Origin of the sequence: Paraburkholderia fungorum (genome assembly GCF_902833645.1) — a bacterium.
Classification (GTDB): Bacteria; Pseudomonadota; Gammaproteobacteria; order Burkholderiales; family Burkholderiaceae; genus Paraburkholderia; species Paraburkholderia fungorum.
The window spans coordinates 896,280-953,950 of record NZ_CADFGE010000002.1 but is presented as its reverse complement, the minus strand read 5'-3'; the positions used below and the strand labels follow the sequence as shown (position 1 = coordinate 953,950).

The 57,671-nt window shown below is 63.3% G+C and carries 50 protein-coding genes (2 of these 50 cut by a window edge); 36 read left to right on the top strand and 14 right to left on the bottom strand.

Annotated elements, in window-relative coordinates:
• The 8 genes from HWX91_RS10980 to HWX91_RS10945 all read left to right on the top strand — a co-directional run.
• Positions 1-39: the 3' end of an amino acid synthesis family protein gene (locus HWX91_RS10980; protein WP_028200510.1), read on the top strand. It extends 546 nt beyond the left edge of the window; the window shows 39 of its 585 coding nt (coding positions 547-585); its start codon lies beyond the left edge, outside the window; it ends in the stop codon at positions 37-39.
• An 18-nt stretch (positions 40-57) separates the two neighbouring features.
• The gene (locus tag HWX91_RS10975; RefSeq protein WP_028200509.1) at positions 58-1,998 is read left to right on the top strand and encodes an ABC transporter permease; all 1,941 of its coding nucleotides are present in this window, start codon (positions 58-60) and stop codon (positions 1,996-1,998) included.
• The gene (locus HWX91_RS10970; RefSeq protein WP_028200508.1) at positions 1,995-2,804 is read left to right on the top strand and encodes an ABC transporter ATP-binding protein; all 810 of its coding nucleotides are present in this window, start codon (positions 1,995-1,997) and stop codon (positions 2,802-2,804) included. Before HWX91_RS10975 ends, HWX91_RS10970 begins: the two co-directional genes overlap by 4 nt.
• The gene (locus HWX91_RS10965; RefSeq protein WP_028200507.1) at positions 2,801-3,514 is read left to right on the top strand and encodes an ABC transporter ATP-binding protein; all 714 of its coding nucleotides are present in this window, start codon (positions 2,801-2,803) and stop codon (positions 3,512-3,514) included. The genes HWX91_RS10970 and HWX91_RS10965 overlap by 4 nt, the downstream gene beginning before the upstream one ends.
• 76 nt (positions 3,515-3,590) lie before the next feature.
• Positions 3,591-4,790 (top strand): amidohydrolase family protein, encoded by a 1,200-nt coding sequence (locus tag HWX91_RS10960; RefSeq protein WP_028200506.1) that lies wholly within the window; start codon positions 3,591-3,593, stop codon positions 4,788-4,790.
• 31 nt (positions 4,791-4,821) lie between these two features.
• A complete protein-coding gene (locus tag HWX91_RS10955) occupies positions 4,822-5,328 on the top strand; it encodes a (2Fe-2S)-binding protein (RefSeq protein WP_028200505.1) in 507 nt (168 codons plus the stop codon).
• Positions 5,325-8,939 (top strand): molybdopterin cofactor-binding domain-containing protein, encoded by a 3,615-nt coding sequence (locus tag HWX91_RS10950; RefSeq protein WP_028200504.1) that lies wholly within the window; start codon positions 5,325-5,327, stop codon positions 8,937-8,939. The genes HWX91_RS10955 and HWX91_RS10950 overlap by 4 nt, the downstream gene beginning before the upstream one ends.
• Positions 8,940-9,094: 155 nt before the next feature.
• Positions 9,095-10,303, top strand: coding sequence for an ABC transporter substrate-binding protein (locus HWX91_RS10945; protein ID WP_028200503.1), 1,209 nt, complete (start codon positions 9,095-9,097; stop codon positions 10,301-10,303).
• 722 nt (positions 10,304-11,025) lie between these two features.
• Here the strand turns inward: HWX91_RS10945 and HWX91_RS10940 are convergent.
• Positions 11,026-11,277: a hypothetical protein gene (locus HWX91_RS10940; protein ID WP_028198416.1), complete on the bottom strand. Its 252-nt coding sequence runs from the start codon at positions 11,275-11,277 to the stop codon at positions 11,026-11,028.
• Between the two features lie 295 nt (positions 11,278-11,572).
• On the opposite strand from HWX91_RS10940, the gene HWX91_RS10935 reads away from it, so the two are divergent.
• Complete coding sequence (locus HWX91_RS10935) at positions 11,573-12,097, top strand: DUF6496 domain-containing protein (RefSeq protein WP_028198415.1); 525 nt, start codon at positions 11,573-11,575, stop codon at positions 12,095-12,097.
• A gap of 159 nt (positions 12,098-12,256) precedes the next feature.
• Here the strand turns inward: HWX91_RS10935 and aptA are convergent, their stop codons facing one another.
• Entirely contained in the window at positions 12,257-13,585 is a 1,329-nt protein-coding gene (aptA, locus tag HWX91_RS10930; protein WP_028198414.1) for an omega-aminotransferase AptA, read from the bottom strand.
• Between the two features lie 157 nt (positions 13,586-13,742).
• On the opposite strand from aptA, the gene HWX91_RS10925 reads away from it, so the two are divergent.
• On the top strand, positions 13,743-15,158 hold the full coding sequence (locus HWX91_RS10925) for an aminotransferase-like domain-containing protein (protein WP_028198413.1): 1,416 nt from the start codon (positions 13,743-13,745) through the stop codon (positions 15,156-15,158).
• Positions 15,159-15,199: 41 nt separating this feature from the next.
• Here HWX91_RS10925 and HWX91_RS10920 read toward each other — a convergent pair whose 3' ends face one another.
• Complete coding sequence (locus HWX91_RS10920) at positions 15,200-15,823, bottom strand: LysE family translocator (RefSeq protein ID WP_028198412.1); 624 nt, start codon at positions 15,821-15,823, stop codon at positions 15,200-15,202.
• Positions 15,824-15,992: 169 nt separating this feature from the next.
• Between HWX91_RS10920 and HWX91_RS10915 the strand changes: the two genes are divergently transcribed.
• The gene (locus HWX91_RS10915) at positions 15,993-16,865 is read left to right on the top strand and encodes an endonuclease/exonuclease/phosphatase family protein (protein ID WP_028198411.1); all 873 of its coding nucleotides are present in this window, start codon (positions 15,993-15,995) and stop codon (positions 16,863-16,865) included.
• Between the two features lie 11 nt (positions 16,866-16,876).
• On the opposite strand, the gene HWX91_RS10910 is transcribed toward HWX91_RS10915, so the two are convergent.
• On the bottom strand, positions 16,877-17,113 hold the full coding sequence (locus HWX91_RS10910; RefSeq protein WP_028198410.1) for a hypothetical protein: 237 nt from the start codon (positions 17,111-17,113) through the stop codon (positions 16,877-16,879).
• Positions 17,114-17,280: 167 nt separating this feature from the next.
• On the opposite strand from HWX91_RS10910, the gene HWX91_RS10905 reads away from it, so the two are divergent.
• On the top strand, positions 17,281-17,577 hold the full coding sequence (locus tag HWX91_RS10905) for a hypothetical protein (protein WP_102857542.1): 297 nt from the start codon (positions 17,281-17,283) through the stop codon (positions 17,575-17,577).
• A gap of 108 nt (positions 17,578-17,685) precedes the next feature.
• Here the strand turns inward: HWX91_RS10905 and HWX91_RS10900 are convergent, their stop codons facing one another.
• Entirely contained in the window at positions 17,686-18,588 is a 903-nt protein-coding gene (locus tag HWX91_RS10900; protein ID WP_028198408.1) for a YihY/virulence factor BrkB family protein, read from the bottom strand.
• Positions 18,589-18,719: 131 nt separating this feature from the next.
• Here HWX91_RS10900 and HWX91_RS10895 point away from each other — a divergent pair, with 131 nt between their 5' ends.
• Both HWX91_RS10895 and HWX91_RS10890 read left to right on the top strand, forming a co-directional pair.
• A complete protein-coding gene (locus HWX91_RS10895; RefSeq protein WP_028198407.1) occupies positions 18,720-19,874 on the top strand; it encodes a ligase-associated DNA damage response exonuclease in 1,155 nt (384 codons plus the stop codon).
• Positions 19,871-21,559, top strand: coding sequence for an ATP-dependent DNA ligase (locus HWX91_RS10890; protein WP_028198406.1), 1,689 nt, complete (start codon positions 19,871-19,873; stop codon positions 21,557-21,559). The genes HWX91_RS10895 and HWX91_RS10890 overlap by 4 nt, the downstream gene beginning before the upstream one ends.
• 93 nt (positions 21,560-21,652) lie before the next feature.
• Here HWX91_RS10890 and HWX91_RS10885 read toward each other — a convergent pair whose 3' ends face one another.
• Positions 21,653-23,104 (bottom strand): aminotransferase-like domain-containing protein, encoded by a 1,452-nt coding sequence (locus HWX91_RS10885; RefSeq protein ID WP_028198405.1) that lies wholly within the window; start codon positions 23,102-23,104, stop codon positions 21,653-21,655.
• 315 nt (positions 23,105-23,419) lie between these two features.
• On the opposite strand from HWX91_RS10885, the gene HWX91_RS10880 reads away from it, so the two are divergent.
• From HWX91_RS10880 to HWX91_RS10870, 3 genes are all read left to right on the top strand, one after another.
• The gene (locus HWX91_RS10880; protein ID WP_244144039.1) at positions 23,420-24,901 is read left to right on the top strand and encodes an EAL domain-containing protein; all 1,482 of its coding nucleotides are present in this window, start codon (positions 23,420-23,422) and stop codon (positions 24,899-24,901) included.
• 65 nt (positions 24,902-24,966) lie between these two features.
• Positions 24,967-26,418: an aminotransferase-like domain-containing protein gene (locus HWX91_RS10875; protein ID WP_028198403.1), complete on the top strand. Its 1,452-nt coding sequence runs from the start codon at positions 24,967-24,969 to the stop codon at positions 26,416-26,418.
• Between the two features lie 249 nt (positions 26,419-26,667).
• The gene (locus HWX91_RS10870; protein ID WP_375792409.1) at positions 26,668-26,901 is read left to right on the top strand and encodes a hypothetical protein; all 234 of its coding nucleotides are present in this window, start codon (positions 26,668-26,670) and stop codon (positions 26,899-26,901) included.
• 294 nt (positions 26,902-27,195) lie between these two features.
• On the opposite strand, the gene HWX91_RS10865 is transcribed toward HWX91_RS10870, so the two are convergent.
• From HWX91_RS10865 to HWX91_RS10845, 5 genes are read right to left on the bottom strand one after another with little or no spacing between them, the layout of a single operon-like run.
• Positions 27,196-27,570, bottom strand: a complete 375-nt coding sequence (locus HWX91_RS10865; protein WP_028198401.1) for a GtrA family protein — start codon at positions 27,568-27,570, stop codon at positions 27,196-27,198.
• A complete protein-coding gene (locus HWX91_RS10860) occupies positions 27,563-28,324 on the bottom strand; it encodes a class I SAM-dependent methyltransferase (protein ID WP_028198400.1) in 762 nt (253 codons plus the stop codon). Before HWX91_RS10860 ends, HWX91_RS10865 begins: the two co-directional genes overlap by 8 nt.
• Before the next feature lie 41 nt (positions 28,325-28,365).
• Complete coding sequence (locus HWX91_RS10855; RefSeq protein WP_028198399.1) at positions 28,366-29,448, bottom strand: glycosyltransferase family 2 protein; 1,083 nt, start codon at positions 29,446-29,448, stop codon at positions 28,366-28,368.
• A gap of 24 nt (positions 29,449-29,472) precedes the next feature.
• Entirely contained in the window at positions 29,473-30,759 is a 1,287-nt protein-coding gene (locus HWX91_RS10850) for a glycosyltransferase family 87 protein (protein WP_051743302.1), read from the bottom strand.
• A complete protein-coding gene (locus HWX91_RS10845; protein WP_375792410.1) occupies positions 30,756-32,036 on the bottom strand; it encodes a glycosyltransferase family 87 protein in 1,281 nt (426 codons plus the stop codon). The genes HWX91_RS10850 and HWX91_RS10845 overlap by 4 nt, the downstream gene beginning before the upstream one ends.
• A gap of 680 nt (positions 32,037-32,716) precedes the next feature.
• Between HWX91_RS10845 and HWX91_RS10840 the strand changes: the two genes are divergently transcribed.
• From HWX91_RS10840 to HWX91_RS41290, 13 genes are all read left to right on the top strand, one after another.
• Positions 32,717-32,887, top strand: a complete 171-nt coding sequence (locus HWX91_RS10840) for a Flp family type IVb pilin (RefSeq protein WP_028198397.1) — start codon at positions 32,717-32,719, stop codon at positions 32,885-32,887.
• A gap of 182 nt (positions 32,888-33,069) precedes the next feature.
• Positions 33,070-33,603, top strand: coding sequence for an A24 family peptidase (locus HWX91_RS10835; RefSeq protein WP_028198396.1), 534 nt, complete (start codon positions 33,070-33,072; stop codon positions 33,601-33,603).
• Positions 33,604-33,722: 119 nt separating this feature from the next.
• Positions 33,723-34,547 (top strand): Flp pilus assembly protein CpaB, encoded by an 825-nt coding sequence (gene cpaB, locus HWX91_RS10830; RefSeq protein ID WP_028198395.1) that lies wholly within the window; start codon positions 33,723-33,725, stop codon positions 34,545-34,547.
• 102 nt (positions 34,548-34,649) lie between these two features.
• Entirely contained in the window at positions 34,650-36,533 is a 1,884-nt protein-coding gene (locus HWX91_RS10825; RefSeq protein WP_028198394.1) for a type II and III secretion system protein family protein, read from the top strand.
• Positions 36,534-36,553: 20 nt separating this feature from the next.
• Positions 36,554-36,868, top strand: a complete 315-nt coding sequence (locus tag HWX91_RS10820; protein ID WP_028198393.1) for a hypothetical protein — start codon at positions 36,554-36,556, stop codon at positions 36,866-36,868.
• An 80-nt stretch (positions 36,869-36,948) separates the two neighbouring features.
• Positions 36,949-38,157, top strand: coding sequence for a CpaE/TadZ family protein (locus tag HWX91_RS10815; RefSeq protein WP_028198392.1), 1,209 nt, complete (start codon positions 36,949-36,951; stop codon positions 38,155-38,157).
• Positions 38,158-38,174: 17 nt separating this feature from the next.
• Complete coding sequence (locus HWX91_RS10810; RefSeq protein WP_028198391.1) at positions 38,175-39,542, top strand: TadA family conjugal transfer-associated ATPase; 1,368 nt, start codon at positions 38,175-38,177, stop codon at positions 39,540-39,542.
• A 52-nt stretch (positions 39,543-39,594) separates the two neighbouring features.
• Complete coding sequence (locus tag HWX91_RS10805; RefSeq protein ID WP_028198390.1) at positions 39,595-40,572, top strand: type II secretion system F family protein; 978 nt, start codon at positions 39,595-39,597, stop codon at positions 40,570-40,572.
• A 48-nt stretch (positions 40,573-40,620) separates the two neighbouring features.
• A complete protein-coding gene (locus tag HWX91_RS10800) occupies positions 40,621-41,592 on the top strand; it encodes a type II secretion system F family protein (RefSeq protein ID WP_028198389.1) in 972 nt (323 codons plus the stop codon).
• 91 nt (positions 41,593-41,683) lie between these two features.
• On the top strand, positions 41,684-42,136 hold the full coding sequence (locus HWX91_RS10795; protein ID WP_035519543.1) for a TadE/TadG family type IV pilus assembly protein: 453 nt from the start codon (positions 41,684-41,686) through the stop codon (positions 42,134-42,136).
• A gap of 77 nt (positions 42,137-42,213) precedes the next feature.
• Positions 42,214-42,669 carry a TadE/TadG family type IV pilus assembly protein gene (locus tag HWX91_RS10790; RefSeq protein WP_162181305.1) on the top strand — a complete coding sequence of 152 codons (456 nt, stop codon included), beginning with the start codon at positions 42,214-42,216 and terminating at the stop codon, positions 42,667-42,669.
• Between the two features lie 41 nt (positions 42,670-42,710).
• Positions 42,711-44,027 (top strand): vWA domain-containing protein, encoded by a 1,317-nt coding sequence (locus HWX91_RS10785; protein WP_028198387.1) that lies wholly within the window; start codon positions 42,711-42,713, stop codon positions 44,025-44,027.
• A 97-nt stretch (positions 44,028-44,124) separates the two neighbouring features.
• Positions 44,125-44,802: a hypothetical protein gene (locus HWX91_RS41290; RefSeq protein ID WP_028198386.1), complete on the top strand. Its 678-nt coding sequence runs from the start codon at positions 44,125-44,127 to the stop codon at positions 44,800-44,802.
• A 287-nt stretch (positions 44,803-45,089) separates the two neighbouring features.
• Here the strand turns inward: HWX91_RS41290 and HWX91_RS10775 are convergent, their stop codons facing one another.
• Positions 45,090-45,860, bottom strand: a complete 771-nt coding sequence (locus HWX91_RS10775) for a DUF4410 domain-containing protein (RefSeq protein WP_028198385.1) — start codon at positions 45,858-45,860, stop codon at positions 45,090-45,092.
• 566 nt (positions 45,861-46,426) lie between these two features.
• Positions 46,427-46,891: an invasion associated locus B family protein gene (locus HWX91_RS10770; protein ID WP_028198384.1), complete on the bottom strand. Its 465-nt coding sequence runs from the start codon at positions 46,889-46,891 to the stop codon at positions 46,427-46,429.
• 353 nt (positions 46,892-47,244) lie between these two features.
• Between HWX91_RS10770 and phaP the strand changes: the two genes are divergently transcribed.
• From phaP to HWX91_RS10755, 3 genes are all read left to right on the top strand, one after another.
• Positions 47,245-47,670, top strand: a complete 426-nt coding sequence (gene phaP, locus HWX91_RS10765) for a phasin family protein (RefSeq protein WP_028198383.1) — start codon at positions 47,245-47,247, stop codon at positions 47,668-47,670.
• A 557-nt stretch (positions 47,671-48,227) separates the two neighbouring features.
• Positions 48,228-48,677, top strand: coding sequence for a DUF2844 domain-containing protein (locus HWX91_RS10760; RefSeq protein WP_028198382.1), 450 nt, complete (start codon positions 48,228-48,230; stop codon positions 48,675-48,677).
• A gap of 11 nt (positions 48,678-48,688) precedes the next feature.
• Positions 48,689-49,963: a DUF3443 domain-containing protein gene (locus HWX91_RS10755; protein ID WP_028198381.1), complete on the top strand. Its 1,275-nt coding sequence runs from the start codon at positions 48,689-48,691 to the stop codon at positions 49,961-49,963.
• Between the two features lie 78 nt (positions 49,964-50,041).
• On the opposite strand, the gene HWX91_RS10750 is transcribed toward HWX91_RS10755, so the two are convergent.
• Complete coding sequence (locus HWX91_RS10750; protein ID WP_042275979.1) at positions 50,042-51,145, bottom strand: zinc-binding metallopeptidase family protein; 1,104 nt, start codon at positions 51,143-51,145, stop codon at positions 50,042-50,044.
• Positions 51,146-51,471: 326 nt separating this feature from the next.
• Between HWX91_RS10750 and HWX91_RS10745 the strand changes: the two genes are divergently transcribed.
• The 3 genes in view from HWX91_RS10745 to HWX91_RS10735 are tightly spaced (at most 47 nt apart) and all read left to right on the top strand, a layout consistent with a single transcriptional unit that may run on beyond the window.
• Complete coding sequence (locus tag HWX91_RS10745) at positions 51,472-54,966, top strand: transglutaminase family protein (RefSeq protein WP_028198379.1); 3,495 nt, start codon at positions 51,472-51,474, stop codon at positions 54,964-54,966.
• 47 nt (positions 54,967-55,013) lie between these two features.
• Complete coding sequence (locus tag HWX91_RS10740; RefSeq protein WP_028198378.1) at positions 55,014-57,662, top strand: circularly permuted type 2 ATP-grasp protein; 2,649 nt, start codon at positions 55,014-55,016, stop codon at positions 57,660-57,662.
• Positions 57,659-57,671, top strand: the start of a protein-coding gene (locus HWX91_RS10735; RefSeq protein ID WP_028198377.1) for a transglutaminase family protein. It continues 878 nt past the right edge of the window; the window shows 13 of its 891 coding nt (coding positions 1-13); it begins with the start codon at positions 57,659-57,661; its stop codon lies off the right edge, out of view. The genes HWX91_RS10740 and HWX91_RS10735 overlap by 4 nt, the downstream gene beginning before the upstream one ends.

Sequence of the window (57,671 nt, the reverse complement as noted above, 5' to 3'; positions counted from 1 at the left end):
CAGGTGAGTGAGATCAAGGGCGAAGACGGTTTGCGCTGAGCTATTTCAAGGGTCGCGATGCTTTCGAATTTGCTGGTACAGATGGTCAACGGGCTCGCCGATGCGTCGACGCTGTTTCTCGTCGCCGCCGGTTTGTCGCTGATCTTCGGCGTGACGCGCATCGTCAACTTCGCGCACGGCTCGTTCTATATGTTCGGCATTTACGTCGCGTATAGCATCGCGAGCCGTTTCGGCCATACCACGGGCGGCTTCTGGCTGTCGGTGCTGGCTGCCGCGCTGGTGGTGGCGGTGCTCGGCGCGCTGGTCGAAATGATCGTGCTGCGGCGCATCTACCAGGCGCCCGAGTTGTTTCACCTGCTGGCGACCTTCGCGCTGGTGCTGATCTTTCGCGACGCCGCGTTGTGGCTATGGGGCCCGGAAGACCTGTTTGGACCGCGTGCGCCGCATCTGGCCGGCGCGGTCGAGTTTCTCGGCCATCCGCTGCCGACCTACGATATTGCGCTGATCGTGATCGGACCCGTGGTGTTGCTGCTGCTCTGGTATGCGTTGACGCGCACCCGTTGGGGCACGCTCGTGCGCGCCGCGACCCAGGATCGCGAAATGCTCGGCGCGCTCGGCATCAATCAGGCATGGTTGTTTACCGGCGTGTTTTTTGTCGGCGCGTTTCTCGCCGGCCTGGGCGGTGCGCTGCAAGGGCCGCGGATGTCGGCGAATCTGTCGCTCGATCTGGAGACCATCGGCAATGCGTTTGTCGTCGTCGTGGTCGGCGGCATGGGGTCGATTCCGGGCGCGTTTATCGCGGCGTTGCTGATCGCCGAGATCAAGGCGCTCTGCATCGGCATCGGCCATGTATCGGTGTTCGGTATCGATCTGTCGTTGAGCCGTTTTACGCTGGTTGCGGAATTCGTCGTGATGGCGGTGGTGCTGGTGGTGCGGCCTTGGGGCTTACTCGGGAAGGCGAGCGCGGCGGTGCGTGGCATGGCGGCGCCCGAAGCGCCCCTGAGGCCCGCCGGCAAGCGTCTGAAGTGGCTGGCGGCCATCGCCTTGCTGGTGCTGGTGCTCGCACCGCTTGCGGCCAACGCGTTTCCCTATATGCCTGTGCTGCTGGTTGAAATCCTGATCGCCGTGCTGTTCGCCACGAGTCTGCATTTCATCATGGGTCCCGGCGGCATGCATTCGTTTGGCCACGCCGCGTATTTCGGCCTGGGTGCGTATGGCGCCGCGCTGTTTCTCAAGGTTCTGAATCTGCCGATGGAAGCCGCGTTGCTGCTCGGCCCCTTGCTCGCCGTTGCGGGCGCGCTGGTATTCGGCTGGTTTTGCGTGCGGCTCTCCGGCGTGTACCTCGCGATGCTGACGCTCGCGTTCGCGCAGATCGTCTGGTCCGTGGTGTTCCAATGGGACGACGTAACGGGCGGCAGCAACGGCATTCTCGGCCTGTGGCCGTCGAACTGGTTGTCGTCGCCGGTCGCTTTTTATTATCTGACGCTCGCCTGCGCCGTGGTGGGGGTGTGGCTGCTGCGCAAGATGCTGTTCTCGCCGCTCGGCTACGCGATGCGGGCGTCGCGCGATTCGGTGTTGCGCGCCGAAGCCATCGGCATCGACGTGAAACGTGTGCAGTGGGCGGCGTTCGTTGTCGCGTCGCTGTTTTGCGGGCTTGCCGGATCGTTGTATGCCTTTTCCAAAGGGACGATTTCGCCCGAGGTGATCAGCGTGAGCCGCTCCGTGGATGGCCTCGTGATGGTGCTGCTCGGCGGCTTGCAGACCTTGACCGGTCCCATCGTCGGCGCGGCGGTGTTCACCTGGCTACAGGACACCGTCGCGCGGCAGACCGACTATTGGCAGGCGTTGCTGGGTTTCGCGATCCTGTTGCTGGTGATCGCGTTTCCGCAGGGGATCGTCGGGTTCATTCGCGAGCGGTTTGGCGACGATACGGTGGATAAGGCGGAAGAGCGGGCTCCGGCGGCGTCACAAGGAACGGCGATCAAGGAGGGGCTATGAGCCTGCTGCGCGTATCCGGCCTCTCCAAGTCGTTCGGCGGCCTGAAAGCGGTCGACGACGTGTCCTTCGATCTTGAAGCCGGCCAGTTGCTCGCGCTGCTGGGACCAAATGGCGCGGGCAAGTCGACCTGCTTCAACATGGTCAACGGGCAACTGCAACCGTCGTCCGGTTCGATTCGTCTTGAAGATCGCGAACTGGTCGGCATGCGGCCACGCGATATCTGGCGGTTGGGCGTCGGCCGCACGTTTCAGATTGCCGCGACCTTCAATTCGATGACCGTGCTCGAAAACGTGCAGATGGCCCTCGTCTCGCGCGAACGCAAAACTTTCGGCCTGTGGAAACCCGCGCGCTCGCGCTACGCCGACGAAGCCATGACGCTGCTCGAACAGGTCGGCATGGGCGCCGACGCGAACCGCGCCTGCGGTGTGCTCGCTTATGGCGATGTCAAACGTGTTGAACTGGCGATCGCGCTGGCGAATCGGCCGAAGTTGTTGCTGATGGACGAGCCCACCGCCGGCATGGCGCCCAGGGAGCGCAACGAACTGATGGCGCTGACGAGGCGTCTTGTCACGGAGTACAAGATCGGCGTGCTCTTTACCGAACACAGCATGGACGTTGTATTCGCTTACGCCGATCGCATGATCGTGCTCGCGCGCGGCAAGCTGATTGCCGAGGGCGACGGCGAAACGATCCGCAACGACGCACGCGTTCAGGAAGTCTATTTCGGCACCGGCAAGACCTTCCAGCCACGCGCGCCGTTGCATGAAGCGGCAGGCGGCCATCCGGGACAAGGAGCGCTGCAATGAGCGAGCCGATGCTGAAGGTCTCCGGCCTCAATGCGTTCTACGGTCGTGCGCATATTCTGTTCGACGTCGGTCTCGAAGTGGGCCGTGGCGAAGTGGTCGCGCTGATGGGCCGCAACGGCGCCGGCAAATCGACCACGATGAAAGCGGTGATGGGACTATTGCCGCGCCGCCAGGGCGAAGTGCGTTTTCGCGGACAGAACATCACGGCGTTGCCGCCTTACCGGATCGCTCGAATGGGCATGGGATTCGTGCCGGAAGACCGGCGCGTGTTCGCCGATCTGACGGTGATGGAAAATCTCGATACGGGCCGTCAACCGCCGCGCGAAGGCGCGCCGCAATGGACGCCGGAAAAACTGTTCCGCCTGTTCCCCAATCTGGGCGAAATGCCCAGACGCCCCGGCGGCCAGATGAGCGGCGGCGAGCAGCAGATGCTGACCGTCTCGCGCACGCTGATGGGCAACCCGTACCTTGTGCTGCTCGACGAACCGTCCGAGGGTGTTGCTCCCGTGATCGTCGAGCAGATGGCAAACATGATTCTCGAACTCAAGCGCGAAGGGCTATCGATTCTGTTGTCCGAACAGAATCTGCACTTCGCCGAGCTGGTCAGCGACCGCGCGTACGTCCTCGAAAAAGGGCAGATTCGCTTTAGCGGCACGATCGGCGAACTCGCAAAGAATGAAACAGTGAGGCGCGCTTATCTGAGCGTGTGATTCCATCGGCGCAAGGCGGCGTGCAGAGGGTATGCGCGCATGCGGCGCGGGGCAGTCGTTGCGAAAGGAGAGGCAGATGGCAGCAGAGACGTTGACAGGCTTGTCGGGCAAGGTCGCCGTAACGAACATCGGTCTGCTGTTATCCGGCGACATCGACAAACCGATTCTCGATGCGAACACGCTGGTGATCGACGACGGCGTGATCGTCGCGATCGGCCGGGAGAAAGACTGTGACCTCGAGGGCGCGCGAACCACGGTCGACTGCAAAGGCACCGCGGTCGCGCCGGGCCTGATCGACTCCCACGTGCATCCGGTGTTCGGCGACTGGACGCCGCGGCAGAATCAGATGGGCTGGATCGAGTCGAATCTGAACGGTGGCGTGACGACCATGATCTCCGCCGGCGAAGTGCACTTGCCTGGGCGTCCGAAAGACGTACTCGGCGTCAAGGCGCTCGCGATTACCGCGCAGCGTTCGTTCGAAGGGATGCGCGGCGCGGGTGTCGGTGGCGGCGTGAAGGTCATGGCGGGCGCGCCAGTGATCGAGAAGGGCATGGTCGAAGAGGACTTCAAGGAGCTTTCGGAAGCGGGCGTGAAGCTGCTCGGTGAGGTCGGTCTGGGCAGTGTGAAGGGCGGCGAGGAAGCCGCACAGATGGTGGCGTGGGCCCGCAAGTACGGCATTCAAAGCACGATTCACACGGGTGGCCCGTCGATTCCCGGCTCGGGCCTGATCGATCGGGACGTGGTGCTCGCTGCCGACGCGGACGTGATCGGCCACATCAACGGCGGCCATACCTCGCTGTCCTATCGGCACGTATGCGATCTGTGCGAGCAATCGAGCCGCGCGCTGGAGATCGTTCACAACGGTAATGAACGGATCGCCCTGCTCACCGCGCGCCATGCGATCGAATTGAAGTGTCCGCACCGGATTATTCTCGGCACGGATAGCCCGGCGGGTTCCGGCGTGCAACCGCTCGGCATTCTGCGGATGATCGCGCTGATCTCGAGTCTCGCGGATGTCCCGGCTGAAATCGCTTTCTGTTTTGCGACCGGCAACACCGCGCGGCAACGCAATCTGCGTCAGGGATTGATCGAAGTGGGGCGTCCCGCCGATCTGGTCTTCATGGATCGCGCACAGCACACGGCGGCCGATACGCTGCTGGAAAGCGTGCAACTGGGCGATATTCCCGGCGTCGGCATGGTGATGATCGACGGGCTGATCCGCTGCAGGCGCAGCCGCAATACGCCACCGGCGACCGAAGTGCCGGTGGTGCTTTGAGCGCCTTCCGCACGGCGTGGCCGGTACTCCCATGAACCGTCCGGCGCCTCTTGCGCTGCACGTCAACGGCGCGACCCATCTGGTCAGCGCCGCTGCCGATACGCCGCTGCTTTATCTGCTGCGCAACGACCTCGCATTGAACGGTCCGAAATTCGGATGTGGTCTCGGCGAATGCGGCGCGTGCACGGTATTGCTCGATGGCATGCCGACGCGCTCGTGCGTGACGACCGCGAAGGTTGCGCTGGGGCGCGAGATCACCACGCTCGAAGGATTGGGTACGCGTACCGCGCTGCATCCGGTACAGCAGGCATTTATCGAGGAACAGGCCGCACAGTGCGGCTATTGCCTGAACGGCATGATCATGACCGCCAAAGCGTTGCTCGATCGCGATCCGCATCCGGGTGTCGAAACGATTCGGCGGGAATTGTCGCGCAATCTCTGCCGCTGCGGCACGCATGTCGAGATCGTGCGCGCGGTTCAGCGCGCAGCGGAATTGCTTGCCGTGCAAGCGGTGCCGGATCGGGGAGCGCAGGCATGACCGGGCCGGATTTCAGCGTCGATCGGCGGGCCGCGCCGCCGTCGCGGCAGCACCTCTACGACGCGCAGAGTGTGCTGCTCGTCACGCGGCCGCCGCAACCGCCGGTGCGCGCGCCGATTGGGCAGCCGGGGTCGCGCTCCACGTTCGTACCGACGCAAGCCGACATGTTTCTTGTCGTGCGCGACGACGGCAGTGTGGTCGCGTTCAACGGTCACGTCGATCTCGGTACCGGCATAGGCACAGCGCTCGCGCAGATCGTCGCGGAAGAACTGGATGTGCCGTTGACGCGCGTGTCGATCGTACTGGGTCATACGAATGAGGCGCCGAATCAGGGTCCGACGATCGCGAGCGCGACGATCCAGATATCGGCCGTGCCGTTACGGCATGCAGCCGCGCAAGCCCGGCAATTCCTGCTGACCGAAGCGGCCGCGCGTTTGAAGGTCGATCCGGCGCAACTCGATGTGCGCGACGGCGTGATCTTTCAACGTGACGACGACACCATCAAAGGTCTGAGCTACGGCGAACTGATCGCCGGCCGGCGTATTGAACTGACACTCGCCACCGACGCGCCTTTGAAGTCACCCGACACGTACAGGATCGTCGGCAAGAGCTCGCCGCGTGTCGATATTCCCGCGAAGGCCACCGGAGAACTGAGCTTCGTGCATGACGTGCGCGTGCCGGGCATGCTGCACGGCCGTGTCGTACGGCCGCCTTACGCGGGAATCGCGCAGGGCGAGTTCATCGGCAATAGCCTGTTGCATGTCGATGAAGATTCCCTTCGTGACTTGCCCGGCATCGTCAAGGTAGTGGTGATCCGCGATTTCGTGGGTATTGTCGCTGAGCGCGAAGAGATCGCGCAGCAGGCGGTGAAGCGGTTGGATGTACGGTGGAAAACAGTAGAAGGTTTGCCGCCGCTCGAAACCAGCGAGGAAGTGGAGGCCGCGCTAAGAGCCAATCCGGCCAGCCGGCGCGATCTGGTGATCGAAGGCGACATGGACGCAGCGCTTGCGCAAGACCCGGCCCGAACGTTGGAACGCACCTACGTATGGCCGTTTCAGATGCATGCGTCGATTGGACCGTCGTGCGCGGTGGCCGACTACCGGGAAGGGACACTGAAGGTCTGGTCGGGTACGCAGAATCCCCATTCGTTGCGCGCCGACCTCGCTCTGCTGATGCCGCTGGACGAAGCGCACATCGAAATCGTGCGCATGGATGCGGCCGGGTGCTATGGCCGCAATTGCGCGGACGACGTCGCCGCCGATGCCGCGCTGCTCTCGCGCGCAACCGGCAGTCCCGTGCGTGTGCAACTCTCGCGCGAAGACGAGCATGCCTGGGAGCCCAAGGGTGCAGCGCAATTGATGGACGTGCGCGGCGCTTTAGGCGCGCAAGGCGAACTCGCCGCCTACGATTTCGCAACGCGCTATCCATCGAACGACGCCCCCACGTTGGCGCTGTTGCTTACCGGAACCCTGTCCCCGCAGCCGCAAGTCTTCGAAATGGGCGACCGCACGGCCGTGCCGCCGTACGACTACCGGACCATGCGCATCGTTTGCGACGACACGCCGCCGATCGTGCGCGCGTCCTGGCTAAGAGGCGTGTCCGCGTTGCCGAACACGTTCGCGCATGAATCTTTCATCGACGAGCTCGCGGCGCAAGCGGGCGCGGACCCCGTTGAGTTTCGGCTGAAACATCTCACTGATCCGCGGGCGATCGATCTCGTCAAGGCTGTGGCTGAGAAAGCCGGCTGGCAGCCTCGTACCGCCGCGTTTAAAGACGAGGCTCAGGAACAGGGCGACGTTGCGCGCGGCAGAGGTTTCGCGTACGCCCGCTACGTGCACAGCAAATTCCCCGGCTTCGGCGCGGCTTGGTCCGCGTGGGTTGCCGACGTCGAGGTGAACCGCAAGAGCGGCGAGCTTGCGGTGACGCGCGTAGTGGTCGGGCAGGACACCGGCACGATGGTGAATCCGGATGGCGTGCGCCATCAGATTCACGGCAACGTGATCCAGGCAACCAGCCGCGCGCTGAAAGAACGCGTGACGTTCGGCGAGAATGCGGTGACAAGTCAGGAGTGGGGCGCGTACCCGATTCTGACTTTCCGTGAAGTGCCGGTAATCGACGTGGTGATGATGCCGCGTCACGGCGAGCCGCCGATGGGCACCGGCGAATCGGCTTCGCTGCCCGGTGCCGCAGCGATCGCCAACGCGTTATATGACGCGACAGGGGTGCGTTTTCGCAGGCCGCCGTTCACGCCTGAAACGATTCGCGCCGCGCTCGCCGATGCGCAAGCGCAGGAAGCCACTGCACGCAGCAGGAAGCGCTGGCGATTCGGCTTTCTCGGCACGCTCGCCGCGGGCGCGGTCGGCTGGCTGGGCGTACTGGCCATGTCGCCGGCAGCCATTGCGCCGATTGCGCCGCCGCTCGCGAGCGCGTTCGCGCCCGAACTGGTGGCGCGCGGCAAGCTGCTCGCGTCGCTGGGTAACTGCGCGGTTTGCCATACTGCCCACAATGGCGTGCCGAACGCGGGTGGCAAACCGCTCGATACGCCATTCGGCACCGTGTATAGCACCAACATCACGCCCGACGGACTAACGGGCATCGGTACATGGTCGCTCGACGCGTTCGTGCGGGCGATGCGGCAAGGTATCAGCCGCGACGGGCATCGTCTGTATCCCGCGTTCCCCTACACGTCGTTCAAAAACACCTCCGACGACGACCTCAAGGCGCTTTACGCTTACCTGATGGCACAGACGCCGGTGCGCTCGCGCCCGCCGGAAACGAAGCTGGCGTATCCGTTCAGCGTGCGTCCTCTGATGGCCGTATGGAACGGGCTTTTCCTTGGACGCAACCCTTTGCCCGCCGATGCGACGCAAAGCGCGCAATGGAATCGCGGAGCGTACCTGGTGAACGGTCTCGGCCATTGCAGCGCATGCCATACGCCGCGCAACGCATTCGGCGCCGAGAAAACCGGCGCCGCTTTCATGGGCGGCGGCATGGCGGACGGATGGGAAGCGCCCGCGCTGTCGACGCTTTCCAACGCGCCCGTACCCTGGAGCGAAGACGAACTGTTCAGCTATCTGCGCTACGGCCACGCGCCCTTGCATGGCGTGGCGGCCGGCCCGATGGCTCCGGTCGTCAACGATCTGGCGGCTTTGCCCGACAGCGATATTCGCGCGATGGCCACGTATCTGGCCTCGTTGAATCCTCTCGAGGCCAACGCGGATCCGGCGGCCATGGCGCGTCAATATGAGCAGGCCAGCACGATAACGGGTACCGCAACCGGTCCTGGCGCACGCCTGTTCGATGGCGCGTGTGCTGCCTGTCATCACACCGGTAGCGGGCCGCAATTGTTTGGTGCGCATCCGTCGCTGGCGCTTAACACGAATCTGCACAGCGCGACGCCTGATAATCTGATTCGCGTGATTCTCGATGGTATCGGCTCGCCTGCGCGTCCCGAACTCGGTACGATGCCGGCTTACCGTGATAGTTTCAACGACGCGCAGGTCGCCGAACTCGTGTCCTACCTGCGTCAGCAATTCGCCGGCGGCAAACCGGCATGGCAGGACGTCGCGGCAAGCGTCGCCAGAATCCGCGCGGCGCCGCGGGCAGAGTGAAGTCGCCGAACGCATTGCCCCGCCGGTGTGCAACAGAACTTGCAGCACGGCTCGCTGAAGGAATTACCGGGCGAACCGTTGAACGAATCACGAAACGCTTCAACGCTTGATAAAAAGACCGCATTCCCGCAATCCTTTTGATAACGGAGAAACGCATGACCACGCGCGCAGGATGGATCTCTCGCCTCACGGTTTCAACGGTTCTATCGCTCGCGGCTGTCGGCGCGAGCGCGCAGCAGACCATCAAGATCGGTGAGATCAACAGCTACAAGGCGCAGCCGGCCTTTCTCGGACCTTACAAGAACGGCTGGAATCTCGCGCTCGACCAGGTGAATGCGGCGGGCGGTGTATTGGGCAAGCAACTCGAAGTGGTGTCGCGCGACGACAACGGCAATCCGGGCGACACGATCCGTGTCGCGCAGGAATTGATTGCACGTGAGCAGGTGCAATTACTGTTCGGCGGTTTCCTGTCGAACACGGGTCTTGCGTTGACTGACTTTGCCAAGCAGAAGAAGATTTTCTTCCTCGCGGCCGAGCCGTTGACGGACAAGATCGTTTGGGCCGACGGCAACAAATATACGTACCGACTGCGTCCATCGACGTACATGCAGGTTGCGATGCTGGTGCCTGAGGCGGTGAAGCTGAAGAAGAAGCGCTGGGCGCTCGTGTATCCGAATTACGAGTATGGGCAATCGGCGGTGGCGACGTTCAAGAAGCTGATGACGGCGGCGCAGCCGGACGTGCAGTTTGTTGCAGAGCAGGCGACGCCGCTGGGCAATGTCGACGCGGGCGCGGTCACGCAGGCGCTTGCCGATGCGAAGCCGGATGCGATTTTCAACGTGCTGTTTGGCGCCGATCTCGGCAAGTTTGTGCGAGAAGGTAATACGCGGGGCTTGTTCAAGGATCGCAGCGTGGTGTCGTTGCTGACGGGCGAGCCGGATTATCTCGATCCGTTGGGGGCGGAGGCGCCGACTGGCTGGATCGTGACGGGGTACCCGTGGTATTCGATCGATACGGCGGCGAACAAGAAGTTTGTGGATGCGTATCAGGCGAAGTACCACGATTATCCGAGGCTTGGGTCGGTGGTGGGGTATTCGGCGCTGATGTCGATTGCGGCGGGGATCAGGAAGGCTGGGTCTACGGATCCGGATAAGCTTGCTGCCGCGTTCAAGGGCTTAGGGGTGGATACGCCCTTCGGGCCGATTACTTATCGGGCTCAGGATAATCAGTCGACAATGGGGGCGTTTGTTGGGGTTACCGGGGTTAAGGATGGGAAGGGGGTGATGACTTCTTATCGGTATGTGGACGGCGCTAGTGTGCAGCCGTCGGATGCTGAGGTTAAGAAGTTGAGGGCGGCGGAGTGAGGGGGGTTTTTGCCTGTTCGGCGGTTTTGTTGTTGATCTGGATTTTGGGCTCTTCCTTGCAGGGCAGGGTTCGTGGTCTGTTCTGGTGTTGGTCTTTTGGCCTTTCCTTGAATTGTTAGTGGTCTATTAGCGTTGCCCCTGTGCGGGGCGGCACCTACTTTTCTTTGCCTGCCGCAAAGAAAAGTAGGCAAAAGAAAGCGGCTCAAACCGCTAGTTCTTAAGCGGGTCCCCCGCACAGTAGCGGTAGTGGTGCATCTGGAATCTGTCGCCTCGCACACTTCGCCTTAGTGACAAGGCAGTCATACCTCCGGCGGCGCTGCGCCGCCGAAACCCATTTTCCAAAACCATCAGGTGTACCAGGCGCCCCGCTGGTTTCCCTGGCAGACCCGTCCGCGACGCACGCAGTGCGGAGTGGGAGCTGATGAGCCCTGTGTCAACGGCGCTGAGTGCGCGAGGCGACAGATTCCAGATGCACCACTACCGTGGCTGCGCGGGGGACCCGCTTATGAGCTGGCGGTGTGAGCCGCTTTCTTTTGCCTACTTTTCTTTGCGGCAGGCAAAGAAAAGTAGGTGCCGCCCCGCACAGGGGCAACGCTAATAGACCACTAACAATTCAAGGAAAGGCCAAAAGACCAACCCGAAACAAACCACGAACCCAGCAAGGCACCGCCCAAAATCCAGATCAACAAACAAAACCGCCGAACAGGCAAAAACTCAAATCCTCATTCCTCCGCATCATGCTCAATCACAAACCGCCTCAAATAAGCCAGCACAGCGGCTTCCACCCCCCGATGATCGGCCGTGCTCTTTGACCCGGCATTCTCCTCGTCGCCAAACAACGCCGGCGGCGCATCGTGCACATCCACTTCCTGCCCTTCACGAAACACGCGAATCTCGTGAACGTCTTCAGCATATTCGGCAACCCAATGCACACCCTCGATATGCGCGCCTGCGCGAACGGTAGGTATCTTCATGGACGTCTCCCGTCGGGCCGGACCACGGCGCCAACCCTTGCCATCACGATACGCCGTCCAGACGCTATGCGCGAGCGTCACAAGGCAACTTCCCCAACTTTCGCTGCACCGCAACGAGCCTCCCCCATGCCTAACCATGCGGCCGTCGACGCCCATACCGATGCCCGCCGCATCACATAAAAAAGTGCCAAATCTTCAGTAAATACCTCCTCGAACCACATCGGCCCTTGCGGCACACAACCCCGGCACACGCGTTGCTCAGTCCACAGAGTCAACAGCTAACCGGAGAACTGTCATGCCCGAACAGAAAACCATCAAGCGTGCCCAAGCCGATAAGCGTGCCGGCAAGGCATCAAGTACCCAGGCCGGCGAATTCATCAAGGAGCAGGTCGACAGGGTGCGCGCCGGCAAGCACGGTGTGAGATCGGCCAAGCAGGCCATAGCAATCGGTCTGTCAGAAGCGCGCCGTGCAGGCGTTGCGGTGAAGTCGCCGAAGAAGGGCACGGCCAGCGAGGCAACCCGCAAGAAAGCAGCGAAAGATAACGCGGCGGGTCAGCACAAAAGCACGGCGAAAAAGAGCGCGAACGGCGAATCGGCAGCGAAACGCTCACGTGCCGCAACCAACGCATTGAAGCGTGAAAGCACCGCCGGTGTATCGCGCACGGCTTTGTCGAAGCAAACGAAGTCGGCCGCAGCAAAACGTCCAGCGGCGAGCCGTTCCGCAGCAGCGAAGAAAGCCGCCGCGACGAAGGGCGCCGCGGGCCGCTCGGCCGCAGCGAAGAAAGCTGCGCACACCAGGGCTACCCGCGCGCATCATTGAAGTAAGGGAGTACCTGAACAGACGTGCGGCGCATGATGGAAACCGGCCGCACTGTGTCGATGCCTCGCACCTGAGAGAGGATCGATGTCGGCCCACGCAAGGCGGGCAGCGAAGCGGCGCGCGCACCCCACGCGCGCCGCCCCTTTCCACGAGCCCTGCTTACTGCACGGTCGCCAGCACGTCGCCCACGGTCTTGAAGATGTGCGCGATCTGCTCTTCGTCGATGATGAGCGGCGGCGAGAACGCGAGGATGTCGCCGGTAAAGCGCACTAGCACGCCCGCTTCGAAGCACTTCACGAACGCTTCGTAAGCTCGCGCACCCGGCGCGCCGTCGCGCGGCTCGAGTTCGACGCCCGCGATCATGCCGAGGTTGCGCACGTCCTTCACATGCTTGGCGCCCCGCAGCGAGTGAGCCGCGGCTTCGAACTTCGGCGCCATCGTCGCAGCGCGCTCGAACAGGCCTTCGCGGCGATACAGGTCGAGCGTCGCAACCGCAGCGGCGGTCGCGGCCGGGTGGGCCGAATACGTGTAGCCGTGGAATAGCTCGATGGCGCCCTGTGCGCCGCTGTTGACGATCGAGTCATGAATCGTGCGGCTCGCGGCCACTGCGCCCATCGGGATCGAGGCGTTGTTGATCGCCTTGGCCATCGTGATCAGGTCCGGCGTCACGCCGAAGTACTCGCTCGCCGTTGCCTTGCCGACGCGGCCAAAAGCGGTAATCACTTCGTCGAAAATCAGCAGGATGCCGTGCTTCGTGCAAATTTCGCGCAGCTTCTGCAGATAGCCTTGCGGCGGAATCAGCACACCCGTCGAGCCGGCCACCGGTTCGACGATCACGGCGGCAATCGTCGAGGCATCGTGCAGCGTGACAATGCGCTCGAGTTCGTCGGCGAGATGGGCGCCCCAGGCGGGCTGGCCTTTCGAAAACGCGTTGTGTTCAAGGTTGTGCGTGTGCGGCAGGTGATCGACCGCCGGCAGCAACACGCCGGAGAAGGTCTTGCGGTTCGGCGCGATACCGCCGACCGAAATGCCGCCGAAGCCCACGCCGTGATAGCCGCGCTCGCGCCCGATCAGACGGGTGCGCTGACCTTCGCCGCGCGAACGGTGGTACGCGAGGGCGATTTTCAGGGCGGTGTCGACCGATTCGGAGCCGGAGTTCGTGAAGAAGATCCGGTCGAGGCCATCCGGCATCAGTTCGGCGACTTTGGTGGCCGCTTCGAACGCCAACGGGTGGCCCATCTGAAAGGTCGGCGCGAAATCGAGCGTCGACAGTTGTTCGGTAATCGCCGCCACGATTTCGTCGCGCCCGTGGCCGGCGTTCACGCACCAGAGACCGGCGCAGCCGTCGAGCACTTCACGCCCGTCAGTGGTGCGGTAATACATGCCCTTGGCCGATTCCAGCAGGCGCGGCGCGGCCTTGAACTGGCGGTTGGCGGTAAACGGCATCCAGAAAGACGACAGATCGTCGATGACGGGGCGCGAAGTCATGGTTTTCTCCTCGAAGTGGTCCCCCAAGGGACTTCCGTTGGGGCATAGCCAAAACTGTAGCGTTCGCGGTTTAATGGCGGCATAAACAGTTGACGCGGTGTGGCGCTAACTGTGTTGGTGGAAACGCGATAACTGTGCCGACTCCTCACTTCTGACCATGATCGAATTACAACTGGAGCGCGACCGGCGCGCCGCGCCTACGCTCGTCGAGCAGGTGGTGCAGGGCTTCGCGAGCGCGATCGAAGCGCAGTCGCTGCGCGCGGGCGCGCTGTTGCCGTCGGTGCGGCAGTTGGCGCAAAGCCACGAGCTGAGCACCTTCACGGTCACGGAGGCCTACAACCGTCTTGTTTCGATGGGCCTTGTAGTGGCGCGGCGCGGCTCCGGTTATCGGGTCGCGGCGCGCGCGCAGTCGGCACGGGCCGCTCCGACCGACTGGCAACCGCCGAGCCTGACCGCGACCTGGCTGCTGTCCGACGTGTTCGCCGACCATTCGGTGCCGATCAAGGCGGGCGGCGGCTGGCTGCCGAACGAGTGGATCAACGAAACGGGTTTGCAGCATGCGCTGCGGGCCATGAGCCGGGTGCCGGCGGCACGGCTCGGCGACTACGGGCATCCGTACGGTTTCGCGCCGCTGCGCGAGCGGATCGCCGAGCAGCTCGACCGGCGCGGTTTGCCGGTCGACGTCTCCAACGTGCTGCTCACGCAGGGCGCGACGCAAGGGCTCGATCTGATCGTGCGCACCTTGCTGCGCGCGGGCGACGCGGTGATCGTCGAAGATCCGGGTTATTGCAATCTGCTGCAGATTCTCAAGCTCGCGGGGCTGGTCGTGCACGGCGTGCCGCGCACGCCGGCGGGCGTCGATACCGACGTGCTAGAGGCGCTGGTCGCGCAACACAAGCCGAAGGCGATTTTCGTCAACACCACGCTGCAGAATCCGACCGGCGTGACGTTCGGCATGTCGGCGGCGTTCCGTCTGTTGCAGATCGCCGAGCGTCAGCGCATGTGGGTGATCGAAGACGATGTCAGCCGCGAGCTGGCGCCGCCCGGCGCGCCTCTGTTTGCCGCGATGGAAGGCTTGCAGCGCGTGCTCTACGTAGGCGGTTTTTCGAAGACGGTGACGCCGGGACTGCGCTGCGGGTATGTGGTCGCCGAGCGGGCGGTGCTGCGCGAACTGGCGCGCACGAAGATGGCGGTGGGTTTGACTTCGTCGGAAGCGATCGAGCGGATCGTCGATAAGGTATTGCTCGAAGGGCGCTATGCGCGCCACGTCGAAGCCGTGAACGAGCGGCTCAAGCTCGCGCACGCAACCGTCGAGGAGCGGCTCGATTCGCTCGGTCTCGAACTGTTTCACCGGCCGCGAGCCGGCCTGTTTCTATGGGCGCGGCTGCCGATCGAGGCGGAACGCGCGGGCGAAGTGGCGACCGCCGCGCTCACGCACGGCATCTGGCTCGCGCCCGGCTCCTACTTTCGTCCCGACGATGCGCCGAGCGCCTGGTTCCGTTTCAACGCGCCGTATTCGACCGACGACGCGCTGTGGCGCTTCATCGAACGAATCGGGCGCGGCGAGATCTAGCACAGCTGCGTTTGTACTCGTGCTCGTGCTGGTGCACGTACTCAGGCGGACAGGCCGAGCAGCTTCAGCGCGATCGGATACAGCGAGAGCACCAGCAGCAGCGCCATCGCCACGTTGAAAATGCGCAAGCGCTTCGGGTCTGACAGCACGCGCCGCATCGCGGTGCCGAACCCGGCCCACAGGCAGATGCACGGAAAACCGATCACGTAAAAGATCGCCGCCATCGCGATCGCGTTCATGCTGGTGCTCTGGCTCAGATGGATCGTGGTGGCGGCCGTCAGCACCATCATCCACGCTTTCGGATTGACCCACTGGAACGCGATAGCTTCATAAAACTTCATGGGCCGGTGATCGCCTTTCTTGACCTTCAGTTCACCCGACGTGCCGATTTTCCACGCGAGATACAGCAGATACGCGACGCTTGCGACTTCGAGCACCGTGTACAACACCGGGAAGTGCACGAAGGCTTCGCCCAGACCAATGCCTACCGACAGCATCAACAGAACAACCCCAGCACTGATGCCGGAGAGATGCGGCAGCGTGCGGCGAAAGCCGAAGTTGACGCCCGAGGCGAGCAGCATCGTATTGTTCGGACCGGGCGTGATCGTGGTGACGAGCGCGAACAGGATGCCGGCGGGCAGCGCGCTGAGACTGAGGTAGGACATCATGGGTGGCTCCGGGGGCGATCAGTAAAACGTATGGAGCATTCTAGCGAAGCATTCCGGTACAGTACCTGTACGGTTTGTGGGATGGTGTCCGGTACAGGAGAGCGATGCTGGAAGCGGCCCGGGTAACGGCACTAAACTGAACGCGTGGCCTGGAGGGGAGAACGTCATGCGTCTCGTTGACTGGAACATCCAATGGGGACGCGGTGTGGATGGCCGCGTCGACTTCGCCCGCATCGTGCGCGAAGCAGGAGCGCTGTGCGATTTCGACATTCTTTGCCTTCAGGAAGTCACGCGCGGTTTTCACGAGGGCCCCGCCGCGGGCGGACTGGCGGGCGGCCCCTCCGCCGATCAATTCGCCGAGCTGGCCGCGTTGCTGCCCCACGCACAGGTGTTCGACGTAATCGGCTCCGATCTTCCACCGGTCGGGAATGGGCGGCAGCGGCGCCAATTCGGCAATGCAATCGTGACCCATCTTCCTGTCAGACAGGTGCTGCGTCATTCATTGCCGTGGCCGGCGGACCCGGCGAAGCCGTCAATGCTGCGCGCCGCGCTCGAAGCGGTAATCGACACGGACGTCGGGCCGTTGCGCGTGATCTGCACGCATCTCGAGTTTTACTCGGAAGCACAAAGGCTGGCACAAGTGGCAAAGCTGCACGAAGTGCACAGGGAGGCATGCGACCATGCCCGCCGTCCTGCGCAGGCGGAAAAGCCGGACAGTCCGTTCGCCGACACGGCTCGCCCGATGAGCGCGATCGTATGCGGGGACTTCAACAGCGCGTTCGAAGATTCCGCGTACCGCAGAATGCTTGAACCGATTCCGGACGCGCCGGCATTCGCCGACGCTTGGGCCTGCGCGCATCCAAACGCGCCGCGCGCCTCGACGGTCGGCCTATACGATCGTGAACAATGGTCCGACGGACCGTTCGCATGCGACTTTGTTTTCGTCACCGAAGATTTGAAGCCTCGCATCGCGGCTTGCGGCGTGGATTCGCACAGCCGTTCGTCCGATCATCAGCCGCTGTGGCTCGAGTTGCGCTGAACCTCCGGGTTTCAAGGCATGCCGCCGAGCGAAGGCGAGATCATACTGCCGCGGCCCGGATCGTCCGGATGTTCGTCCGGCACCGTAGGGCGCGCCGAAAGCGGTGGATGGTTGCGGTAGCAGGTGTCGATCGAATCGTTCACTACGCATTGGGCGAATGCATCCGCTTCGCTTTTCTGCGCGAACGTATAGAGCGTTCTTTCGACCTGCACCTCGGTATCCGATATGCGAATGGTCGTGACCGTCATGAGTTTCTCCTTTTTACAAAGTGACGCCGGCGCTTGCGCCTTTAATGCCGCAATGCGTGTGCCCAAACCACGTGTGCACTCCGCGCCTCCGGCGCTGCCGCGCACGGTCCGAATGTTGCTGCACAGGTTGCTCCAGTAAGACACCGTCGATGAAAGGAGCGCCCCACATGAACCCCGATTCGCAATCTGGCAAGCACCCTGATGCCCACTCCGAAACCCCGCGCGAGCATGGGCGCGCGGCCGACGTTTCGCCTGAAGTCAAAGAGCGCAACAAGCCAAGCGGCACGCATTACGTGGAGCCGAGCCCACTCGGCATCGAGCCCGTCGTGCAGACCGGCGTCGACCAGCAAACGAATCCGCCGCGCTCGACCGAGCATCCCGCGCAGACAGCGGAAGTGCCGCTCGGAACAGGCGAGCACGCCGAGCCTCCGGGAGGTGGCGGCACCCCGGCGCACAAAAAATGAATCCGCGCAGAACCGGATGGACGACGTATGCAACAGGAGCAACAGGAGCAACAGGAGCAACAGGACAACGAACCGTTCGATTCGCGCGAAGCCGCGGGGAGCGAATGCTCAGCCTGTTTTGATAGGCTGTTTCGGCGCGCCGGTCGGCTCCAGGCCGAAGCGCTCGTATTGCGCGATGATCTGCGCGCCAAACAGCAGCAAGGTGGCGAGCCATTCGAGGCTGAATAGAATGACGATCGCCATGGTGAGCGACCCATACACCACGCTGACTTGCGAGAGCGTCGCGAAATACCAGACCAGCACGTGCCGCGTGATTTCCCATAACGCAGCCGCGACAATGCCGCCGAACAGTGCGTGCTTGAGCGTCGGCCGTCCCACGGGCATGACCATATAGATCGACGTCAGCACGAAAATCTCACCGGCAAGACCCAGCAGGTACAGCAATACGCGCGAGAGTCCGTGCAGCGACACGCGCGTGCCGAATACATCGATGCCCTCCGCGCCCACGGCGTCGAGCCCGCTCGATACGAGAGTGACGATCAGCGCGCCGACGCCGAGAAAAAGGATGTAGCAATAGGGCATCACGGCGGAGAGTAAAAAGTGCCGCCGCCGTATCGCGACGCGATGCACGAAGATCAGCGACATCGCGTTTTCCAGCACGGTAAACGCGAGCGAACTGAAAAACAGCATCGTAATGAACAGAACCCAGCCGATCACTGCGCGATGGGCAAGGAAATTGGTCAGTTCGCGCACCAGCGCTTCCGATTGCCCCGGCACCAGCCATTGCAGCAGATGCCCCAGCGCGGACAGCAGAATATGTTGTGGCACGATGCGCGATAGCGCGATAACGATGAGAATCATCAGCGGCACGATGGAAAGGAGCGCGTAGTAGGCGACTGCGCCCGCGAGCAGCAAACCCTGGTTGGCTCGGAACGCCTTGAGCGTTTCGAGCATGAAGCGCCCAGGATGCCTCGCGACATACAACGCGTGTTCGTCGATGATGGAATGCATGCGTCCTCGCCACGCGCGTGTTCGGCGCCGCCCGGTGACGGCGCTTGCCGGTGCGCTCGAGAAAGCATTCAAGCAAGAAATTCGCCACGACGGCGGTTAGTGCCAGGAATACGACTTGCTTCAGGAGTGAAATGGATCCGGAACCGACATTGGGCTTACCAGAAAACACCGATCGCGCGGACCTCGTGGTCGCGCGGCGAGAAGGCCTGTATTGCGCGGTGGGCGATTTCTATATCGACCCGTGGCAGCCGGTTGCGCGTGCGGTCATCACGCATGCGCATTCGGATCACGCCCGTTTCGGACATCGTCACTATCTGGCTGCACAAAGGGGCGCGAGCGTGCTGCTGTCGCGCTTGCCCGATATTTCGCTGCAGACTCTCGCATACGGTGAAAGGCTGGACATAAACGGCGTGACGGTTTCGCTGCATCCGGCCGGGCACGTATTGGGTTCCGCGCAAGTGCGCATCGAGCACCGCGGACAGGTATGGGTGGCGTCCGGCGATTACAAGCTCGACCCCGATCCGACCTGCGACGCATTCGAGCCCGTACGTTGCGACACCTTCATTACGGAATCCACGTTCGGTCTGCCTATATACCGGTGGGACGCGCCGCAAAGCGTGTTCGACGGCGTGGCTTCATGGTGGCGTCACAATGCCGCCGAAGGACGAGCGTCCGTGCTGTTCTGCTACTCGTTCGGCAAGGCGCAGCGCGTGCTGGCGAGCGTCGACGCGGGCATCGGTCCGATCTTCTGTCACGGCGCGGTCGAACCGCTGAATCGTGCATACCGCGACGCGGGCGTTCGTCTGCCGCCGACGAGGCTCGTCAGTGAAGTCGCGCAGAAAGACAAGGCGGCCTTCAGGCAGGCGCTGATCGTCGCGCCGCCCTCAGCGCAGGGCAGCGCGTGGCTGCGGCGTTTCGGCGACTATAGCGACGCGTTCGCGTCGGGCTGGATGCGTTTGCGCGGCGCGCGCCGCCGACGCGGCGTCGACCGTGGCTTCATCCTCTCGGATCACGCGGACTGGCCCGCGCTGCAAACCGCGATTCACGAAACCGGCGCGCGGCGCGTGATCGTCACGCATGGTTCAGTCGAACCGATGGTCCGCTGGCTTCGCGAGCAAGGGCTCGAAGCAGGCGCATTCGCGACGCAATACGGCGACGATACGGTGGAAGCCGATGCCTTGGGCGCTGACGAGGCAGCGCCTCCAACACGCGCTGAAAGCGTTGAAAATGCGGAGCACGGCGAAGCACAGCCGCACGAAGCCAGCGATACGGCGAGCCGTTCATGAAGCGTTTCGCCGCTCTCTACACCGCGCTCGATGCAACCACGTCCACGCGTGACAAGCTCGAGGCGCTCACGACTTATTTCGCCGTGGCCGCGCCGGAAGACGCTGCGTGGGCGTCGTACTTTCTGGCAGGCGGCAAACCGCGTCAATCGGTGCCGACGCGCCTGCTGACCGAATTCGCATGTGAACGTGCGGGCTTGCCCGCATGGTTATTCGAGGAGTCCTACCAGGCAGTGGGCGATCTTGCCGAAACGATCGCTCATATCCTGCCGCCCGCGCAACGCAGTTCCGAACTCGGGCTCACACAATGGATCGAGCAACGCGTGCTGCTTTTGCGCGGTCTCGCGCCGGAAGAATTGCGCACGCGTCTTTTCGGCTACTGGGACGAACTCGACTGGAGCGGCCGCTTTTTGCTGACCAAGCTGATAGGCGGCGGCTTTCGCGTCGGCGTGGCACGGCAACTGGTGGTCAGAGCGCTTGCGGAAATCGCGGGCGTGGATCACAAACGGATTGCACAGCGCATGGTCGGATGGACCGACTCGCAGCAGAAGCCCGACGCGGCGCGCTATCTGCGTCTGATTGCGCCGGAGGCGCCGGCCGAGGATACGCAGCAAGCGGTCGCGCGGCACGACAGCGATCTCGGCTTGCCGTATCCGTTCTTTCTCGCGCATCCGTTGCAGGCCGATCCGGAGACGCTTGGCGATCCGTCGCAATGGCTGATCGAATGGAAGTGGGACGGCATTCGTGCGCAACTCGTCAAGCGCGGCGGAAGGGTGTGGTTATGGTCGCGTGGCGAGGACCTGATCACAGAGCGCTTTCCCGAGGTGGCCGCGTTGGGTGAGGCCTTGCCCGATGGCTTCGTCATCGACGGGGAAATTCTTGCGTGGGAGCCGGGCGCCGTTGCGCCGTTGCCGTTCGCGCGTCTCCAACCTCGAATTGCGCGCAAGACGTTGACGAAAAAAATACTCGCGGATTCGCCCGCCGCGTTGCTCGCTTACGACCTGCTCGAAGCCGCCGGCGAAGATCTGCGCATGACGCCGCTTGCCGGGCGGCGCGCGCAACTCGATGCGCTGGCGGCATCGCTCGACAGCACGCTCGCGCGTGACCTCTTGCGCGTTTCGCCGCTCGTCTCCGGTGCGGATTGGCGGGAGTTGGGCGCGTTGCGCGAAGAAAGCCGTGCGCGCGGTGTCGAAGGATTGATGCTCAAGGAGCGCGAGTCGATGTACGGTGTGGGCCGTACCAAAGCGTCGGGTACGTGGTGGAAATGGAAGATCGAGCCCTATGCGGTGGACGCCGTGCTGGTCTACGCGCAACGCGGCCACGGTCGCCGTGCCAGCCTGTACACCGACTTTACCTTCGCGGTTTGGGATGAAGCGGACGGCGTGCGCACGCTTGTACCTTTTGCCAAGGCCTATTCGGGCCTGACGGACGAAGAAATGCGCCAGGTCGATGCGATCGTGCGCAAGACGACGATCGAGAAGTTCGGACCGGTGCGCAGCGTGCGGCCGACGCTGGTATTCGAAATCGGCTTCGAGGGCATCCAGGCCAGTGCGCGGCATAAGTCCGGCGTTGCGGTGCGATTCCCGCGCATGCTGCGCTGGCGCGTCGACAAGCCTATCGACGAAGCGGACACGCTTGCGATGCTGAAGGGTTTTATCGACGATGCGGCGCGCCCCACAGGATCGTAGGTAGCGCGCGAGTGGTGGCTTGCTGGTTGACGCCCGCAAAATCGGGTTTCACGATCCACCGGCCGTGATGAACGGTCGAGAGCGATATCCCTGTCACGCCGGCTGAACCGGACCGGCCAGCCAGGCGCCGCAACGCGATTCATCAGCGCACAGCGCGCCTAATGTCGCAAGCGCTTTATCGAACCGTGCCGACCACGGATAGCCATAGTTCAGACGCACATGATGTCGAAAGCCGCCGTCCGCCGAGAAGATAGGTCCGGGCGCGATGCTGATCCCGCTATCGAGCGCAGTTCGGAAGAGCTGTATCGCGTCTACGCGATCCGGCAGCGCCACCCACGTGAAATAGCCGCCGTCAGACCTCGTTGCCATCGTATCGGCCGGGAAGTACCGGCCGATCGCGTCGAGCATCTGCGATTGCTGAAGGGCCAGCTCGCGACGGAGTTTGTGCAGGAAACGTTCGTATCCGCCGTGCTCCAGATAGTCGGCGATGGCGCGCTGCGCCGGCATGCTGGCCGATAGGGTTGTCATCCATTTCGCACGTTCCAGCCCAGCCGCGAATCTTCCGGCTGCCGCCCAGCCGATCCGGTACCCGGGCGCAAGGCACTTCGAGAACGAACCACAATGTATGACAAGACCTTTCCGATCGAAGAATTTAGCCGGACGCACCGGCTGCGGGCCAAAATGCAGCTCGTTGTAGACGTCATCCTCGATGAGCGGCACCTCGTGTCTGGCGAGTAGGTCGACCAGTGCCCGCTTCCTGGAATCGTCCAGGGTCACCCCGGTCGGATTGTGGAATGAGGTCATGAGCCAGCAGGCGCGAACCGGATGGTGCTGCAGCGCTTGCGCGAGGGCATCCAGATCATGCCCCTCCACCGGGTCGACCGGAATCTCCACGACGTTTAACCTCAGACGCTCGATAGCCTGCAGCGCTGCGTAGAAGGTCGGCTTTTCGATCACGATCACATCGCCGGGAGCGGCGAGCAACTGGGCGCTTAGCGTCAGCGCGTCGAGTGCGCCGCTCGTAATGATGATCTCGTCGACGGGCACCGTCATCCCGGCCATCAGATATCGCAACGAAATCTGCTGGCGCAATCCTTCGTGCCCCGGCGGCAGTCCGTCAACCATGCAGGCGGGGTGCATCGAACGATTGACCGTCGCGCATGACTTTCCGACGCGCGCCATCGGAAACAGCGCAGGACTCAGAAACGCCGATCCAAGTGGGACGGTGTCGGCCTGCCTGATCGTCTTGAGAACCTCAAAGACCAGGTGGCTGACATTGACGGTCTTCGAGTTGGCACCCGGCGGGGTCGCGGGACTCGCTTTCGGTATTTCCATGGAACCGGGAGACACGAAATAGCCTGAACGCGGGCGGGCCCTGATCAAACCCTGGCTCTCGAGCAGATAGTAGGCGCGAAATACCGTCGCGGGGCTCACGTCCCACGCCTTGCAGGCTGCGCGAACCGAGGGAATACGCGCGCCGGGTGGCAGATCACCGCGCTTGATGAGTTCGCTGAGTTGGTCGGCTAACCGCTCGTACCGTTTCAACGTGTACTCCTCGCAGAACGCACCATAGCCGGCGTCGGATCGAATCCACCAGCGCCCCTCTTTAGAAGATAGCCACTTTCCATCTGATACGGCATTTCTTTTGCCATCTGCTTCTATTGCGGATGCACACACGCTGGCAAAGTGCGGGCCAGATCGGTTCCTCATCTTTCGATGTTTTGCCAACGCATAGCGGTCCGACCGCTAACGATTCTCAAGCCGACTTCTTTTAGCGATCAATCAATGGCATTTGGGTTTGCGGTATCAAGGATCAGGCGCAGCGCCCTCGTCGCGCTTCGTTGTGCCTCAGAACAAGGGTTGGCAGTCGTCCTGGTCATCTGCACGTGTACCTCGCTTGCACTGGCAGGGCCGGCCGACACCAGTTCCAGTCGCATTCTCACGCCTGAACGCAACGTCTGGGAACAATTGACGGACTGGCTTGCAGGCCCACCGGCGCCGCCGATTCGGTTCGGCTCGGACTGCGCGCCGATTGCGCAGTTGCCCGTTGTTCCGGCGGCCCTCGCCGGACCGGATGCGGGCCCGATGTCTGTACCGACGAATAGCTGCGATTCGCTGGAAGACGTACGTGACGTTGCCGTTGAAACGGCGGCTGCAAGTGCCAGTTCGGGGCCGAACGTTGTGTCGCTGCTGAGGGCACTGCAGTGGCGAATCGGCGACCGGGACGCGGCAGAACAAGACGGCCTTCCGGCCTCTGACCCAGTGGCCGGTACCACGTCGCGGGCCGAATGGACGCAGCAGACGCCGGAACCACCCGCACCGTCGGTCCCTGACTGCTCATTGGGCGCCGGTTGCGAAACGCGGCCGAACCCGGATTCGATCGACGCCGACACACTCGCGCCGGCGAGTCCTCCTGCGACCACTGTTACTCAGTCCGCGCCGGCATGGAACCTGGTGGGTTTTGTATTGTGGCCGGTCCTGGTGGCGGTCCTGGTCGTTGTTGCCGGCTGGGCTCTCAGAAGGTGGTTCCGCTACGACAAGTCGCTCCTGCGTGCGGCGCGTGCGGGGCTGCGTCGGGGCGAATTCCATCTTGAGTACCAACCCGTCGTTGGCGTGAGGCGAGCCCAATGTGTCGGTGTCGAAGCGCTATTGCGCTGGGACAACGAGAAGTACGGCGCTCTGGGTCCGGCTCACTTTATGGCGTTCATCGAGAACAGTAGTTTGATCGGACCGATGACGCGCTTCGTTCTGACGCGTGCTGCTGAGGAGTTGCGCGAAATCGGCGCTCCGAAATCGCTCTATCTGGGCATTACCGCGCCAGCTTCTTACCTGGTAAGTTCGGCCTTTACCGCGCACCTCGGCGAAGTCGGCTCCCTCGGTCTGCCGCCGCTCATTCTGAAGATCGAGGCGGCCAGCGCGTGGAAGTTTAAAAAACGTCTCGTTCCCATGATGTCGCAAGCGCGTGATCGAGGTGTGCGCTTTGCCCTGTCGGCCGTGCGTCCCACTGACGTCGCACCTGAACTGCCGGCGGAGATGACCTTTGAGATGGTGAAGGTCGACAGGAACGTGCTCGGAATGAATCCCGACGAGCGAGCCAGACAGATCGATGCGTTGACGCGCATGGGCCATGAGATGGGCGCCGTGGTCGTGGTCGAAGGCATCGAGAACTCGGCGCACCACAACGTCGCGCGGGCGAGCCGTGCCGAGTTTGGTCAAGGGTTCTTCTATAGCCGCGCGCTCGGCGCGAGCCGGCTGAAGGTATTTCTCGAGAACGCCAATGCCCCGTCCTCAAAGCCGGGGGGAGCCGCAACCGTGCTCGGCTGGCGGGTTCGATATTTCTGAATGAAGCGTTCCACTCGCGACCGGAGCAGGGCGGGACAGCTCCATTTAATTAGCATGTCATACTAATGAAGCGCTATCTGCAACTGGCGGTGGAGTTCGAAAGCCTGATTCTGAACGGTACGCTCGAACCCGGCGCGCGGCTCCCGTCGGTGCGTCAGGCGAGCAGTGCGTACCGCGTGAGCTCTTCAACCGTTTTCCATGCTTACTACACCCTCGAACGACGTGCCCTGATCGTCGCGAGACCTCGCTCGGGTTATTTCGTCGCAAGTCGGCCTGCGTCAACGAAATCGCTGGCGATTGCTTCAAAGCGCAGTATTGACGAGGCTGATGGCGACAGCGTGACTATCCGCTTCATGAAGGCTCAACGGCGATGCGCGCATCCCGGACTGGGCTCGTCGGAGCCAAGTTCCCTGCTGTTCCCGTTTGGCCGGCTTTCGCGCTCGTTGACTGCGGCAACCCGGAGAATGGCGAGTTCCCGCAACGCGTTGTCGGCGGGAAAGGCGGAGGCAGAACTGCGTCGCCAGATCGCGCTTCGCTACATTGTCACCGGTGTCACGGTCCCGGTCGAAGAGGTTGTCGTGACGAGTGGCGCGCTCGATGCACTGATACTGTGTCTGCAGGTTCTCACGCGACCGGGCGACACCATCGCAATAGAACGGCCTGCTTTCCATGCTGTGCAAGAAGCGGTTAAGCGCCTGCGTCTGAAGGTCGTGGAAATCCCTGTCGATCCGCACCATGGCCTCGATCTCGGTGTATTGGCGCAGGCATTGCTGCAGCATCCGGTACGGGCCTGCTGGTTTATGACGACGCTGCACCAGCCGACCGGCGCGACGCTCTCCGATGAACGGAAGGAGGCGCTCGTCAGGTTGCTGGCAAAACATGGCGTGCCGCTAATCGAGGACGACGTGTTCCGCGAACTGCATTTTGGCTCGACGCCGGCCTATCCGGCGAAGCGCTTCGATTCTGACGGTCTCGTGCTGCACTGCGGTTCGTTTTCGAAGAGCCTCGCGCCGGGTCTGCGCCTCGGCTGGGTAGCGGCGGGGCGCTACGCCGCAAGAATCGAGCACGCGCGTTGGCTGACGATGGGCCCCGCGTCTGTGCCCGTGCAATGCGCCATTGCTGACTATCTCGAGCATGGGGACTACGACCGGCTTCTGCGCAAACTGCGCCGTGAACTGGCGTCCCTTCAGACCCGGATGGTCGCTGCGATCGTAAGGTACTTCCCCAAGGGAACCGTGGTGGTCCGGCCGCCGGGCGGATTCTTTCTATGGGTGCAGCTTCCGGAAGGCGTAGAGGCAGTGCGATTGTTCGAAATGGCGGAAGCGCACGAGATCGCGATAGCACCCGGTGCGATCTTTTCGCGCGGCCGTGAATTTCGCCGTCACATCCGGCTTAACTATGGCCGTCCGTGGAGCCCGGACGTGGAGAAAGAGATGCGCACCTTGGGTACGCTGGCGAGGCGAGCAATGGCTGAGCATCGGACGGCCCGGCGCACCAGGCGCAAAGAAGTGGAATAGATGGCAGATGAGCCGCCGTGGCTGAGACGATGCGGGCTTGAGCGTAGATCGCGCCCCGGCCCCATTTTTAACAAATTTCTCGTTGTTTCGCGAGGGCGGCGGATTAACTCCAGATTTGGCTTCTTTTTAACGGATTGGACTCCCTGTGGTCGGCGCACACTGACATCGTGCCAATCGCGCAGGGAGCCTGAGATGTCTTTCCGCCACGACCCGAGTTACCAGTTCAAAGTTGCTCTGCCGGACGTATCCATGTCCGACTGGAAAGATCCTGCGCCGTACTCCGACGCGGGCACGATGCGCGGCCTGCACCTCGCATCGGAGGCTGTGTTGCGGCTCGCGACGCAGACCCACAGCGCCGTCGCGCGTGGCGACACGGTGGGCGCGGAACTGGCGCGCGTATCGCTCGAAAAGCAGTTGGCATTGACCACGTGCCTGATCGATGAGCTATTGCTCAAAGGTACCGACCAACCTACGACACGTTGATTGGCCGTCAGGCCAGACAGAATCAATCGCTGTGTCGAACTTCTGAAGACCGTAATGAGTGCCTTGACCGTAATTATCAGCATTTGGACGATGGTCGCTATCTGCGCGATTCTCTTCATCCGCGGCGCCAGCCCGCGCGTGGAGCGCCCCACCAGCGCGCCGCAACGCCGCCCGGCGCGCTTTTCAATCGCCGAGTAACAGCGATCAGCCGGCCAGTTCGGCGGCGGCTCCGCCTGCCGTTTGCGTCGTGGTGGCTCCGATTCGGCTATTTCCGCCGCCCGTTTCCGTTCGGTTTCACCGATACGTCCACCACCGGTGCGCCATGAACGTAACCGGCGGCACCACGCAGACCACCATCGCGATGCCCAACGCCGGACCACCACCGGCGATCTGCGTGGCGTGAGCGACGAGCGTAGTCAGCGTCAGGCCGCCCAGAGAAACAACGGCGAAACGCCAGATATTCGCCAGCGCGGGAACGGACGAAAAACTCCAGAAAGTATTCAGGAGGTAGGAGCTTCCTGTCGAACAGGCGAAAGCGAGCGCATTCGCCAACGCCGGTTCAGTGCCGGCGCGCACGATCAGCGTCATGGCGACCATGACGTGCAGCCCGGTTGCAAAGAGTCCGGACACGCCGAATCGCAGTAGCTTGATTCGTTCCGCGCTATTCACCGGCGCTCTCCCGTGGTGTGCGCAGGATCGCGAGCAAGGACACCCCGTACGGCAACGCGGCGTGCGCAAGCCAATGGCGCTCCGCACTGAACAGCCGATAAAGCGCGGCATTGAGCGGGTGGGCCGGAACGGCGTCGCCCGTCGATCTGCTGCGCCTGAAAAGGCGGTCGAACCATCGCGCGGCCACCGCGAGGGGGAACAGCAGCGAGTTGAAATACGTCACGCGCTCGATTTCGTAACCGGCCGCGGCGACGCATTGCGTCAGCGAAGCGCGGCTGTAGCGGCGGAAGTGCCGCAGATAGACGTCGTGAGCGCTCCACAGATGCGGGCAGGCCGGCACCGTCACGACGATCACGCCGCCTGGCGCCAGCAACGATTGCATGCGTGCCAGTGAGCCGACGTCGTCGGCGATGTGTTCGAGACAATCGAAGAAGCAGATCAGGTCGAAGCGTTCGCCAGTCTCCATGCCGAAGGGGACATCTTCCGGACAGCGCCCTGCGCGGATGTCGAAACGGCCGCCGGTTTTCTGCGAGCAGAGCGCGCGCGCCGTGCCATCCATCTCGAGACCGCTCACCCTGCCGAATTCCGCCAGCATGTCGAGGTTGCCGCCCGTCCCTGAACCGACTTCGAGCACGCGTGCTCCGGCGGGTAGCGCCAGACGGCGCAGTACGCTGCGCAACACGTCGCGCCGGCCACGGAACCACCAGTGTTCCGCTTCGGTTTCGGCCATCTCCAGATACGCGTCAGGTGACATGATGAGTTCCTTGCACTGTGAGGTGGTTGATAGTCCGGCCTCTAACCTGCTTGCTGATCGAGGCGGCCCGTCACGACCCGCACGCCGACGGCCATGCGTTTGCGCACGACTTCGGGGCGTGGCGCATGGGGTATGCGTGCCGGGTGCCGCTCGCGGTGCAGCACAGTGACTTTGCTCTTCTCCTGGTAGCGGCGCCGCACGAGATAGACCGGGCGCTTTTTCGATTCGTAGTAGATCCGGCCGACGTATTCGCCCACCACGCCGATGCCGATCAGTTCGATCCCACCCATGAACAGCATCAGCGAAATCGTGGATGCGTAACCGGGAACCGGATTGCCCGACCACAGCGTGCGCCCGACGATAAAGCCGCCATAGAAAAATGCCAGCGTGGCAATCGACAGGCCGATATAGGTCCAACTGCGCAACGGCACGGTGCTAAAGCTCGTAATGCCTTCCAGCGCGAAGTTCCACAGCTTCCATCCGGAGAACTTCGAGTGCCCCGCACTGCGCGGCTCGCGTTCGTATTCGACGATGACGGTTCGATAACCGACCCATGCGAACAGGCCTTTCATGAAGCGCCGGCGTTCCGGCAGGCTGCGCAGCGCGTTGACGACCTGCCGGTCGATCAGGCGAAAATCACCGACGTTCTCAGGCAGCTTGACCTCGGAGAGTGCGTTGTGCACGCGGTAATACAGCGCCGCCGCGGTGCGTTTGGCGAAGGTATCGCAGGCCCGGTTGGTGCGTTTGGCGGCCACGACCTCGGCGCCCGCGCGCCAGTGTTCCACCATAACCGGGATCAGGCTCGGCGGGTCCTGCAGGTCCGCGTCGATCGGGATCACGGCGTCGCCGACCGCTTCGTCGATGCCGGCCGTCAGGGCCGCTTCCTTGCCGAAGTTGCGCGTCAGGTCGATCACGCGGACGCGTTTGTCCTGGATGGCGGCGGCGACCAGCTTGTCGAGCGTGCCGTCGTTACTGCCGTCGTTGACGCAGACGATTTCGAAACGCGTGTCCTCGATCGATTCGAGTATCGGCACGACGGCGGCGAAGAACCGGTCGATTGCCTGATGCTCGTTGTAGAACGGCACGACAAGCGAGATCAATGGTTTGCTGGTATGAGTTGACATGGCATTTCCCCGTTTTTTTCCTGTTTATCGGTTGTATCTGGTGCAATGCGTTGGCATTGCACGGTTGCGTTCGACCGCGATACGCCGCGCCAGCATGCCGAGCGTCGTCATCGTGAGAAGCGGTAGGAACTGGAACGGCAAACGGCTTATGACCACCATCCCCGCCAGCGGCGCGAGCCACAAAACGACCAGCCATTCGCGCTCCCCGCGCTGCCATCCGTGGGCCATGCCGTAGCTGCAATACCAGGCAATCAGCACGCCGTACCAGGCGAGGTCGTAGTCGTACAGATACGGACTGACGAGCAGGCTTGCGCAGATCAGGGTCGCGGCGCGCAGCGCATAAGCGCACGGCCGATGCCACGCATACCAGACAGCGCCGATTGCCAGAACGGCGCTGACTGCCTGAGCCACGTAGGCCCACGCCGCGGGGGCATGCGCGAGCTTCGCGAGCGCGAAGGCGGTCGGTACCCGAGCCATGGCGGCGCGTCCCGATTCGACAAATCCGGCTGCCATGCCGGCGTTGTGCACGAATGCGGTGAACGTGCCCGGGCCGAACAGCAGGGCCGCCAACGCGAGCGTCGATGCGGCTGTGAGCGCGAACGCCAGCAACGCGCGCCATGAACGGCCGCAAAGCAAGGCGAACGGGAAGAGCAGCACCAGATGCGGTTTCATGCAAAGCAATCCGAAACATATTCCCGCGATCGCCGGACGGCGTCGCAGCGCCAGCAGTCCAACCGCTGCCAGCGCCGCCGTCAGCAGGCCGTTCTGTCCCATCAACGCGACCAGTGCAACACCGGGGAAGGCCAATGTGACGAGTAAGGTCTGCCGGCGCGGCACGATCGAGTGAATGGCTTTGGCGAACAGCGCGAACGTGCCGGCAATGAAGGCGACGGCGGCCGCCTGAAACGGCAGGAGAGCCAGCGGCGCCATGATCAGCAGCGAGTTGGGCGGATACAGCCACGGCAGAATGCTGCCCATAGTGCGGAAATACGGCGCGGCGCTCATTTCGACGTCGGTCAGCGCTTTGAGGTTATAGGCGTCGACGGCGTGCCCGTGCTGCGCAAGGAACGACGCGCTCCAGAACGGCAGGAAGTCCATCGCCAGGGGCGGGAAATCGGCGCGCTGCTGCCAGAGCACGCGGTATAGATAGACCGCGAGGAAAACGGCGTAGCAGGCGAGAGCCGCCAGCGAATAGAGCGACAGGCGTCGGCTGTCGAGCCAGTGAGCGCGGCTTGCCGAGCGCGTATGCGCCGATCCGGCCGCCTCGACCCGGCGACCCGACGGCAACACATGCGACGATTTCAGGTTCATGACGTCACCTCGTCGCCGATCCGCGCGCGGCGCAGTATCAGCAGCAGCATCGATAGCAGGACGACCGGTCCGATCTGCGGCAAGCCGCTCAGGCGATTGAAGAATTCATAGACCGGCAGCAGCCAGGCAAGCACCAGCACCGCCTGCTCGCCGCGTCTCCATGTTGTATCGAAGCCGATTGCCGTGAGACAGGTGGTGGCAATGCCAAGCCAGGCCAATTCGTAGTGCCATGCGTAGGGGTTCGCGAGCAACGTCGCGACCGCCAGAACCGCGCCGCGCAGGCGCGCGTCGCGTGTGGACTTCCAGATGAGACAGGCGGCCGTCACGGCGATCAGTGCTATGCCCGCTTGCGCTGCATAGGCCGCGGCGAGCGGCGCACCTGCCTCGCGTAGGGCCGCAAACGTGGTCGGGGAGGCGAGCCAGTAGTGACGGGAGTGTTCGAGTACGAGATCGCGGGCGAGCCCGGTGCCGAGCACGAACAGGTGCAGCGACTTCGCACCGCAGATCAGTACGCTAAGCGCGACGAACAGCGACGCGCTCAATGCCGCGACGCCAAAGGCGCGCCACGACCGCCCTGCGATCAATACGAAGGGCAGCAGCACGGCCATCTGCGGCTTGATGGCGAGCAGACCGATACACAGACCGGCGCGAACCGGATGGCGCGAGCTCCAGTGGACAGCGAGCGCGGCCAGCGCGGCGGTCAGAAGCGAGTTTTGTCCGAAAACAGCCGCAACGAAGACGCAGGGACAGGCAGCAACGAATAGCGCGGCAAGACGCGAGCTGCTCATGCCGGTAGCGAGCCGGGACAGCTTGAGCATGGCGACAGTGAACAGGAGCACGCTGACGCCGACAAAGGTCAGATAGGCGACGACTGGCGGCACGAGAGCGAGCGGTTTGATGAGCACCAGAAAGGTCGGCGGGTACAGCCACGGGAGAAAACTGCCGTGAGGAAGCTGGAATAGCGCCGCCTCGATTCTTTCGAAGTAACGGTAGTCGTAGATCTGCCACGCCGGGCCGTGCAGCATCGCGTACGAAGCCGACCAGAAAACTGAAAAGTCGATTCCCGGTTTGGTGAAATCGCCGGTGGTGAATCCCTTGCTCGTCCATGCCCAGGCCGCCAGAAACAGCATGTACAGCACCAACATCGCGATGCTGTACACGACCACTCGCTCAGCAGTGAGAAAACTTCGAACACGGCGTTCGTTGCCGCAAGCGCCCGACTGTGAAACGTACATGATCCCCGCCTCGGTGATGTCCGGATGTAACTCATGGTTCATCCGCTCATTCGGATTGTTTGTTCAGATTCCTAAGCGTTGCTCTAAAACGCTGCGTGAGGAATCACGTTTGCGCGTTATCTGTCCACTCATTGTTGGAGGAAAATTAATCGACTTGCAAGAGGGCGTTTTCCTGCGCCACGTTGAGGAGCGGTCAAAAATCCCTCATCGACACGAAACTGGACCTGCCTATGTGCGCAAGCGCGCATATCGGTCTCACGGCTGCGACAGTTTGTGCAGGTGCCCATCGCGAGGCGCAGCCGTTTTCATGGGATTCGATGCAGGCGTCGAATCAGGGTATGTCCTGAGTAAATTCCTCAGAGCCACAGCCGGCGCGGTGCTCCGGCTATTTCGCCATGTTCCGGCGACACCGAAAAACGTCGCGGAGGCGAGACAATCTGTGCGGGAACGTTAAATCCATGCCGCAAGCCATCAGGCTGGTCCCTTATATTTCGGGCCTTTCCGTGTCGCTGGCCCCACCCTTGCTATGAAAAGGACGCGCAAGTCGAAGACGTGACGGCCGAACGATTCGAAGCAGCAGCCGGACCGGAAAAGAATCGTCACGCAGACAACCCTTCACGTTGTTGACGACTGATCGCCAGTGTTTTCGTAGTGCCGGCAGTACGTTCCCTCCAACCAATCCTGGTTAAGGGTTTTTATTTAGACATACGAAGGAGTCTGTCATGAAGAATTTCATCGCCCAGGCAGCACGTTTTGTTCGCGACGAAGACGGCGTATCGGCCATCGAATATGGTCTGCTCGCCGCGCTGATCGCTCTTGTCATCATCGGGACGGTTACCACGCTCGGCACGAACCTCAAAGCGGTTTTCAGCGATATCGCGGGATCGGTCTAGGGCGGCCGCCGACGAACGGATGCCTGCGAGAGGTTCGTTCGTCGATCCCGGGCCTGGTTCTGCGGTCGGACGCGAATGTCGCGCCGGCTGTCCGAACCGGCCAGCTCCATTCGGTGTGTAGCGGATGTGGATCGCTGCCGCCATGGTTTAAAAAAATCAGCCGCGACGAAACGAGGTCTCTCATGACGCTGCCCCCCCTGCCACCGCAACCCGTGCCGCTGTGCGTGATCGTGCTGGTGATCGTGGCGGCCAGCACGGATATCGCCGCGCGCCGGATTCCGAATCGCGTCATCGCGATCGGCCTCGCAGCGGCATTCGCTGTGCAGGTCTGGTTGCACGGGCCGTGGAATGGCGGACTTGAGTGGCTCTCGGGCGCCGCGTGCGGTTTCGCGTTGCTGTTGCCGTTCTATCTGCTGCGCGGCATGGCCGCCGGCGACGTCAAGCTCCTGCTGACGATCGGAGCCTTTGTGGGCCCCGCGATGACTTTCCGAATTGCCCTCGCCACCTTTCTGCTCGGCGGGGTCTGGTCATTGGGGCTGGCGGTGAGCCGCGGCCACTTGCGGCAACTCATTCGCAATCTACGGCAGATCGTGGCGGTGTGGCGCCTGGCGCCGCGGCAGGTTGCTGCGAGTGGAATCGAATCGGTCGGAACGATTCCCTATGGCGTGGCAATGGCGGCCGGCACGCTGGGTGTGCTGTTCGCGGCGGCGTTCTAGCCGCGCAGGGAAGGCGGGAAGGTGGTTTGCGATGGGCAGCGGCCACGTTGGGCAGGAGTATCGAACGCGGGCATCCGGTCGATGCCGGAAGTATTGATGAACCATGCAGGAGTGTTGCCATGAAAAATCGTCGCGCTTTAGTCATGCTTGCGTTCGCCATGCTGGCGGGCCTCGCTGCCGTGGTTCTGGCCTCGCGATGGCTGCTGCAGACGTCGTCGAGCGCGGTCACGCCAGTGGCCGTGGCTGCGGGCGTGGTCAATCTCGGCGAGCCGCTGACACCCGCGCTCATCCGCACCGTCAACTGGCCGTCGGGCAGCGTGCCGCCCGGCGCCTTTGCCGACGAGAAGGGGCTGGAAGGTCGCGTGGTGCTGACGAGTCTCGCGCCGGGCGAACCGGTACTCGAGTCGAAGCTCGCGCCGGTCGGCACGAAAGGCGGACTCTCGGCAGTGATCGGCTCGGGCCGCCGGGCGATAACGGTACGCGTGAACGACGTGGTCGGCGTCGCCGGTTTCGCGCTGCCGGGCAACTACGTCGACGTGATCGTGAATACGCAGAAACCCGGCGGGACCGACACGCAGCAGAGCATTTCGAAGATCGTGCTCGAACAGATCCTCGTCCTCGCGGTGGCCCAGCAGGTGAGCCGCGACGACACGGCGCCGAAAGTCGTCAACGCCGTCACGCTCGAAGTGACGCCCGAGCAGGCCGAGAAACTCGACCTCGCGCGCAGCGTCGGCACGCTGTCGCTGGTTCTGCGCAACCAGGTCGACAAACAGACGCCCTCGACCGACGGCGCGACCAAACTCACATTGCTCGACGTGCCGGCTTCGGCGCCGGTGCTCGAGCCGGTCCATCCGGTGCGGGCGCGTTATGCCGCTCATCCGGCGCCCAAGCGCGATTGTGTGGGCGTGTTGTCGGGTGTAACGGGCAGCGTGGAATGTTTTTAGGCCGGCGATGGCGTGCCGCTTCACCAGGCAGCGCGACCGGCATCACGAAGGCAAGAACGAAAGTCTCGGGTAACAGGCATCGAGCAACGGGGGCATAAAGACATGAAAACAGAACTGGGGTTCTCGTCGGGCAGCCACGCGCGTCGCCGCTCACTGAGCGGCACGGTGCTCGCGGCGGCGCTGTGCGCGGGTATGGCTGTCGCGCAATCCGGCGCCGCGCAGGAGATCGGCGGCACGTCCGCGCCCGGCAAGGGCGGCGCGAACGCGGCGTTGCCGGTGGGCCGTGGCCCGGTGCCGATGATGATCAGCATGTCGCCGATGCCGTCGGGTCCGGCGGCCAGCGGCAAATCGCTGGGCGCCGTGCCGTTGAGCGGGCCGAGCTGCAGCGGCGAGATTCGTGACGAATCGAGTGTCGCCGTGGCCGTGGGCAAGTCGGTCCTCGTGCCGCTCGCCGAGCCGGCGCGCAACCGCACGCTCGGCAATCCGACCGTTGCGCAGGCGACGCTGGTGTCGCCGCGCACGCTTTACCTCGTCGGCATGACGGTCGGCACGACCAACATGATTGTCCAGGGGCGCAGCGGTCAATGCCAGATCATCGATGTAATCGTCAACATCGACTCGGACGGCTTGCAGCGGACGCTGCAGCAACTGTTGCCCGCCGAGCGTGGCATCAGGGTATCGACCGCGGCGGGCAACCTCGTGCTGGCGGGCCGCGTTTCTGGCGCGCAGGCCGCCCAGCAGGCGATGGAGATTGCCAACGCTTATGCGGGCGCCCAACCCACCCAACAGCAGCAAGCGAGCACCGCGAACTTCGGCGCCGGCGGCTCCAGCCTGACGCAGCAGAGCACGAGCGTCAGCAAGGCATCCGAAGTCATCAACATGATGACGGTCGATTCGCCGCAACAGGTGATGCTCGAAGTCAAGGTCGCGGAAGTCTCGAAGACGCTGCTCAACCAGCTCGGTGCGGCCGTGAACATCCAGGGCGGTTTCGGTTCATGGACGGGCGCGCTGGTGAGCAGCCTGCTTGCCGGTGTCGGTAACGGCATTGCCGTCAGCAAGGCGAACAAGCTGCCGTTCAACGTAGCGGTGGACGCGCAGAAGACCGACAGTCTCGGCAAGATTCTCGCGGAGCCCAACCTCGTGACGCTCAGTGGGCAGGAGGCTTCGTTCCTCGCCGGCGGCAGGGTCTTCATTCCGGTTCCTCAAAGCAACGGTACCGGCGGCTCGACGATCACGCTGCAGGAAGAAGAATTCGGCGTCGGCCTCAAGTTCACACCGACCGTACTCGCGGGCAGCCGGATCAACCTGAAGGTCGCGCCGGAAGTCTCGGAGCTCTCGCCGACCGGGGTGACGGTAACCGCCACCAATGTCAGCGGAGCGGCGATCCTGCCGCTCATCACGACGCGTCGCGCCTCGACCACGGTGCAGATGAACGACGGCGAGAGCTTTGCGATTGGCGGACTGATCCAGAACAACATTACCGGGTCGCTCAAGGCGATTCCCGGCCTCGGCGAGGTGCCGGTGCTGGGCGCGCTATTCCGCAGCACGTCTTTCCAGCAGGACCGCACGGAACTCGTCTTCATCATCACCGTGCACCTCGTCAAGCCTTTGCCGAGCAGCACCGACTACCCGTTGCCGACCGACAGCTTCAGGCAGACCTCGGACGCCGGCGTTTATGCCACCGGCAACATGGAAGGCCGTCAGCCTCAATCCGCCGCCCCGGCCCCGGCAGCGCCGGGCGCACCGCCGACGCCCGCACCTGTACCCGCACCCGCAGCAGGCACGAGCGCAGCGCCTGCGCAACTATCGCGCGATACACAAACCGGCCAACCGGCGCCGGTCGTGACGGGTCCGCCCGACGGTAGCGCCGCGCCCGCGGCGACGCCATTGCCTGCCGCCGCACCGGCTTCTGTGACGAGCATGGGGACGAGCCGCCAGCAGATGGTCGCCAAAGCGGGCGAAACCCATCCTGCCGATGAACATTGATGCGCGACGAGGGGAATCTCATGAAACTCGAACATTTCGTTTTGACAGCTCGCGCGGCTCTCGCGCTGACGCTTGGCGTGGCGCTGGCCGGTTGCATGACGAGCACGCCCGTGTGGGACGAGCATTTTGGCGAAGCGGCGCGCATGGCTGCGCAGATGCAGATCATCGATCCGCACGCGGGCGAGCATGCACCGTCGGCGCCGGGCGTCGACGGCAAGGCGGCCGTGGCGGCACAGGAGGCTTACGACAAGTCGTTCCAGCAACCTGTCATCAGCCCGAATGCTTTCGTGATCGGCATCGGCAGCGGCAATGGCGGCGGCTCCGGCGGTCAGTGAGCGCCTTGCGGGCGGGCGCGTCATGCCTCGACTGACGCCAACACTCGCCCGTTACCCTGGTTTGTCCATTTGAGAACATCATGATCAATGTCCTGGCTCTCTCTGAAGACAGCGCGCGGCTCGCCCAGATCGTGCGTCTGATCGGCGAATGCGGCGGTTGCCGGACCACCCGCGCGAGCGGCAGGCCGTCAAGGCTTGGCGAGCGGGGCGACAGTCTCGAGGCTTTCGATGTCCTGATCGTCGACGCCGAGTCGCTGAGCGACGTCGAGCTCTCCGCGGTCGAGACGCTGCACCACGCCCATACACGGCTCACCTGTATCCTGGTGACGCCCGATACGTCGTCGCAGACCTTGATCGCGGCGATGCGCGCGGGCTTTCGCGACGTCCTCGGCTGGCCGCTCGATCCGCACCAACTGGGTGTCGCGCTGCGGCGCGCGCAGACCCAGTGCGTGCCCGGCAGCACGCGCGAAACCCGCATCCTGTCGTTCATGTCGTGCAAGGGCGGGACGGGCACCAGCTTCATTGCCTGCAACGTCGCGCACGCGATTGCGCAGCTCGCTCAGAAGCGGGTCTTGCTGATCGACCTCAACCAGCAATTCGCCGACGCCGCTTTCCTCGTATCCGACGAAACGCCCCCCTCGACGTTGCCGCAGGTCTGTTCGCAGATCGAGCGCATGGATATCGCGTTTTTCGACGCGAGCCTCGTGCACGTCACCGACAACTTCCACATTCTGGCGGGCGCGGGCGATCCGATCAAAGCGGCCGAGCTCAAGGAAGACCGCCTCGAATGGATTCTGGGCGTTGCCGTGCCGCGTTACGACTTCGTGATCTTCGACCTCGGGCAGACCATCAATCAACTGTCGATGCATGCGCTCGACAGCAGCGAACAGATTCATATCGTGCTGCAGGCGAGCATGCCGCATGTCCGGGCCGGCCGCAGGCTGCAGGAAATTCTCGGCTCGCTCGGTTATGCGCCCGACCAGATGCGGCTGCTGCTGAATCGCTACACGCGTCAGGCCGAACGCGCCCGCTCGGCGCTCGAGCAGGTGCTGGGCATGCGGGCCTGGCAGGTCATTCCGGAGGACCCGGTGGTCGTGTCCGACGCCATGAATCAGGGACTGCCGGTTTCGCAGACCGCCCGTGCTAGCGGCGTATCGCGCGCCTTGCAGACGCTCGCGGAAAACATCGTCGACGGTGCGTCGACGCCGGGCCGGGGACGTGCCAGCCGCACGTCCGTGTTCTCGCGGCTGCTGGGTCGTCAGGCGCCGCCGAAACTTGAAATGATGTAAGGCCAAAGGGGGCCATCATGTCGCTTCGTGAGCAGATTTCCGCGCAACGCGTCCAGCCTTTGGGCGACGTATCCGACCCGTCGAACCCGCAGGCCGGCATGATGCGCGCCGCGTACCAGAAGCTGAAACGCGAGGTGCATCAGGCCGTGCTCGATCGCGTCGAGCTGGAGCGTCTTTCGCGCATGCCGCCTGAACAGGTTCGCCAGGAGATCGCCGCGCTTATCGGGCGCATTCTGGAAGATCAGAAAGCACCGGCCAACGATCTCGAACGCAGACAACTGGTGGTCGACGTGCACGACGAGATGTTCGGCTTCGGACCGCTGGAAGTGCTGCTGCGCGACCCGACCGTATCCGACATTCTGGTGAATACGTACCGCCATACCTACGTCGAGAGAAGAGGGCGTCTCGAAGCCACCGATGTGACCTTTTATGACGACGCGCATCTGATGAAGGTGATCGAGAAAATCGTCTCCGGCGTTGGACGGCATATCGATGAATCGAGCCCCATGGTCGATGCGCGTCTTCCGGACGGCTCGCGCGTCAACGCGATCATCCGGCCGTGCGCCGTCGACGGTCCGTTGCTGTCGATCCGGCGTTTCGCCGCCAATCCCCTGCAGGTGTCCGACCTCGTCGAACTGCAAAGCCTGACGCCGCCGATGGCGGAGGTCCTCGATGCACTGGCGCGCGCCAAGGTGAACATTCTGGTGTCGGGCGGCACGGGCAGCGGCAAGACCACGCTGCTGAACGTCCTGTCGGGTTTCATTCCCGGCGACGAACGCATTGTCACGATCGAAGATGCCGCAGAGCTGCAACTGCGCCAGGAGCATGTGCTGAGACTGGAAACCCGCTCGCCGAATATCGAAGGGCGCGGTGAGATTACGCAGCGCACGCTGGTGCGCAACGCGCTGCGCATGCGCCCTGACCGCATCATTCTGGGCGAAGTGCGCGGCGCCGAGGCGCTCGACATGCTCAACGCGATGAACACCGGGCACGAGGGTTCGCTGTCCACGATACACGCAAATACCCCGCGCGACGCGCTCACGCGGCTGGAAAACATGATCAACCTGGGCGGCCTTTCGCTGCCGACCAAGACCATGCGCCAGCAGATTGCCTCGGCGATTTCGGTGGTCGTGCAGGCCACGCGGCTCACCGACGGCCGCCGCAAGATCGTCAGCATTTCGGAGTTGACCGGCATGGAAGGCGACATGATCAACATGCAGGAAATCTTCGTTTTCAAGCGCTCCGGCGTCGATGCGAAGGGATGCGTTCGCGGGTACTTCAGCGCGACCGGCGTGCGGCCGAAGTTTGCCGAGCGCTTGCAGGCGTTCGGTGTCGCGCCCTCGGAGCATGTCTACGATCCGGCCCGGCGCTTCGAAACGACATGACGTGCATGGTTTCAGCGCCCGATCCGTTCACACGGTGCTTGAGGAGACTCGCATGACCCCGATCTTTTATGCGTCGATCATTCTGCTGTTCGTTGCCGTGGCGCTGGCGCTGGAAGGCGCGTACGAATACTGGAACAGCCGGCACGGACCGGTTGCGCGCCGCGTCGATTCACGGATTCGCGCAGTGTCCGCGGGTGGACAGGTCAGTGCCGAGCGGCTCTCGATTCTCAAGACCCGCATGCTGGCCGGCTCGTCGCTGCCCGCGCGGCTTCTGCTGCAGATGCCGCGTGTGCATGCCATCGACCTGTTCCTGCAGCAGTCCGGCGTGACGTGGACGGTCGCCCGGCTCATCGGCACCTGTGCCGTGCTGCCGCCGCTCGTCCTGCTCGCGGGCATGCTGTTCGCGGTGCCGCCGCTCTTCACCGCAATCGGCGCGGCGCTCTCCGCCATGTTGCCGGTCCTGTATGTGCAGGGCCGCCGCAACAAGCGCATCCGCCTGCTGGAGCGGCAACTGCCCGACGTTTGCGACATGCTCGCCCGCGCGTTGCGTTCAGGACATGCCTTTACCGGCGCGATCGACATGGTGGGCACCGAGTTCTCGGAGCCGATGAGCGGCGAGTTCCGTATCACGTTCGACGAGATCAACTATGGCGTGTCGATCAGTGAAGCCTTGACGAACCTTGCCACGCGCGTGCCGATCCGGGACCTGCGCTATTTCGTGATCGCGGTCGTGATTCAGCGCGAGACGGGCGGCAATCTCTCGGAAGTGCTGGACAGCATCGCTGCCCTGATTCGCGAGCGATTCAAGCTGTTCGACAAGGTTCGCGTCCTTTCTGCCGAAGGCAGGATGTCCGCCTGGGTGCTTGGCTTGCTGCCGTTCGGGACCGGCGTGCTGATGATGCTGGGCAATCCCGGTTTTCTCGATGTCCTTTGGCAAGACCCGGCGGGAATAAAAATGCTTGCGACGGTGCTCTTATCTATGCTGTTCGGCGCGCTCTGGATGCGGCGCGTCGTCAAGATCCGGGTGTAGTGCCGCCGGCTCGCGACAGAGTGCACGACACGTTATCGGGGAGAAATCATGCAGACGCTAAACGCCACACAGATCCTGTTGCTGGCCGGCGTGTTCGCCGTTGTATTCGCCGCCGTATTCGGCGCAATGCATCTTGTCGCGCCGCATGATCTGCGGCGCCGGATCGAGCAGGCAGGCGGCGCGAATATCGCTTTCGGGGCTGATAGTAGCCCGGAAGCGCCCGATGTCTCCTGGTTCGAAAAGATCGCGGAGATGTCCGAGCCCATTTCGAAACTGTCGGTGCCGAAGGACGGTTGGGAGCAATCCGCACTGCGCCTGCATCTCGCCAATGCCGGTTGGCGTTCGCCGGGGGCGGCCCCGATCTATTTCGCCGCCAAGACCGCGCTGGCGATCGCCCTGCCATCGCTCGCGTTGCTTTGGCTCGTCGGCACGGCGAGCGCCGCGACGACTTTCGAGCGCCTGATCCTCCTGACCGCGCTCGGCGCAATCGGTTTGTACTTGCCCAACCTGGTGTTGATGCGCCGCATTGCCTGGCGCAAACGCGTGCTGGTGGAAGACTTTCCCGACACGCTCGATCTGCTGACCGTTTGCGTCGAGGCGGGCCTGGGTCTGGATGCGTCGCTGATGAAGGTGGGCGACGAGATCAGATTGCGCAGCCCGGCGGTGGCGAGCGAGCTCGAGCTGATGCTGCTTGAAATGCGCTCCGGCTTCTCCAAGGAAAAGGCTCTGCGCAATTTTTCGCTGCGCACGGGCGTCGAGGATATCGATTCCTTCAGCGCGATGCTGATTCAGGCAGAACGCTTTGGGACGAGCGTGGGCGCGTCACTGCGAGTGCTGTCCGACACGCTGCGTACCCGGCGGCGGATGCGCGCCGAAGAAAAGGCCGCCAAGATAGCGCTGAAGCTGTTGTTTCCGCTGATTTTCTGCATCTTCCCTGCGCTCCTCGTCGTGCTGATGGGGCCGGCCATGATCCACATCTACCGGGTTCTGCTTCCCAGCATGACGGGTTCGGGGGGATGACGGTGGCGCGTTCGCAAAACAGTCCGCCACGCGCCATCGAGCGGGCGTGCTCCGGAGTCTTGACGCGTCGGACGACGATTGGGGAGGGTCTATGAAACGGAAGAATCAGCGCGGCGGGGCCGCCGTGGAATTTGCCCTTGTGTTGCCGATTCTGCTGGCGTGCCTGTTCGGCACGGTGCAATTCGGCTGGCTGATGAGCAACTACGTGATGCTGACGAATGCGGCGTCGCTCGGCGCCCACCAGCTTGCCTCGGAGCGTGGCTACGCCACACCGTATTCGGATACGCAGCAGGCCATACTCGCATCGACCGCGGTACTGAAGAGCGCGCTGACCATCACCATGAGCGTCGGCGGCACGACCTGTTCGAGCGACAGCACGTGCGCAAGCGCGCTGGGGACGTCCACTCAGGCGCCGACCGCGGGAACCGAGGCGCGCGTGTCGCTCGGATACGCATTTGCACCGCTGTTCGGCGGGGCATTGTACGGTCTCAAGTCCATCATGCCGTCCAGCTTGAGCGCGAACATGTCGGAGCTCGTGCAATGAAACTCTTGCAAACGCGAGCTTCGGTCACGCGCCGGTCCTGGCGGCTGTCGCGGCGTGTTCATGAACTGGAGGCGGTCATGACGCACAAGAAACAGCAAGGCATTGCGGCGGTCGAATTTGCGCTCCTCGTCCCGGTGCTCCTCGTGATTGCGCTTGGTCTCGCGCAGTTCGGCTGGCTGCTTGGCAATTACGTCATGGTCGCCAACGCCGCATCGGCGGGCGCACGCTATTTTGCGTCGCAGCGTGGCACGACCACTCCCTATTCGGGAACGCAAACCCAGGTGCAAACGTCGGCAGCGGTGCTGAACACCGGCAACCTGTCGATCACCGCCACGGTAAACGGCGGCAACTGCACAAGCGACGCGGCTTGCGCAGCAGACCTGACCAGCGCCGCCAGCGGATCGGCTGTGGCGACCGCCGCCGTTACCGTGACCTACAGTAATTTTTCGCCCCTGTTTAAAGGGGCTTTGTCCGGTCTCTATTCGATGATGCCGACCGCGCTCAATGCCACGGCAGCGGAGCGCGTGCAATAGGCGCAGAGGAACCGGACCGACAGTTTGGGAGGGCGTGCATCATGAAGAAGAATCTTAGGCTTCGCGCCGCGCCGGCGGACCAGCGCGGCGCTGTCTCCGTTGTCGTCGCGATTTCTCTGGTCGTTCTGCTGGGGTTTGCGTCGCTGGCTGTCGACTACGGCTATCTGGCATACAGCCAGAGGCGACTGCAGAGCGCTACGGATGCCGCGGCGCTGGCCGGCGCGGTGGATCTCTGGACCAAACCGTGGGCAACGGCTGCCAGCGACGCACAGGCGTTCACGGCGGGGCAAGGCAATACCATGCCGGGCGGCGTCAACCCGGCGACTGCCACGGTAACCGGCCTGACCTTGTCCAGCGTCACGCTGCCGTACAAACAGGCGGCATCCGGATACAACGGCATCAAGGTGACGCAGCAGGCGAGCGTGCCACTTTTCTTCGCCAAAGTCTTCGGCATGAACTCGCAAACAATCAGTGCGACGTCGGTAGCAGGGGCGGGAGGCGGCGCAGAGCCCGCGCTCTATAACGTCATGATCGTCCTCGACACCACGAGATCGATGAGCACCACGACCGACAGCAACTGCAAGAATTCAAAAGGCGTCGCGCAGACGAGGTTGCAGTGCGCCGAAGCGGGCGCGCTGAAATTGCTCACGGGCCTGACCAACGCCGGCGACAAGGTGGGATTGATGGCGTTTCCGCCACAAACATCGTCGACGTACAACTTCTCGTGCAGCGGAAATTCAGCGACTATTGCCGGCAGTTATTCGGCTTCGGGTGCCAGCTATCAGTACGCTTCCGCGAGTTCAGGCTATCTGGGCAGCAACCAGCAAGCGAATACCGGCTCCGCTATCGTGCAGGCGCTGGGTGGCGGAAGTTGCGGCGGTTTGCCTGCGCCCGGTGGATTAGGCACGTTCTACGCCCAGGCGATCACGGCGGCGCAAACGTCTCTGGCCGCCACGGCCGCAACGGAGAGTCCGCCGGGACAGAACGTGATTATCCTGCTCAGCGACGGGATCGCGTCTTCCACGACGAGCCAACTGGGTAGTACCTACAGCAGCACCTATGGAAGTGAATGTCAGGCGGCCATCAACGCGGCGTCGGCCATCAAGAACAACACAGGCACCTTGATCTACACGGTGGCTTATCTGGGTGGCGAGGCCGCGTCGGCGCCGAGTTGTGGTGACGGTAACGATAAACTCACCGCCTGCAAAACGATGGAATCGATTGCGACTAACTCGTCGTATTTCTATTCCGACACCTGCGCCAACGCCGCAGGCGGAACCAACAGCCTGAATACGCTGTTTGGGCAGATCGCATACAGCCTGACGAAGCCGAGGTTGATCCCGCTGAATGCATCCTGAGTGCCGGTCGGGGACGTCGCACGGCGCTCCATGGTCCGCTCCGAGTCGCGAATAAACGGTATATACTGTTTATACCATTATAACTGCGGAGGTAACCATGTCGGCACCCGTCACCAAAGAGCACACCAGGAAGTCATTCAATTTCCCCAAGAGTTCGGCCAAGCACGCGGCGGAAGGCGCGCAGCCGGTAGCCGCGCCGGAGCCGGCGGCAAAAGCAGTGGCAGAAGCGGTGGCAGAAGCAGCGCCGGCCGTCAGGAAAGAGGCCAAAGCGAAGCGCCCGGCAGCCGCCGAAGCCGCGCCTGCGCCCAGGAAGGCTGCCAAAGCGAGGCGTGCGGCGCCGGTGGAAGCCGCGCCTGAAGCGAAGAAGGCTGCGAAGGCGAAGCGCTCGGCATCGGCGGAAGCTGCGCCTGTTGTCAAGAAAACGGCGAAAGCAAAGAGCCCGGCCGCAGTGGAGGCGCCGGCCGCCGGCAGGAAGGCGGCTAAACCGAAGCGTTCGGCCACTGCCGAAGCCGCGCCGGCCAGCACACCTGAAGCCAGGAAAGCCAAGCCGCCGAAGAAAGAGAAAGTCGTGCGCGACAGCTTCACGATGCCGAAATCGGATTACGACAGGATCGCGTCGCTCAAGCAGAAGTGCCTCGAAGCCGGCGTCTCGGTCAAGAAGAGCGAGTTGCTGCGAGCAGGGTTGATCATGCTGGAATCAGCAGCGCCGCAGCGCCTGCTTGCCGCGGTGTCGTCGCTCGAGACGGTCAAGACGGGGCGTCCTGCGAAGGCTTAAACCCCGGCCTCGTGGCGTGGTCCGGCGCAAGGTTTGGTGCGGGACGTGCCCGCCCCGGGCGGTGTCGGACTGCAGCGCATCCGGCTGCACGTTCTCGAGCCGCAAGGGGCGGGTACGAGCCGGCATCATCGCATCGGCATATTGCCGGATGGTGACGGACGAAATTTATTCGTCGTCGGCCGTGTGTTGAGCGGCGGTGCGCGACAGCACGCGCGAACGGATCACTTTCCCGCGACAGCCTCAAAAACCGCAGCCGCTTTCTGCTGAAAACCCTGACGGCGCCGCGCTTAACCCTTGACATGCTGCGTCGAGAGCCAGCCTCCGCTGACGCCGATTTGCGCCACCTGTTTGGCGACTGCGTCGGCGAGGCGTGTGGCGTCGGCTGAAACTCCGGTCTTTTTGGATTCGGACATGGCGTGCAAGCCACCGCCCACGGCCGCGGAAGTCGCGATGCTGCCCACCGCCGCGCCCACCCCGGCAGTTTCGGCCATGCCGGGTGCCTTGCCGCTGTCGCCGCTGGCGTTGAAACTTTGCACCAGCCTTGCGGTGCCGCCCGCCGGCTTGTACAGAATCTGCACCGAACTGCTCACCTCGCTCTTGCCGGCGCCCAGGCCGATCAGCACGCGGCGGCGGCGATTGCCGGCGTCGATCGTATCGAAGCTGCCTTGCACGAGCAGCACGTTCTGGTCGGCGGGGGCGGGGACGTCCGAGCGAATCGCGCGCAGCCCCATCGATTGCAACTGCTGAACGATTTCGTTGGCGACCTGCTCGCGCACGGCGATCGCATCGGCGGTTTGCTTTTGCGCGGTGGACGAACCGTCGAGTTGCGCTTTCAATTTTTTCAGCATACCGCCGTTGTCCAGCTTCACCTGCTCCGGACTGCTGTCGAAGGTGTAGACATAAATGTTGTCGGGGCGCACCTGCGGCTCCACGCTGCGTTGAGTCGCATTGTTGATGCTGCCGCCGGCGCAGCCGGTGAGGAGCGCGCTGCCGCAGACCATCGCAACGCATGCAAAACGAGCGGCATTCTTTTTGAGGAAACTCACTGAAGTCAACATGTTCATCCTGTCGTCGGCACCCGGTGCCGTTGTGTTCGAACGCCTCTTACGACGATCGGGCAACCGTGGGATCGTTGATCGTCGGGAGGGCATTCACACGCGCTATTTCGCGCAAAGCACCCTTGATCTCATGCGTCTTTTTGGTACGCACCGGCAGCGAAACGAAGTATGGGCGAGTGACCTGGCGAACTCCACTCAACAATTATTTCGTGCTATGTCACAGCGAAAATGCAGCGCGGGAGGCTAGGTCGGGACGAGTTGCGAACAACGGCGCGAGGCATCACACCAAGGCGAGCTCGATGATGCAAAGGAGAACGAGGACAAGAAGAGCAGCGGCGACGGCCATGTCCATCGGGTAGCGCATGATTCACCAGGCACTAGCGTTGCGGTGCTCTAATCCTAATCACCTGAGGGAAGATGAAAAGTAGGCAGAATGGCGGCTATGTGCGAAAGCTAACGCAGCGCACCGAACGGTTGCGCTGCTTTCTGGCGGAAGCGTTTTCAGCGATCGAGGTTCGAACTGGCGTTCGAACGCGTGATGCTTCGGTTGCGTAGTCTGCCGCGCTTTATTGCGGCACAGGTGCTTGCGTTCCAGGCGGCAGGCCGCGCGGCGACTTGTTCGCCGAGACGAGGTCTTCCGACAGACTGGTACGCAGCGTGGCGATCGCCTGATCGGCGTTGGCCGGTTTCAACTGTTCGCGGGCCAGCGCGTCGTACACATAATGGCGCAGCATAGGATCCTGCGTCTTGTTCAGCACATCGTGATACACGGCCACGATCTCGCCTTCACGTCCGCTCATTGCATAGAGGCGGCGCAACTGTTCCAGATCGTTGATCACCGCGAAACCGGGGCCTTTCGGTTCATGCTGCCAGTGTGGTCCGCGTGGGTCGCGTGGGCCGTCACCGTGCGGCGGTTCCCCCTGCGTGTGAAGCGGTGCGGGCTGCGGCGGAGCCGCTTCCTGAGCCAGCGCACCGGTCGCGGCCACGCTAACAACGGCGGTCAGTGCCGCGCTTATCCAGCCTTTTTTCATGATCTCGCTCCCATCGAGACAGTGCCGGCGCGACAGTGCGCGAGCACATCGGCAACGATAGTCGAGACGGCGCTTCGCCGGGTTACTGAAACCGCCGCGTAGCTTACCGCGCCTTGCATGCCGCGTGACCGAACCGTGGCACGGCCGGCCACGCAGACCGGCGGCGCCAGGGTGTGCCCGCTGGCGCAATGTGGCCGGATGGCGCATGATTGACCCAATGTGCCGTCCGACCCCAGATGCGGCAAGCCTCTGCGGGAAGTGCGGCGCACACGACGCCACGGGTGTTTGAGCCGCAGAAACCCATCGCGGCGATGCATCGCGGGCGAGTATTCAACCGTTAAGGAGGATTTCGCATGGACCGACCTGACGCCGCCAATCCGTTTGGCGATTTCACCAAAATGCTGGAGCAGTTCAAGCTCCCCGGCTTCGACGTACCCGCCATCATGGAAGCGCGACGCAAGGACGTGGAAGCACTGGTTCAGGCGAATCAGACTGCTTTCCAGGGCATGCAGTCGCTCGCGCAAAAACAGACCGAGATGCTGCGCGCCACGCTGGGCGAATTGCAGTCGCTCACGGGGCAATTGTCGGCAGGCGGCGCAGCGCCTCCCGCGAAAGCTGCCGAACTGATCCAGCAAAGCCTGCATAAATCGCTCGCCGATATGCAGCAGTTGGCGCAGGCCGCGTATCAGACGCAAGCTGAGTCGTATGCGGTGATCGCAAAACGCGTGGAAGAAAACGTGCAGGAGTTGAAGTCACTCTTGCAGCAGCAGAAAAAGTAACGAACGCAGCCGCGCCGGATCGCGCGATCCGGATTCGGCGTGACCTGCAGATGTCGTAATGAAGCACTGGATGCCGTGGATGACCTCAAGTTATCCGCGGCATTTTTTTTGCCGCCTGGGCGCCTTAATTGTCAGAGGAAACAGGCGGTTCGATGCGAATTATTCAGTGTCCGCTTACATCGTTCGCCTCATGCGGCACGCATTGACATTTTTCTGCTGCGGCCCTGTTATTTTTTGCGTGTGTTCGCTTTAAACGGCTTGCAGCGGGAAAATAGGCGTCCGAGCACCGCCCGTTGGCGATCCGGTCTGCATTGATCAAACAGGTTCGAACGGCAGTGTGCTCGCCGAAGGTTTAAATCATCCCGCAAACGATTGCCGCGCCGCTTCGCGCTGCCTAAAGTTTCGCGCCGCCACTCCGTAGACGCATTCACGCAACCCAACCGGTGTGAATGCCATACCGGCACCGCCGGTCCGGAGTGCGCCCCTGAATTCCCGTTCGTGATCGGCTGACCTGCCGGTCACGAGCGTTTCACCTCGAAGGAAATCTCTTGAAACCGATGCTCACTACAGGCATTGCTCGCGCAATGCTCGGGGCCGGCTGCGCGCTGTCGTTTGCCGCACACGCCACGCTTGGTCAGAACGTCAGCACTGTCGACAGCGATCTGACGCACCTTCACGCCGTGACTCATACGGCCACGGCTCAACGGGCGTATTCGGTACACCTGATTACGATGCCGTCCGGCACGCTGGTGCGCGAGTACGTCGCGCCCAACGGCATCGTCTTCGGTGTCGCGTGGGAAGGCCCGACGCTGCCGGATCTGAAGTCCGTGCTGGGTGCTTCGTTCGACCAGTACGTCGCCGCTACCGCAACCCGCCGCGGCACGCCGCTCGCGGTGTCCAGCAGCGACCTGGTGGTGTACTCGGGTGGCCACCTGCGCGCGTTCGCCGGTTATGCCTATCTGCCGCAAGCGATGCCCGCGGGCGTCGATGCCAGCGTCATTCAATAACGGAGCGGATCATGCGTCATATGTCTTCGTTTGTGACCTTGTTGGGCGCGGCGCTGCTCGCGCTGCTCGTCAGTGCCTGCGGCGGTGGGGGCGGCGGCTCCAGCGGCTCCGCCTCGTCGGGGAGTTCCAGTGGCACGAGCCTGTCGGCCGGTCCCACCGTCACTAATACTTCGCCTTCACCGCAGGTGATTGCCGCCAACGCCGTGCGCGTGACGGTCGACTCGGGTGTCAGCAACGTGCCGAACATGCCGTTCGTCAGCGTTACTATTTGCGTGCCTGGCACCAGCCAGTGCCAAACCATCGATCACATGCTGGTGGATACCGGCTCGTGGGGCGTGCGCATATTCGCCTCGCAACTGCCCGCGTCGATGACGCTGCCGCAAGAGAAGGACGGCTCGGGCAATCTGGTTGCCGAATGCATGGCGTTCTTCGACGGCTACACGTGGGGTTCGGTAAAGCTCGCCGACCTGCAGATCGCCGGCGAAAAAGCGGCCTCGCTGCCGGTCCAGGTGATCGATCCGAACTACGCTTCGCTGCCGGCCGACTGCGCGGCTTACGGCGCCTCGCGCAACACGCCGGCTTCGTTGCAGGCCAACGGCATCCTGGGTATCGGCGTATTCAAGCACGACTGCGGCGCGAACTGTGTGCAGCAGGCTTTAGCCGGGACGTACTACGGTTGCAAGGGCACGGCATGCACGTCGATTCCGCTCGCCGAAGCGCTGCAGGTCGCCAACCCGATCCCGTACTTTGCCACCGACAACAACGGGTCGATGTTGAGCCTGCCGATGGTGGCGGGCGGCGCACAATCGGTGAGCGGCCAACTGGTGTTCGGCATCGGCACACAGAGCAACAATTCGCTGGGCAGTGCGCAGGTGATCGGCGTGAGTCCGTCGAACGGCACCTTCACGACGGTGCAGAACGGCACGACGTATTCGAGCAGTATTCTCGATAGCGGCTCGACGGGCCTGTTCTTTCAGACGAGTGCCATGCCGGCCTGCTCGGGTCCGAACAACGCCTACTACTGTCCGGGATCGACGCAAGCGTTGAGCGCGATGATTCAGGGGGTGAACGGCACGACGAGCGCGGTGAACTTCAGCGTCGGCAATGCCGATTCGATTTCGCAGACGTACAGCGGCGATTCGGCGTTGCCGCTGCTGGCGGGGCCGGCGTTTGTGAAGTCGTCGGTTTTCGACTGGGGCCTGCCGTTCTTCTACGGCCGCAATGTGTATGCCGCTGTCGAGCAGCAGACAACTCCCGGCGGCGCGGGCCCTTATGTGGCGTATTGAGGCCGCGCAGGGAGGCCGCCTGCTTAGCGACGCTCGATAACGAGAGCCGGCGTCGATCAAACGAGGCCCGCTGCCGGTTTATTCGGCAGCGGGCTTTTTTTCGGGTTCGCGCAGCGGCGTTTTATCGCCGGCCGCCGCAATTACCCGATGCACGAACCGCAGCTTGTCCACCACCGGCGCGGCCAGCGTGAACGGATAACCGTCGGGCATGCCGAGACTGCGGTTCAGGCTGTTCAACGCATACGTGAGCGGAAACCAGCGCTTCATCAGATTATCGAAGCTCGCGTCTTCCACGGGCGTGCGGTCGGTCAGCGTCGGCTCGCTGGGGTCGTCGGGCAACAGGGCGAGGCCGTACGAAGTCGAAGTATCCAGCACGTCGACGATCAGCAGGTAGTGCGCCCACGTCTCGGCCCAATCTTCCCAGGGATGCATCGTTGCATAGGCGCTGATGAAGGACGCCTGCCAGTCCGCCGGTGCGCCGTCGCGGTAGTAGGCCGTCAGCGCCTCGCCATAATCGGCGCGCTCGTCGCCGAACAGCTTGCGGTAGGGCGTGAGCCAGCGCGGGTCGTTTTGCACCAGCCGGTTGAAGTAGTAGTGGCCGGTCTCGTGGCGGAAGTGGCCGAGCAGTGTGCGGTAGGGTTCGCCCATCGCGCTGCGGACTTTTTCGCGGTAGGCGTCGTCGGCTTCGGCGATGTTCAGCGTAATGAGGCCGTCGTCGTGGCCCGTCATGACCGGCGCGCCGTCGCCGCTCTCCTCGAGGAATTCGAATGCGAGGCCATGCTCCGGGTCGCTCTGATGCGACGGCACCTCGAGGCCGAGCGCGGCGAGGGTGTACAGCAGACGCCGTTTCGCTACTTCCAGCCGGTACCAGTAAAGCCGGTTGTCCGGCACGCTCAGATTCGGAATCGTGCGCGTGAGCTGGCAGGCGCGGCACAGCGTGTCCGGCGAGTCGGCCGGGATCATCCAGTTGCAGACGTTTTCGACCGCGTAGTTGTGACACTGGCGGAACAGCGCATCCTTGGCATCCGGATGCAGACTGCGCCAAAGCCCTTCGCCGGCTTCTTCGAAGGCGCTGATTTCGGCCAGTTCAGGTACATATCCGAGCAAGGACTCGCACCGTTCGCAGCGGACGTTTTCAAAAAATACGAGGTGTGTGCAGCGATTGCAGTGGAAGGTTTTCATCGATCGGGCCCGGTGATGGGTGGCAGTGATGGGGCGATGACAACGCGCAATCTTCATGCCGCGTTTGCCAGACGTCACTGGTTTAACGCACATTACGTGCATGATCGTGCATGGGCTCTGCGCCGCTTTGGTGCGTGGCGCGCGAAAAGGCTGGAGAAAGACGCGCTGATCGATCGACCGGACGATCGGCCGGCGCGGCAAACTTCGCAGCAGGCGGTAGTCCGGGCGGTACGGGCGGTTCATGCGCTTTTTCGCGCTTGTTCTATAAACGGCATGAAGCTTGCTTTTTGGCGGGCTGCCTTCCTTCCTTTGTCCAGGAGTCTGGTGTGTCCATACGCGTCGCGTTGAATCATGTCACACATTACCGCTACGACAGGCTGGTTGCGCTGTCGCCCCAGGTCGTGCGTCTCAGGCCTGCGCCGCATTGCCGGACCCCGATTCTGTCTTATTCGATGCGCGTCGAACCGGCCGAACACTTCATCAACTGGCAGCAGGACGCGTTCGCCAACTACCAGGCGCGTCTGGTGTTTCCCGAGAAGACGCGCGAATTCAAGGTGACCGTGGACCTGGTCGCCGAGATGGCCGTCTATAACCCGTTCGACTTCTTTCTCGAACCGTCGGCGGAACAGTTTCCCTTCGAGTACGCACCCGGCCTCGAACTCGAACTCGCACCGTACCTGATCAAGCGGCCCATGACGCCGCGTTTCGCGGAGTTTGTCGCGAGTATCGACCGCACGCCGATGGGTACCGCCGACTTTCTCGTCGCACTGAATCAGCGTCTGCAACGCGAGATCCGCTACCTGATCCGCATGGAACCCGGCGTGCAGACGCCCGAGGAAACGCTCGTGAGCGCCGCGGGTTCGTGCCGCGATACGGGTTGGCTGCTGGTCGAGACGCTCCGGCAACTGGGGCTGGCGGCGCGCTTCGTTTCCGGCTACCTGCTGCAACTCGCGCCCGACGTCAAATCCATCGACGGTCCGAGCGGCACTGAAGTCGACTTCACCGACCTGCATGCATGGTGCGAGGTGTACCTGCCGGGCGCGGGCTGGATCGGCCTCGATCCGACCTCCGGGCTGCTCGCCGGGGAGGGCCATATTCCGGTCGCCTGCACCCCCGAGCCTGGCAGCGCGGCGCCGATCTCCGGCGCGGTCGACGAATCCGAAGTCGAGTTCGAGCACACCATGTCGATCGAACGGGTCCTCGAGACGCCGCGCGTCACCAAACCGTTCAGCGAAGCGGTGTGGAACGACGTGCTGAAAATGGGCGCGCAGGTCGACCAGCGTCTTTCGGAAATGGACGTGCGCCTGACGATGGGCGGCGAGCCGACTTTCGTGTCGGTGCGCGACCGTGACGCCGCCGAATGGAACACCGACGCGCTCGGCCCCACCAAACGCGGCTACGCGGTTGCGCTGATGGACAAGCTGCGCTCGCGCTACGGTGCGAACGGCTTCCTGCATATCGGCCAGGGCAAGTGGTATCCGGGCGAACAGCTGCCGCGCTGGGCCATGTCGCTCTACTGGCGCGCCGATGGCGAACCATGCTGGCAGGACCCGACGCTGTTCGCCGACGAACGCGAGCCGGGCACCTACACGGCTGAGGACGCGCGACGTTTCCTCTCCCACCTGACGGCGAGGCTGGGGCTCGATAAAGACCACATTCAGCCCGGTTTCGAAGACGTCTGGTACTACCTGTGGCGCGAGCGCCGTCTGCCGGTCAACGTCGATCCGCTCGATGCGCGTCTGGACGACGAACTGGAGCGCGTGCGTTTGCGGCGCGTGTTCGATGCGGGGCTGGGCGGCGCGACGGGTTATGTGCTGCCGCTCGCACGCGAACGCGACGTGCCGAACGAGGCGCCGAAGTGGGTCAGCGGCCGCTGGTTCTTCCGCGACGAACGCATGTTCCTGATTCCCGGCGACTCGCCGATGGGTTACCGGCTGCCGCTGGATTCACTGCCGTGGGTGTCGAAGACCGACTATCCATACCAGCATGCGCATGATCCGTTTGCACCCCCGGTGCCGTTGCGTTCGGCCGCGCAATTGCGCATGCAGTACGAAAGCGGCAGCGACGGTGACGCCGGGCCCCGCCGCACCTTGAGCACCGCCGATGCGCGGCGCGTGGCGGCGCTGTCGTCGTCCGCGGCGGACCTGTTGAGCGGCATGCCCGGCGGCGGCGTGCTGGCCTTTGCCCCGCAACCGGGCGACGGTGAGGCGCCGGCGCGCGGGCAGTCGTCGAAAGAGACGCTGCGTACGGCGATCTGCGTCGAGGCACGCGACCCGAAACGTGCCGCGGGTCCGAAGGCGGAAACCGCGGCGTTCGGCAGCGGCCGCTCGCTGCTGCATGTGTTCATGCCGCCGCTCACCGAACTCGACGACTATCTCGACCTGCTCGCCGCGATTGAAGCGACGGCGGCCGAATTGCGGATGCAGGTGGTGCTCGAAGGCTATCCGCCGCCGCGCGATGCGCGCCTGTGCGTCCTGCAGGTGACGCCGGACCCGGGTGTGATCGAGGTGAACATTCATCCGGCTTCGAGCTGGGCGCAACTGGTCGATAACACGGAGTATCTGTATCAGTCAGCAGCCGAAAGCTATCTGAGCAGCGAGAAGTTCATGACCGACGGCCGGCATACGGGCACCGGCGGCGGCAATCACTTCGTGCTCGGCGGCGCGACGCCTGCCGATAGCCCGTTCCTGCGGCGTCCCGATCTGCTGGCGAGCCTGATCGCGTATTGGCACAACCATCCGTCGCTGTCGTATCTGTTTTCGGGGCTGTTCATTGGGCCGACCAGTCAGGCGCCGCGCGTCGACGAGGCGCGCAACGATCAGGTGTATGAACTCGAAGTCGCGTTCCGCGAATTGCAGCGGCAGATCGATCTGCTCGGCGGCCGCGACAGCGCCAACCTGCCGGCATGGATGATCGACCGCTCGTTGCGCAACATCCTGATCGACGTGACGGGCAATACGCACCGCGCCGAATTCTGCATCGACAAACTCTATTCGCCCGATGGTCCGACCGGCCGCCTCGGCCTGCTCGAGTTGCGTGGCTTTGAAATGCCGCCGCATGCACGCATGAGTCTCGTGCAGCAGTTGCTGTTGCGTGCGCTGGTGGCGCGCTTCTGGCACACGCCCTATACGCAGCGGCTCACGCGTTGGGGCACGGAACTGCACGATCGCTTCCTGCTCGGCACCTTCGTCAGGATGGATTTCGACGACGTGCTCGGCGAACTCAACCAGGCGGGTTTCGCTTTCGAAAGCAGCTGGTTCGCGCCGCACTTCGAATTCCGTTTCCCGCTGGTCGGCGAGACCACGGTGAACGGCGTCTCGCTGACCATCCGCAACGCGCTCGAACCCTGGCATGTGATGGGCGAAGAGGGGTCGCCCGGCGGTACGGTGCGTTATGTGGATTCGTCGGTGGAACGGCTCGAGGTGCGTGCGCTCGGTTTGAACGACAACCGTCATGTGCTGACCGTGAACGGCGTGCCGGTGCCCCTGCAGCCGACGGGCCGCGTCAGCGAATATGTGGCCGGCGTGCGGTTTCGCGCGTGGTCGCAACCGTCGGCGCTGCATCCGACCATCGGCGTGGATGCGCCGCTTACCTTCGATCTGGTCGATACCTGGACAGACCGTTCGCTCGGCGGATGCCAGTATCATGTCGCTCATCCGGGCGGGCGCAACTACGAAACCTTCCCGGTAAATGCTTACGAGGCGGAAAGCCGTCGGCGCGCACGCTTCTTCGCATCCGGTCATACACCGGGGCCGCTGACGGTTGGGATGCCGCAGCGCAGCCTCGAGTTTCCGTTTACGTTGGACCTGCGCTACTGGTAACCTGGTAGACTGAAACGCGACGGCACACTTTTAAGAACGACACGACCTTGGCCTTTCAATCGACTTTTCCCTTCGAAGCGTCCGCGGCGCGCGCGGACGCTTCGTCCTTATTGCGGCTGTTGCCGCCCTACGAAGGACATTGGGACGAGTTACGCGATGCTTCCGGCGCGTTGCGCGAACCGTGGCGGCAATTCTTCGAACGGCTCGGCGAAGACGGCATCGCACGGCTGGAGGATCACCGCGCATCGATCGCGCAGCAGATCCGCGACAACGACATCAGCTACAACGTCTACGCGGACAACGGCGAGCCGCGGCCGTGGGCGCTCGATCTGCTGCCGTTCCTGATCAGCGAGGCCGAGTGGGCGCATATCGAGCGTGGCGTGACGCAGCGCGCGCATCTGCTCAATGCGATCGTCGCCGATATTTATGGGCCGCAGCGCCTGCTCGAGCGTGGCCAGTTGCCGCCCGCGCTGGTGTTCGGACATCCCGGCTATCTGCGTTCCGTGAAGGGCTTTACGCCGCCAGGCGGGCAGTATCTGCAGGTGGTCGCCGTCGATCTGGCGCGTACGCCCGGCGGTCAATGGACGGTTATGGCGCATCGCACCGAAGCGCCGTCGGGCCTCGGCTATGCGCTTGAAAACCGGCTGATCGTGTCGGCCCTGTTCGCCGATCCGTTTCGCGCGATGCACGTGAGCCGTCTCGCGCCGACTTATTCGCAACTGATCGCAACACTCGTGCAGGCCGCGCAGGCCACCATGCGGCACGACAGTTCAGGCGCCGACGCTTCGCCGCATATCGCGTTGCTCACGCCTGGGCCGTTTAGCGAGACTTACTTCGAGCACGTGTTTCTCGCGCGCTATCTCGGCGTTACGCTGGTCGAGGGCAAGGACCTGACCGTGCGCGACGACATGCTGTATCTGAAGACGCTTGGCGGCCTGGAACGGGTGCACGTCGTGCTGCGCCGTCTGGACGATGCGTTCTGCGATCCGGTCGAATTGCGTGCCGACTCGAGCATCGGCGTGCCGGGTCTGTTGCAGGTGATGCGCGCGGGCAATGTCATTGTCTCGAACGTGCCGGGGTCGGGTTTTGTCGAATCACCCGCCTTGCATGGTTTTTTGCCGGGTATCGCCGAAGTGCTGCTCGACGAGGACCTGGTGCTGCCGAGTGTGGCGACCTGGTGGTGCGGCGAAAAGGCGGCGCGCGAGCACGCGTTCGGGCGTCTGGACGAGGCGTTCATTGTGCCGACCTGGCCGGTCGCGCCCCGCGATGCGCCGCCGGGAATCGAACAGGGCCGGCAGCGTCTTTCGACATGGCGCGAACGTATCGAGGCGATGCCCGACGTCTATACGATCCAGCAGCCGCAGCGCTTTTCCTGCACGCCGCGTTATGAGGACGGCACGGTGGGCCGCCGTCCGTCGGTGCTGCGCGTCTATGCAATCGCCGACGTGAACGGCGGCTGGCACGTGATGCCCGGCGGTTTCACGCGCATGGCCGCCGAGCGTCAGGCGACGGTGTCGATGCAATACGGCGGCAGCAGCGTCGATACATGGGTGCTGTCGAGTCAGCCGACCTCGACTTTCACGCTACTGCCTTCGCCGATGCAACCCGCCGATCTCGCGCGCAAGCATCGCACCGTGTCGAGCCGTGCGGCAGAAAATCTGTTCTGGGCCGGGCGTTATGGCGAGCGCGCCGAAAACAATGTGCGGCTGTTGCGCCTGATTCTAGGCTCGCTCGAAGGCAACGACGCCGATGCAATGTTCCCCACGCTGGTGGAACTCGCCATGCACTGCGGTCTCGTGCAGTCGGGCGATATGTTTGCGCCGAACTCGCCGCAAGTGTTCGAGCGTGCTCTGGTCGCGAATCTGAGCGACAGCACCGGGCCGACGAGCATCGGGCAGAACCTCGCGTGGCAGGCGCGTTCGAACGGCGAAGTGCGTGGGCGTTTGTCGAACGATCACTGGCGCACCATCCTCGCGGCGCGCAACGATTTCCGCGACGCGTTGCAGACCTTGATGCCGGCCGCGGGTTCGAACGGTAACGGTCAGGGCAATGGAAGTGGAAACGGCAACGGCCGTGCGGAGCGTGGCGAGCGTTACGATCGCTATGACCGCGTGACGTTGATGAACGCACTCGAACGCCTGTCGGTGCAATTGTCGGCGATCAGCGGCGCGCAAGGCGACCGCATGACACGCGACGAAGCGTGGCGTCTGTTATTCGTTGGGCGGCACATCGAACGCGTGTGGACGATGACATCGTTCTTGCGTGTGGTTGCCGACAAAGGCCAGCTCGCGACGCCGGCCGGGTTCGATCTGCTGCTGCAACTGTTCGACAGCACGCTGACGTATCGCTCGCTGTACCCGGGCCGTTTCGAGGTGCCGGCGCTGCTTGATCTGCTGGTGATCGAGCCGACCAATCCGCGCGGCATCTACGGCGTGTATGAGCGCCTGCGCAAAAAACTCGACGAAATCGCCGTGGCTGCGGGCAGCATGCGGCATCGTCCGTTTGCGGAATTGATGCCGCCTGCCGCTTCGTTGCCGACGCTCGAGTCGCTGTGCGAAGTCGACGAGAACGGTTCATACGCCGAGCTGATTGCGGTGTGCGATCTGATTGGCGGCTATGTCGGCGCGGCCGCGCATGAGATCAGCGCGCGCTATTTCAGCCATGCAAGTACGGTCGCTTCGCAGGTGTGGTCATGAAGAACGCGC

What these genes read in the sequence shown, in the direction of transcription:
- HWX91_RS10975 (WP_028200509.1), top strand. Translation starts at nt 58, where the DNA reads ATGCTTTCGAATTTGCTGGTACAGATGGTCAACGGGCTCGCCGATGCG.
- HWX91_RS10970 (WP_028200508.1), top strand. Translation starts at nt 1,995, where the DNA reads ATGAGCCTGCTGCGCGTATCCGGCCTCTCCAAGTCGTTCGGCGGCCTG.
- HWX91_RS10965 (WP_028200507.1), top strand. Translation starts at nt 2,801, where the DNA reads ATGAGCGAGCCGATGCTGAAGGTCTCCGGCCTCAATGCGTTCTACGGT.
- HWX91_RS10960 (WP_028200506.1), top strand. Translation starts at nt 3,591, where the DNA reads ATGGCAGCAGAGACGTTGACAGGCTTGTCGGGCAAGGTCGCCGTAACG.
- HWX91_RS10955 (WP_028200505.1), top strand. Translation starts at nt 4,822, where the DNA reads ATGAACCGTCCGGCGCCTCTTGCGCTGCACGTCAACGGCGCGACCCAT.
- HWX91_RS10950 (WP_028200504.1), top strand. Translation starts at nt 5,325, where the DNA reads ATGACCGGGCCGGATTTCAGCGTCGATCGGCGGGCCGCGCCGCCGTCG.
- HWX91_RS10945 (WP_028200503.1), top strand. Translation starts at nt 9,095, where the DNA reads ATGACCACGCGCGCAGGATGGATCTCTCGCCTCACGGTTTCAACGGTT.
- HWX91_RS10940 (WP_028198416.1), bottom strand. Translation starts at nt 11,277, where the DNA reads ATGAAGATACCTACCGTTCGCGCAGGCGCGCATATCGAGGGTGTGCAT.
- HWX91_RS10935 (WP_028198415.1), top strand. Translation starts at nt 11,573, where the DNA reads ATGCCCGAACAGAAAACCATCAAGCGTGCCCAAGCCGATAAGCGTGCC.
- aptA (WP_028198414.1), bottom strand. Translation starts at nt 13,585, where the DNA reads ATGACTTCGCGCCCCGTCATCGACGATCTGTCGTCTTTCTGGATGCCG.
- HWX91_RS10925 (WP_028198413.1), top strand. Translation starts at nt 13,743, where the DNA reads ATGATCGAATTACAACTGGAGCGCGACCGGCGCGCCGCGCCTACGCTC.
- HWX91_RS10920 (WP_028198412.1), bottom strand. Translation starts at nt 15,823, where the DNA reads ATGTCCTACCTCAGTCTCAGCGCGCTGCCCGCCGGCATCCTGTTCGCG.
- HWX91_RS10915 (WP_028198411.1), top strand. Translation starts at nt 15,993, where the DNA reads ATGCGTCTCGTTGACTGGAACATCCAATGGGGACGCGGTGTGGATGGC.
- HWX91_RS10910 (WP_028198410.1), bottom strand. Translation starts at nt 17,113, where the DNA reads ATGACGGTCACGACCATTCGCATATCGGATACCGAGGTGCAGGTCGAA.
- HWX91_RS10905 (WP_102857542.1), top strand. Translation starts at nt 17,281, where the DNA reads ATGAACCCCGATTCGCAATCTGGCAAGCACCCTGATGCCCACTCCGAA.
- HWX91_RS10900 (WP_028198408.1), bottom strand. Translation starts at nt 18,588, where the DNA reads ATGCATTCCATCATCGACGAACACGCGTTGTATGTCGCGAGGCATCCT.
- HWX91_RS10895 (WP_028198407.1), top strand. Translation starts at nt 18,720, where the DNA reads ATGGATCCGGAACCGACATTGGGCTTACCAGAAAACACCGATCGCGCG.
- HWX91_RS10890 (WP_028198406.1), top strand. Translation starts at nt 19,871, where the DNA reads ATGAAGCGTTTCGCCGCTCTCTACACCGCGCTCGATGCAACCACGTCC.
- HWX91_RS10875 (WP_028198403.1), top strand. Translation starts at nt 24,967, where the DNA reads ATGAAGCGCTATCTGCAACTGGCGGTGGAGTTCGAAAGCCTGATTCTG.
- HWX91_RS10870 (WP_375792409.1), top strand. Translation starts at nt 26,668, where the DNA reads ATGTCCGACTGGAAAGATCCTGCGCCGTACTCCGACGCGGGCACGATG.
- HWX91_RS10860 (WP_028198400.1), bottom strand. Translation starts at nt 28,324, where the DNA reads ATGTCACCTGACGCGTATCTGGAGATGGCCGAAACCGAAGCGGAACAC.
- HWX91_RS10855 (WP_028198399.1), bottom strand. Translation starts at nt 29,448, where the DNA reads ATGTCAACTCATACCAGCAAACCATTGATCTCGCTTGTCGTGCCGTTC.
- HWX91_RS10850 (WP_051743302.1), bottom strand. Translation starts at nt 30,759, where the DNA reads ATGAACCTGAAATCGTCGCATGTGTTGCCGTCGGGTCGCCGGGTCGAG.
- HWX91_RS10845 (WP_375792410.1), bottom strand. Translation starts at nt 32,036, where the DNA reads ATGAACCATGAGTTACATCCGGACATCACCGAGGCGGGGATCATGTAC.
- HWX91_RS10840 (WP_028198397.1), top strand. Translation starts at nt 32,717, where the DNA reads ATGAAGAATTTCATCGCCCAGGCAGCACGTTTTGTTCGCGACGAAGAC.
- HWX91_RS10835 (WP_028198396.1), top strand. Translation starts at nt 33,070, where the DNA reads ATGACGCTGCCCCCCCTGCCACCGCAACCCGTGCCGCTGTGCGTGATC.
- cpaB (WP_028198395.1), top strand. Translation starts at nt 33,723, where the DNA reads ATGAAAAATCGTCGCGCTTTAGTCATGCTTGCGTTCGCCATGCTGGCG.
- HWX91_RS10825 (WP_028198394.1), top strand. Translation starts at nt 34,650, where the DNA reads ATGAAAACAGAACTGGGGTTCTCGTCGGGCAGCCACGCGCGTCGCCGC.
- HWX91_RS10820 (WP_028198393.1), top strand. Translation starts at nt 36,554, where the DNA reads ATGAAACTCGAACATTTCGTTTTGACAGCTCGCGCGGCTCTCGCGCTG.
- HWX91_RS10815 (WP_028198392.1), top strand. Translation starts at nt 36,949, where the DNA reads ATGATCAATGTCCTGGCTCTCTCTGAAGACAGCGCGCGGCTCGCCCAG.
- HWX91_RS10810 (WP_028198391.1), top strand. Translation starts at nt 38,175, where the DNA reads ATGTCGCTTCGTGAGCAGATTTCCGCGCAACGCGTCCAGCCTTTGGGC.
- HWX91_RS10805 (WP_028198390.1), top strand. Translation starts at nt 39,595, where the DNA reads ATGACCCCGATCTTTTATGCGTCGATCATTCTGCTGTTCGTTGCCGTG.
- HWX91_RS10800 (WP_028198389.1), top strand. Translation starts at nt 40,621, where the DNA reads ATGCAGACGCTAAACGCCACACAGATCCTGTTGCTGGCCGGCGTGTTC.
- HWX91_RS10795 (WP_035519543.1), top strand. Translation starts at nt 41,684, where the DNA reads ATGAAACGGAAGAATCAGCGCGGCGGGGCCGCCGTGGAATTTGCCCTT.
- HWX91_RS10790 (WP_162181305.1), top strand. Translation starts at nt 42,214, where the DNA reads ATGACGCACAAGAAACAGCAAGGCATTGCGGCGGTCGAATTTGCGCTC.
- HWX91_RS10785 (WP_028198387.1), top strand. Translation starts at nt 42,711, where the DNA reads ATGAAGAAGAATCTTAGGCTTCGCGCCGCGCCGGCGGACCAGCGCGGC.
- HWX91_RS41290 (WP_028198386.1), top strand. Translation starts at nt 44,125, where the DNA reads ATGTCGGCACCCGTCACCAAAGAGCACACCAGGAAGTCATTCAATTTC.
- HWX91_RS10775 (WP_028198385.1), bottom strand. Translation starts at nt 45,860, where the DNA reads ATGTTGACTTCAGTGAGTTTCCTCAAAAAGAATGCCGCTCGTTTTGCA.
- HWX91_RS10770 (WP_028198384.1), bottom strand. Translation starts at nt 46,891, where the DNA reads ATGAAAAAAGGCTGGATAAGCGCGGCACTGACCGCCGTTGTTAGCGTG.
- phaP (WP_028198383.1), top strand. Translation starts at nt 47,245, where the DNA reads ATGGACCGACCTGACGCCGCCAATCCGTTTGGCGATTTCACCAAAATG.
- HWX91_RS10760 (WP_028198382.1), top strand. Translation starts at nt 48,228, where the DNA reads ATGCTCACTACAGGCATTGCTCGCGCAATGCTCGGGGCCGGCTGCGCG.
- HWX91_RS10755 (WP_028198381.1), top strand. Translation starts at nt 48,689, where the DNA reads ATGCGTCATATGTCTTCGTTTGTGACCTTGTTGGGCGCGGCGCTGCTC.
- HWX91_RS10750 (WP_042275979.1), bottom strand. Translation starts at nt 51,145, where the DNA reads ATGAAAACCTTCCACTGCAATCGCTGCACACACCTCGTATTTTTTGAA.